The sequence below is a fragment of the Paraburkholderia sp. SEWSISQ10-3 4 genome, from assembly GCF_030464785.1.
GTDB classification, from domain to species: Bacteria; Pseudomonadota; Gammaproteobacteria; order Burkholderiales; family Burkholderiaceae; genus Paraburkholderia; species Paraburkholderia aspalathi.
Genome location: NZ_JALPRI010000018.1, coordinates 115,344 through 158,791 on the forward strand (window position 1 = coordinate 115,344; position 43,448 = coordinate 158,791).

The 43,448-nt window shown below is 61.0% G+C and carries 35 protein-coding genes; 18 read left to right on the plus strand and 17 right to left on the minus strand.

Going from position 1 to position 43,448, the window contains the following annotated elements:
* The first annotated feature begins 195 nt into the window (after window positions 1-195).
* Complete coding sequence (locus M0D68_RS27090; protein ID WP_093634749.1) at window positions 196-927, plus strand: FadR/GntR family transcriptional regulator; 732 nt, start codon at window positions 196-198, stop codon at window positions 925-927.
* Window positions 928-1,335: 408 nt separating this feature from the next.
* Complete coding sequence (locus tag M0D68_RS27095) at window positions 1,336-2,496, plus strand: porin (protein WP_093634748.1); 1,161 nt, start codon at window positions 1,336-1,338, stop codon at window positions 2,494-2,496.
* Between the two features lie 132 nt (window positions 2,497-2,628).
* Here the strand turns inward: M0D68_RS27095 and M0D68_RS27100 are convergent, their stop codons facing one another.
* Window positions 2,629-3,522, minus strand: a complete 894-nt coding sequence (locus tag M0D68_RS27100) for a LysR family transcriptional regulator (RefSeq protein ID WP_266225933.1) — start codon at window positions 3,520-3,522, stop codon at window positions 2,629-2,631.
* A 106-nt stretch (window positions 3,523-3,628) separates the two neighbouring features.
* Here M0D68_RS27100 and M0D68_RS27105 point away from each other — a divergent pair, with 106 nt between their 5' ends.
* Together M0D68_RS27105 and M0D68_RS27110 are read left to right on the plus strand one after the other, a co-directional pair.
* Complete coding sequence (locus tag M0D68_RS27105; RefSeq protein WP_093634746.1) at window positions 3,629-4,504, plus strand: aldo/keto reductase family oxidoreductase; 876 nt, start codon at window positions 3,629-3,631, stop codon at window positions 4,502-4,504.
* A gap of 115 nt (window positions 4,505-4,619) precedes the next feature.
* A complete protein-coding gene (locus M0D68_RS27110; RefSeq protein ID WP_266225935.1) occupies window positions 4,620-5,774 on the plus strand; it encodes an acyltransferase in 1,155 nt (384 codons plus the stop codon).
* Window positions 5,775-5,904: 130 nt separating this feature from the next.
* Here the strand turns inward: M0D68_RS27110 and M0D68_RS27115 are convergent, their stop codons facing one another.
* The gene (locus M0D68_RS27115; protein WP_093634744.1) at window positions 5,905-6,819 is read right to left on the minus strand and encodes a LysR family transcriptional regulator; all 915 of its coding nucleotides are present in this window, start codon (window positions 6,817-6,819) and stop codon (window positions 5,905-5,907) included.
* 70 nt (window positions 6,820-6,889) lie between these two features.
* Between M0D68_RS27115 and M0D68_RS27120 the strand changes: the two genes are divergently transcribed.
* Both M0D68_RS27120 and M0D68_RS27125 read left to right on the plus strand, forming a co-directional pair.
* A complete protein-coding gene (locus tag M0D68_RS27120; protein ID WP_200620362.1) occupies window positions 6,890-7,666 on the plus strand; it encodes an NAD(P)H-dependent oxidoreductase in 777 nt (258 codons plus the stop codon).
* Window positions 7,667-7,886: 220 nt separating this feature from the next.
* Window positions 7,887-8,729 (plus strand): alpha/beta hydrolase family protein, encoded by an 843-nt coding sequence (locus tag M0D68_RS27125; protein WP_266225936.1) that lies wholly within the window; start codon window positions 7,887-7,889, stop codon window positions 8,727-8,729.
* A gap of 20 nt (window positions 8,730-8,749) precedes the next feature.
* On the opposite strand, the gene M0D68_RS27130 is transcribed toward M0D68_RS27125, so the two are convergent.
* The 5 genes from M0D68_RS27130 to M0D68_RS27150 form a co-directional block, all read right to left on the minus strand.
* On the minus strand, window positions 8,750-9,697 hold the full coding sequence (locus tag M0D68_RS27130; RefSeq protein WP_211700444.1) for an alpha/beta hydrolase: 948 nt from the start codon (window positions 9,695-9,697) through the stop codon (window positions 8,750-8,752).
* A gap of 2 nt (window positions 9,698-9,699) precedes the next feature.
* Window positions 9,700-10,212, minus strand: coding sequence for a thioesterase family protein (locus M0D68_RS27135; protein WP_211700445.1), 513 nt, complete (start codon window positions 10,210-10,212; stop codon window positions 9,700-9,702).
* 97 nt (window positions 10,213-10,309) lie between these two features.
* On the minus strand, window positions 10,310-11,275 hold the full coding sequence (locus M0D68_RS27140) for an L-carnitine dehydrogenase (RefSeq protein WP_211700446.1): 966 nt from the start codon (window positions 11,273-11,275) through the stop codon (window positions 10,310-10,312).
* A 68-nt stretch (window positions 11,276-11,343) separates the two neighbouring features.
* The gene (locus M0D68_RS27145) at window positions 11,344-12,273 is read right to left on the minus strand and encodes a 3-keto-5-aminohexanoate cleavage protein (protein ID WP_211700447.1); all 930 of its coding nucleotides are present in this window, start codon (window positions 12,271-12,273) and stop codon (window positions 11,344-11,346) included.
* Between the two features lie 57 nt (window positions 12,274-12,330).
* Window positions 12,331-13,284 carry a choline ABC transporter substrate-binding protein gene (locus tag M0D68_RS27150; RefSeq protein WP_211700448.1) on the minus strand — a complete coding sequence of 318 codons (954 nt, stop codon included), beginning with the start codon at window positions 13,282-13,284 and terminating at the stop codon, window positions 12,331-12,333.
* Between the two features lie 361 nt (window positions 13,285-13,645).
* Here M0D68_RS27150 and M0D68_RS27155 point away from each other — a divergent pair, with 361 nt between their 5' ends.
* The gene (locus M0D68_RS27155; RefSeq protein WP_266225937.1) at window positions 13,646-14,662 is read left to right on the plus strand and encodes a GlxA family transcriptional regulator; all 1,017 of its coding nucleotides are present in this window, start codon (window positions 13,646-13,648) and stop codon (window positions 14,660-14,662) included.
* A gap of 217 nt (window positions 14,663-14,879) precedes the next feature.
* Window positions 14,880-15,206 carry a DUF4148 domain-containing protein gene (locus M0D68_RS27160; protein WP_211700450.1) on the plus strand — a complete coding sequence of 109 codons (327 nt, stop codon included), beginning with the start codon at window positions 14,880-14,882 and terminating at the stop codon, window positions 15,204-15,206.
* A gap of 146 nt (window positions 15,207-15,352) precedes the next feature.
* Here the strand turns inward: M0D68_RS27160 and M0D68_RS27165 are convergent, their stop codons facing one another.
* The gene (locus tag M0D68_RS27165) at window positions 15,353-16,261 is read right to left on the minus strand and encodes a LysR family transcriptional regulator (RefSeq protein WP_266225938.1); all 909 of its coding nucleotides are present in this window, start codon (window positions 16,259-16,261) and stop codon (window positions 15,353-15,355) included.
* 102 nt (window positions 16,262-16,363) lie between these two features.
* Here M0D68_RS27165 and mdlC point away from each other — a divergent pair, with 102 nt between their 5' ends.
* From mdlC to M0D68_RS27185, 4 genes are all read left to right on the plus strand, one after another.
* Window positions 16,364-17,983, plus strand: a complete 1,620-nt coding sequence (gene mdlC, locus M0D68_RS27170; protein ID WP_266225939.1) for a benzoylformate decarboxylase — start codon at window positions 16,364-16,366, stop codon at window positions 17,981-17,983.
* Between the two features lie 54 nt (window positions 17,984-18,037).
* A complete protein-coding gene (locus M0D68_RS27175; RefSeq protein WP_266225940.1) occupies window positions 18,038-19,489 on the plus strand; it encodes an aldehyde dehydrogenase in 1,452 nt (483 codons plus the stop codon).
* Between the two features lie 356 nt (window positions 19,490-19,845).
* Window positions 19,846-21,117: an MFS transporter gene (locus tag M0D68_RS27180; RefSeq protein WP_266225949.1), complete on the plus strand. Its 1,272-nt coding sequence runs from the start codon at window positions 19,846-19,848 to the stop codon at window positions 21,115-21,117.
* Window positions 21,118-21,327: 210 nt separating this feature from the next.
* Entirely contained in the window at window positions 21,328-22,464 is a 1,137-nt protein-coding gene (locus M0D68_RS27185; RefSeq protein ID WP_266225941.1) for a porin, read from the plus strand.
* A 47-nt stretch (window positions 22,465-22,511) separates the two neighbouring features.
* Here M0D68_RS27185 and gabD read toward each other — a convergent pair whose 3' ends face one another.
* Window positions 22,512-23,972, minus strand: a complete 1,461-nt coding sequence (gene gabD / locus M0D68_RS27190; protein ID WP_093634730.1) for an NADP-dependent succinate-semialdehyde dehydrogenase — start codon at window positions 23,970-23,972, stop codon at window positions 22,512-22,514.
* 867 nt (window positions 23,973-24,839) lie between these two features.
* Window positions 24,840-26,123 carry a 4-aminobutyrate--2-oxoglutarate transaminase gene (locus M0D68_RS27195; RefSeq protein ID WP_093634728.1) on the minus strand — a complete coding sequence of 428 codons (1,284 nt, stop codon included), beginning with the start codon at window positions 26,121-26,123 and terminating at the stop codon, window positions 24,840-24,842.
* Between the two features lie 138 nt (window positions 26,124-26,261).
* Here M0D68_RS27195 and M0D68_RS27200 point away from each other — a divergent pair, with 138 nt between their 5' ends.
* Entirely contained in the window at window positions 26,262-27,779 is a 1,518-nt protein-coding gene (locus tag M0D68_RS27200; RefSeq protein ID WP_093634727.1) for a PLP-dependent aminotransferase family protein, read from the plus strand.
* Between the two features lie 31 nt (window positions 27,780-27,810).
* Here the strand turns inward: M0D68_RS27200 and M0D68_RS27205 are convergent, their stop codons facing one another.
* The 6 genes from M0D68_RS27205 to phnC form a co-directional block, all read right to left on the minus strand.
* Entirely contained in the window at window positions 27,811-28,383 is a 573-nt protein-coding gene (locus M0D68_RS27205) for a PIN domain-containing protein (protein ID WP_093634726.1), read from the minus strand.
* A gap of 3 nt (window positions 28,384-28,386) precedes the next feature.
* Window positions 28,387-28,845 carry a helix-turn-helix domain-containing protein gene (locus M0D68_RS27210; protein WP_200622201.1) on the minus strand — a complete coding sequence of 153 codons (459 nt, stop codon included), beginning with the start codon at window positions 28,843-28,845 and terminating at the stop codon, window positions 28,387-28,389.
* Between the two features lie 88 nt (window positions 28,846-28,933).
* Entirely contained in the window at window positions 28,934-29,770 is an 837-nt protein-coding gene (locus M0D68_RS27215) for a DMT family transporter (RefSeq protein WP_266225942.1), read from the minus strand.
* A gap of 277 nt (window positions 29,771-30,047) precedes the next feature.
* On the minus strand, window positions 30,048-30,887 hold the full coding sequence (phnE, locus tag M0D68_RS27220) for a phosphonate ABC transporter, permease protein PhnE (RefSeq protein WP_200572676.1): 840 nt from the start codon (window positions 30,885-30,887) through the stop codon (window positions 30,048-30,050).
* Window positions 30,884-31,861, minus strand: a complete 978-nt coding sequence (gene phnD, locus M0D68_RS27225) for a phosphonate ABC transporter substrate-binding protein (RefSeq protein ID WP_266225943.1) — start codon at window positions 31,859-31,861, stop codon at window positions 30,884-30,886. The genes phnE and phnD overlap by 4 nt, the downstream gene beginning before the upstream one ends.
* 42 nt (window positions 31,862-31,903) lie before the next feature.
* Entirely contained in the window at window positions 31,904-32,800 is an 897-nt protein-coding gene (phnC, locus tag M0D68_RS27230; protein ID WP_200622198.1) for a phosphonate ABC transporter ATP-binding protein, read from the minus strand.
* 292 nt (window positions 32,801-33,092) lie between these two features.
* Between phnC and M0D68_RS27235 the strand changes: the two genes are divergently transcribed.
* The 4 genes from M0D68_RS27235 to M0D68_RS27250 all read left to right on the plus strand — a co-directional run bounded on the left by M0D68_RS27235 (window position 33,093) and on the right by M0D68_RS27250 (window position 40,947).
* Window positions 33,093-34,127 carry a M14 family zinc carboxypeptidase gene (locus M0D68_RS27235; protein WP_200654367.1) on the plus strand — a complete coding sequence of 345 codons (1,035 nt, stop codon included), beginning with the start codon at window positions 33,093-33,095 and terminating at the stop codon, window positions 34,125-34,127.
* A complete protein-coding gene (locus M0D68_RS27240) occupies window positions 34,124-34,900 on the plus strand; it encodes an alpha/beta fold hydrolase (RefSeq protein WP_266225944.1) in 777 nt (258 codons plus the stop codon). Before M0D68_RS27235 ends, M0D68_RS27240 begins: the two co-directional genes overlap by 4 nt.
* Before the next feature lie 145 nt (window positions 34,901-35,045).
* Window positions 35,046-39,887: an NAD-glutamate dehydrogenase gene (locus tag M0D68_RS27245; RefSeq protein ID WP_266225945.1), complete on the plus strand. Its 4,842-nt coding sequence runs from the start codon at window positions 35,046-35,048 to the stop codon at window positions 39,885-39,887.
* Between the two features lie 154 nt (window positions 39,888-40,041).
* Window positions 40,042-40,947: a cation diffusion facilitator family transporter gene (locus tag M0D68_RS27250; RefSeq protein WP_054043383.1), complete on the plus strand. Its 906-nt coding sequence runs from the start codon at window positions 40,042-40,044 to the stop codon at window positions 40,945-40,947.
* A 114-nt stretch (window positions 40,948-41,061) separates the two neighbouring features.
* Here M0D68_RS27250 and M0D68_RS27255 read toward each other — a convergent pair whose 3' ends face one another.
* The gene (locus tag M0D68_RS27255; RefSeq protein ID WP_054043381.1) at window positions 41,062-42,042 is read right to left on the minus strand and encodes an aldo/keto reductase; all 981 of its coding nucleotides are present in this window, start codon (window positions 42,040-42,042) and stop codon (window positions 41,062-41,064) included.
* A 237-nt stretch (window positions 42,043-42,279) separates the two neighbouring features.
* On the opposite strand from M0D68_RS27255, the gene M0D68_RS27260 reads away from it, so the two are divergent.
* Window positions 42,280-43,353, plus strand: coding sequence for a purine nucleoside permease (locus M0D68_RS27260; RefSeq protein WP_266225946.1), 1,074 nt, complete (start codon window positions 42,280-42,282; stop codon window positions 43,351-43,353).
* Window positions 43,354-43,448: the final 95 nt, after the last annotated feature.

The window sequence follows — 43,448 nt, forward strand, 5'->3', positions numbered from 1 at the left end:
TTATGATTGGTTGACCAATTTGAGGCGATAGTGGTTTACCAGTCTATTTCCGTGCTGAGCCTTGTCCCTGCGTGATGAGCGGGCGGTTGGCGTTGATTTCAACGAAGGGAAAGCTGCTGGCGGACGAAAGTGGTGTACCATTTTTTGCGCGAGGGCCACAGATGGCGCCTCGCTATGCCTATCCACGAGCACTTGATGACCGATTTCTCCACCCAGCCATTCGCCCACAGACAGGACGCAGAAGCCACGGACCGCTCGTACATCGGCCTCGCGAAACAGATCCACGCGTTGATCGCGGCGTCTGGAGAGTTCGAAGCGGGTTCGAGATTGCCCTCGGAGCGCACCCTGGCCGACAAATTCGGCGTGAGCCGCACGCAGGTTCGCGAGGCGATCATCGCGCTGGAGGTGCAAGGTGTGGTCGAAGTGCGCGGCGGGTCGGGCATCTATGTGTCGGCAGGCATCGGCGCCAAGCCGGTGACCTTCGAGCTGCCACGCGGCCCCGGCCCGATCGAAACGCTGCGTGCGCGTGCGTTAATCGAATCCGAAGTGGCGGCGCTCGCGGCAACCGAGCGCAAGGACAGCGACCTCGACCGTATCTTCTCCGCGCTCACCACAATGCGCGAGCAGATGCATGACAAGCAGGCTAACGACGCGGCTGATCGTCAGTTTCATATGCGCATTGCCGAAGCGACCGGCAATGCGGTCCTGTTGCATATGGTCACCGCGATGTGGGACTGTGCGCGAAGCGATCCGCTGTGGGCCAAGATCGAGGAGCACTTTCATACGCCGGCGATGCGGGCGGCGTCACAGGAAGATCATCAGCGTATCTTTGCTGCCATCATGGGCCGCGATCCAGTCGCGGCGCGAGAGGCAATGCAGTCGCATCTGTCCCGCGTGGTGGGGGAGTTTACTCAAGCATGGCGATAAGGATGCGCGCCTTTTACGCTTGACATGGCGCGTTGTCTGAACGTGCCATTTACGTGTTCTTTTTCCACCACGACACTTTTATTTTTGACGCGGAATTTATTTTCACCGTCATATGATTGCACTGTTCATTTTCGGCAGCGGCTCGCAAGATACGCCTGCGTAATTCAATTGAAAACCATGTTGTAGTCAGCACGCGCTACCCACACGTTATTAAATGCGCCACACGCAATAATCAATAAACAATATCGGATGTTTTCGCAATTCTCATGGCATCGGCCATGCGAATGCGTTGCCTATCCGTTGCCCATGCGTTCGTAGATCCTGTTGGCGGCCAACGCGCTCGCCAGTGGGAATCGAACGCACACAATTAATTACGTTCAACATCGCTCAATCACGGAGCCAACAGTTATGAAAAAGTCTTTACTCGTGGTCGCGCTTTCCGGCGCCTTTGCTATTTCGGCGCATGCGCAAAGCAGCGTGACGCTCTATGGCCTCATTGATGCAGGATTGGTCTACACGAACAATCAGGGTGGGCATAGCAACTGGCAGGAAGTGAGCAGCTCGACGCAAAACACGGTCTTCGGTCTCAAGGGTTCGGAGGATCTCGGTGGCGGCTTGCATGCGGTCTTCAAGCTGGAGCAGGGATTCCTTTTGAATAACGGAGCCCAGGCTTTCTCCGGCGATGGCTTCGGCTCCCAGGCGTGGGTCGGTCTGCAAAGCGATCCATACGGCACGGTGACGTTCGGCCGCCAGTTTGACGTGATGAACGACCTGGTCGGTCCGCTCACGGCGGAGTTCAACACGTGGGGCGGCAACATGGCTGCGCATCCGTTCGAAAACGACAATCTTGCCGCCAATTCGGTCGTCTTCAACAACACGGTCAAGTACACGAGCCCGACGGTCCGCGGCGTCACATTCGAAACGATGTATGCCTTCAGCAATAAGGCCGGCAGCTTCGCGAACAACCGCTCATACGGCTTCGGTGTGTCCTATGCGCAGGGGCCCGTCAATCTTGCTGCCGGCTACCTGCAATTGAATAACGCGGGCAGCGCGGGCGGCGCCGCTACCACGGGCGACACCAGTGCGAACTTCCTTGCACAGCGCCAGCGTATCTGGTCGCTTGGCGGCAACTACACGTTCGGACCGGCTACCGTAGGCCTCGTCTGGAGCCATACGCAGATGGACAACGCGTCGGGCGTCTTCTCGTTCGGAACCGGCACTTACCTCGGTGCGAACGACGCTTCCGCCGGAACCCTGAGCGGCTCGCTGCGCCTCGACAACTACGAAGCGAACGTCAAGTACGCGCTCACGCCTGCGTTGACTTTATCGGGCGCGTATACCTACACGCATGGCGCGTATAACGGCTCGTCGCCGGGATGGAATACGGGGATGCTTCAGGCCGACTATTCGATCAGCAAGCGCACCGACTTCTATCTTGAAGGCGTCTATCAGAACGTGCACGGCGCACCGGCCGATTCCGTGCTCTCGCATGCCATGATCAACACGCTCTCGCCTTCGTCGACGAATACGCAGGTAGCTGTTACGGTGGGGATGCGTCACGCATTCTGATCGGCCTCGCGTCACGCGATCCGTTACGACGGATGCCTGCACTTTGGCAGGTATCCGTCGACACTGACGGTTTCATGCGTGCGATGGTCTGCACGGGTTCTTAACGGCTGAACCGCAGTTAAAAGGCTCACGCTAATCACCGGCCTTCAGGAAATCGACAAATGCGCGCAACGGTGCCGGCAAATGACGCCGGCCCGGATAGTACAGAAACGGCCCAGAAAAGCGCTGCCACCACGGCTCCAGAATCGGCTCCAATGCCCCGCTATCGAGATGCGGGCGCAGCATGTCCTCGAACAGGTGAATCACCCCCACGCCGGCGACAGCGGCACTGACTGCGAGGTCGATTGCAGCGCCGGGTCTGACGAGAAGCGGTCCCGACGGATTCAGTTGCACCACCTCGCCGTCACGCTCGAAATACCAGGTCGGCGTAGCGCCGCCGGCAAACTGGCCACGCAAGCACGCATGAGCCAGCAGGTCGCGCGGATGCTCGGGTCTGCCCTGCGTGTCGAGATAGCCGGGCGTCGCGGCGGTAGCGAAGCGCTGCACACGCGGACCGATCGGCATCGCGATCATGTCCTGCTCGAGCCGCTCGTCGTAGCGAATGCCCGCATCGCAACCGATCGACAGCACATCGACGAAGCCATCCTCCACCACCACCTCCACGCGTATGTCGGGATAGGCCTTCAGGAACTGGGGAATGACGGTCGGCAACACGATGCGTGCGGCGCTCGACGGCACGTTGAGTTTGAGCGTGCCGCTCGGCTTGTCCCTGAACCGGTTCAGGACATCCAGCGCGGCTTCCATCTCGCTGAACAATGGCGTCAGCTTTTCGATCAGACGTAATCCGGCTTCGGTCGGGGCTACGCTGCGTGTGGTTCGGTTGAGCAGACGCATACCCAGCTTCGACTCGAGACGGCGCACGGCAATGCTTAGGCTGGAGGCGGAGACGCCGCTGGTGCGCGCGGCGTCACGAAAGCCGCCGGCGCGCGCGACCGAGACGAAGGCGGCAAGATCGTTGAATTCCATGGCCATTGTTCAAAATGTTTAACAACCTGTGCAATTTAGGCATGGTTATCGAACAATGCAATCCTCGTCATACTGCCGCTCAACCTCTCACCTCAAGGAGCGCCCTATGTCGAACTTCACCTCCGCGGACACATTCCCGCTGGCTGGCCACCCCGTGCAACGCATGGGCTATGGCGCTATGCAGCTGGCCGGCGCCGGCGTATTCGGACCGCCGAAAGATCGCGACGCGGCGATCGCCGTGCTGCGCGAAGCGGTGGCATCGGGCGTCAATCACATCGATACGAGCGACTTCTACGGCCCTCACATCACCAACCAGCTGATTCGCGGAGCACTGCATCCGTATCCGGATGACCTCGTGATCGTCACCAAGGTTGGCGCGGTTCGTGGCAGCGATGGTTCGTGGTTGCCGGCGCTCGAGCCGGAAGATATCGAGCGTGGCATTCACGACAACCTTCGCAATCTTGGTCTCAATGCACTCGACGTCGTCAATATGCGAATCATGGGCGACGTGCATGCCCCCTCCGAAGGCTCGATTGAAAAGCAGGTCGTGGCGCTTGCCGAACTTCAACAGCGAGGGCTGGTTCGCCATATCGGCCTGAGCAATGCAACCGCGACTCAGGTTGCCGAGGCACAGGGCATCGCGGAGATCGTCTGCGTACAGAATCACTACAACCTGGTTCACCGTGAAGACGATGCGCTGGTCGACGAACTGGCAGCGAAAGGCATCGCCTACGTACCGTTCTTCCCGCTTGGCGGATTCACGCCGATCCAGTCGTCAGCGCTTTCCACGATCGCGCAAAAGATCCGCGCGACGCCGATGCAGGTGGCGCTCGCCTGGCTCCTGCATCGCGCGCCCAACATCTTGCTGATTCCGGGTACTTCGTCGGTAGGGCATCTGCGGGAAAACATGCAGGCAGCGCACTTGAAATTGACTGACGAGGTGCGCGCTGAGCTGGACGCAATTGGCGAATCGCTCAGGTAATTCGCGCCAAACTACCCAAACGTTCCGCCATCACAGCAGGAATTGCCGCATGGCGTGCAGGTTTTGCCGGATTGCGATGGTAGATTGAGCCCCGCGTAATCAGGAGGCGATACTGATGGCGGTGAGCTTGAACCAGTCCGGCGGTGCGTTTCCCGCGTTGACCAGTATCCGGTTCATGGCCGCATTTGCGGTTGTCATCTCGCACTACTCAGAAAATCAACTCCTGCCGTTGCCCGCCTCCGTCTTTAACTTCCTGGACGGGGGCCGTTCTGCTGTGTCGCTGTTCTTCGTCCTTTCCGGTTTTATCCTCACCTTCACCTATCGCGACAAACTCGTCCACGGAAGCGTTCGTACTTTTTACGAGGCACGTATCGCACGGATCTATCCGGTGATCCTGCTCGGCCTTCTGATGTGCGTTCCAGTGGTGATCTACCTTGTGCATGCTGGCGATGCTTCGCTGATGCTGAAGTGGTATGCCCTCAAGGGTGCAATCTACCCGGCGTTGACCATTAGCCTGATTTGCCAGCTGCTTCTACTCAATGCATGGTTTCCTTTTTCGGCCATCAATCAACCCTGGAACGGACCGTCAGACAGCGTCTCTTGCGAGGCATTCTTTTATCTGCTGTTCCCGTTTCTGGTGCGCAGGATGGCCGGGTTGAAGCCTGCACGGCTCGCATTTTTTTGCATTGCGTTGTGGCTCACCACTGGAGTGTGGATCGCGCTGCTGGATGCCTATATGCCGGTCTCACGCAGCGGCGCGATGATTTACGCCATGCCGGTGACGCGGCTCGCGGAGTTCGTCATGGGCATCTGTTCGGCTCTTTTCTATCAACGCCTGCAGGCAGGCGCCGGATCGCAGCATGTCAGGGGCAAGGCGCTTGTGGTCCTGGCTTTGACGGGTCTCGTGGGACTGAGCGTATGGAGGCCCGTGTCACCTTCGTTCTTCATCGACGCTCCGTTTTTTGCTGCACTGATACTGGGCCTCGCGCTACTGGAGCGGCCTGTTGTGGGCATATTGAGCTGGCGGCCTCTGGTGCGGTTAGGCGAGGCGAGCTATTCGCTTTATCTCACGCACATGCCCATCGCACTCTGGTCGTTGATGATCGGATTCGGACGATCGAATGGATGGATTGTGATTGTCTTTAGTGTGCTGGTAAGCCTGCTCTGCTTCAAATTCTACGAAGAGCCCATGCGCAAGCGCATCAAGGCACGCTTTGCGGATATGACGACGCGGGTTCCCAATGGCGAACCGGGACAGTCTGTGATTTGATTTGAATAGCTTCGTTGCGAAGGCCACGCCATCGTGGATACGGGATTGAAGGGCGGTCGATTCAAGCCTCGCGATTTTCAGCCGCTCATTGCGTTGGCGCCGACCTGTGCTTCGGCACATACACAGGCGTTCAAGTCGCCACCGCGTCCACAATGCATTCCCGCAACCATTGGTGCGCCGGGTCGCGATGGGAGCGCTCGTGCCAGAGCATCGCCATTTCATATCCCGGCACTTCAACCGGCGCCTCGACGACCCTGAGCGCGCCATTGCCGCGCACCAATCGCGCCGGCACCATCGCCACGAGGTCCGTGCTCGCCAGGACTGACATCACGAACAGGAAGTGCGGAACCGAAAGCACAACCCTGCGCGTGAGACCCACCTCAGCCAGTGCTTCGTCCGTGACGCCGCTAAACCCGCCGCCATCCGGCGACACGATCACGTGCTCCAGTTTGCAGAACTGGGCAAGCGTTGGCCGGCGTTTCAGGCGCGGGTGATCCGCGCGGCCTGCCAGCACATACCGCTCCTTGAAAAGCAATCGCCCGCGCAATTCGGGCGGCGCGCCTTCGCTGGTATGAAACGCCAGATCGATGTCTCCCTGTTCCGCCTGCTTCGCGATGCGTGGCGGAGCAGCTTCCACGATCGCGAGCCGCGTGCCGGGCGCGGCCGCGCGCAAGCTGGAAAGGACGGGCAGCAGGATCGTCGATTCGGCATAGTCGGTCGCGGCAACGCGCCATGTATGACTCGCTTCGGCTGGATTAAACGGGCTGGCTGGCGATACCGCGTGCTCAAGTGCGTCGAGCGCCTGGCGCAAAGGTTCGCGCAATTCTTCGGCTCTCGCGGTGGGGCGCATGCCTCGGGGACCCGGCAGCAACAACGGGTCGCCAAAGATATCCCGCAGCTTGGCAAGATGCACGCTCACCGAGGGCTGAGAGAAGTTCAGGCGTTCGGCTGCGCGGGTCACATTGTGCTCCGACAACAGGACATCGAGTGTTACCAGCAGGTTGAGATCCAGCCGTCTGAGATTATTCATAGCAATACCTGACATATTGGTTATTCATTTCCAATATACCGGCAAGAGACCTATCGTGGTGCTTTCTTGCAATGGAGGTCAGGTCATGAATGTTCTTCTCGTCTATGCACATCCGGAACCCAGGTCATTGAACGGATCCCTTAAGGACTTTTCGGTCAAGCGTCTCGAGGATGCCGGACACGTCGTCCAGGTATCCGATCTGTATGCGATGAACTGGAAAGCATCGCTCGATGCAAACGACAGCCTCGACAGGCAACCGGGCGCACGTTTCGATCCCTCTCTCGATTCGAAGCGTGCTTTCAAAGACGGACGGCAAAGCCAGGACATCGCGCTCGAACAGGAGAAGCTGAAGTGGGCGGATGCAGTGATTTTGCAGTTTCCGCTGTGGTGGTTCTCGATGCCTGCGATCCTGAAAGGCTGGGTGGAACGTGTCTATGCATATGGCTTCGCGTATGGCGTCGGGGAACACTCCGACGCGCGCTGGGGCGACCGCTATGGTGAAGGCAACATGGCGGGCAAGCGGGCGATGCTGGTCGTGACAACAGGTGGCTGGGAGTCGCATTACAGCCCGCGTGGTATCAACGGTCCGATCGACGACGTGTTGTTCCCTATCCAGCACGGCATTCTGTATTACCCTGGTTTCGACGTTTTGCCACCGTTCGTGATCCATCGGACAAGCCGGATCGATGAAGCACGCTTTTCCGAAGTGCAGAACGCGCTCGGGCACCGTCTCGATGATCTCTGGAAGACTGCTCCGATACCGTTTCGCCCGCAGAACGCTGGCGCATATGACATCCCGGCGCTCACACTGCGGTCTGATGTTGCTACGGATGAGGTCGGCTTTTCAGCGCACATTGAATAGATGCGTTGCGTTCCCCACATTCGTGAGCAGGGCGTAATTGTTAAATAGACGTTCGGTTTGGGCCGTTCCAGCTCGCCCGGAATGGCGCCAAGCTGACGGGACCGTATGCTTCGTTGAAATTTGGTTGTAAGTCGCCGTTGTTAGAGTCATTGACAGAATTTTGCCGCTAGATGCCAGACAGTGTTCTTTGGACACATAGAAAGGGGGAGAGCGACAAACCATGAAAATGAATCGTGCGTTCTGGCTCATTCTGACGCTGCTTTTCACGAACCCGGTCTGGGCGTTCCAGTCCAGGATCGTCACCATTCCCAGCGCGGCCATGCATAAGTCGCTCGAGGCGACGGTGGTGCTGCCTGACCAATACACGCACGGCAAGGCGGCCGATCGCTTTCCCGTCGTCTATTTGCTGCACGGTTCAGGTGGCGACTACACCGACTGGACCACGAATTCGCACATCGGCAAACTGGCCGACCGCTACCACGTGATCCTCGTCATGCCCGACGGCGGTCATGAGAGCTGGTATATCGATAGTCCTGTCGATCCGCGCAGCCGTTACGAAACTTATGTAGGCACAGAAGTCGTCGGATATATCGACACGCATTTCCGCACGATTGCGACGCGTGAGGCGCGCGCGATTACGGGCTTGAGCATGGGCGGTTTCGGGGCGCTGCATATCGCACTAGACCGGCCGGACGAATTCGGCGCCGCGGGAAGTATTAGCGGAGCGGTCGATCCGCGCGGGTGCGAGGATGAGCCCGGGATCGATCAGGTGTTTGGGGATCCGACTCGCCACGCCGACTTCTGGAACAACGAGGCGATTGTCGAGAACGCGCGTAATTTCGGAAATGCGCATATTGCGCTGACGATCGATTGCGGGGTGAACGATTCGCTTGTTCAGTCAAACCGGATGCTGCATGCGCGGCTTGTCGAGTTGGGCGTGCCGCATGATTACGCGGAGCGGCCTGGTGGCCATACGTGGAAGTATTGGTCGAATGCGGTGCAATACCAGGTGCTGTTCTTTGCCAGTTCATTCAAGCGGAATGGCGCAGCGGCACAGACGTGAAGCGTGCATGGCTTGAGCCATCACTGCATGCCTGAATGCTCGGCTAGAAACTGGCAGACAATGCGATGCATTGCCTGTACGCCGGGACTCGATTCGAGCGCACGCCAGCACCCGTGTACGAGTCCAGTTCCAATCCATAACCGGGCCTGTCCGCCAGCTGCATTAACGCGTTCGACAAACACGGTCGCGTCGTCCCGCAACGGATCGTGTTCAGCCCCTAAGGCAAGTGTCGGCGGGAGCCGGTCGAAGCGTGCCGCATCGAGCGGTATCGTCCACGCAGGATAGGGCGGCCGTTCGCCCCAATACAGATCGCGAAACGCATGGACGTTGGCAAGCGTGAGCATCGGCGCGTGCGCTTCGCTTTCGCGCGCTGGCATTTGCGGGTCGGTGCCGAGCATTGGATAGACGAGCGCAAGTCCGCGCACGCCTTGAATACCGTCATCGCGCAAGCGCATCGCGACGCTGGCAGCGAGTGTGGCGCCGGCGCTGTCACCCGCCAACTGCAGTGCACCACGTGAGAGCGAATCGAACGGCAATTGGCCGGCCAGTGCGGCAAGCGTAATCTCCAGGCAATCGTCATGAGCTGCTGGAGCGCGGTGTTCGGGAGCCAGCCGGTAGTCGACCGCAATCACATCGAGTCCGGTATCCGCGGCAATTCGTGCGGTTACGATCTGGTGACTATCCAACGAGCCGAGCACAAAGCCGCCACCGTGAAAGTACAACACGGTGCCGACGGGTGTCCCGCTCGCCTTTCTACGATTCCGATAAAGCCGCAGTTTGATTGGATGGCCGGCGCTTGCGCGAAACACAGCGTCTTCGGTTGTCACATCGGCTGGCAAAGGCGGCGTGAGCGCCGCAGCATAGCGCTCGTAAATCGTGCGCTGTTCGCTCGGCGGCAATGAAGTCGAATGCCCCGCATAGATGGCAGCGGTCCGTTCGATGAACGCGGCGATCTCCGGTTCAAGCATGCTCACTCCTCGCGGCTAATACGCGGCGCCTTGACCGGCAAGCCGATCACGCGGCCCGCAAACCTGGCCGCCGGCAACACAGTATGCGCTTCTGCCAACGCCCGCACGCGCGCCTCGACATCCGGGTCGAAGGCGATAGCGCGCGGTCCACCCGTATCCACATGCAGCAGCATCTGTTCGCCCGCGGCCACCGGTTCAACGCCATCGTCAGCGAACATTTCGAGGTACAGATGCAGCCGCTTTGCATCATGCCCAAGCACGCGCATATCGACGCGAACCTGCACACCCTCCTTGATTTCATGCAGGTAATTGATATGCGCTTCGAGCGTATAGATCGAGCGGCCGCGTTCCTTGCGCACCGAATCGGGCAGCCCGATCACATCAATCAACGCATCAGTCGCGAAGCTGAAAATCAGCATGTAGAACGCGTCGCGCAAATGGCCGTTGTAGTCGACCCACTCGGCGCGCACGACGTCGCGATAGCAGGGCAAAGAAGCGTGGTGCGGCGTTGGCATATGCAATCGTTTCCTTTATCCCTATGAAGTGCTGGCCGCAGCGATTTTATGCCGACGATGCACCCCGGCAGAGCGGGGCGTCTTTCGACACACAGTATCACTCTGCGGCAAGTATGCCGTGCCGTGCTTTGGCTTCTCCAATCGCCGCCAGCACGCTCGTAATGCAATCGTCCCGATAGCGTTCGAGTTGCTTGATCGAGCGCGCCCCGACCTGTTCAGACGTTCCGTCCACCACCCGGTTGATCAATTCGTCAGTAAGCTGCGGCGCTACCAGTTTAGTCCACGGCAGTTCCAATGCGGGGCCAAACTGCTGCATGAAGTGGCGCATGCCAGCGTCGCCGCCCGCCAGGGTATAGGTCAGAAACGTGCCCATGAACGACCAGCGGATGCCCGCGCCGAAGCGGATCGCATCGTCGATTTCGCCCGTGGTCGCCACGCCTTCGTTGACCAGATGCAGCGCCTCGCGCCACAGCGCTTCGAGCAAACGATCGGCGATAAAGCCCGGTACTTCCTTGCGTACGAGAAGCGGGCGCATCGACAGCGAACGATAAATCTGCATCGCGGCGTCGATGGTGGCCGGTGCGGTACTTTCGCCACCGAGCACTTCGACGAGCGGCAGCAGATACACCGGGTTGAACGGATGCCCGACGATGCAACGCTGCGGATTCACCGCTCGTGCGTAGAAATCGCTTGGCAGCAGGCCGGACGTGGATGAGGCGATGATTGCATCAGGCTTCGCCGCACGGCTGATCTGCTCGTGCAAGGCGAGCTTCAATTCTTCGCGTTCGGGCGCGCTTTCCTGAATGAAGTCCGCCTGTTCGACGCAGGCTTCAATCGTATCGACGAAACGCAACCTGTCGGGCGTTGCGCCCTCGGCGAGGCCGACGCGCTCCAGGGCCGGCCACGCGTTCGCGATGTTCTCACGCAACTGTTTCTCCGCGCCGGGAGCAGGGTCCCACGCGACGACATCAAGGCCGTGCGCGAGCGCGCGCGCTACCCAGCCGCTGCCGATCACGCCCGCGCCGATTGCCGCAAATGTTTTGATATCGACGATCACTGCCATTGCTGATGTTTCCTTTGCCTATGAGTTCTCAGGTTTCGATGCGCGCTTTATCAAGCGACGCGACACCTTCACGCGTACTGTCCCGCGGCACGCCGCTCCAACTGCCGCTCGCCACGCGCGGGCAGGCCGAGCTTGCGGCGGCCTTCCGCAGGTGTCAGCGCGCGACCGCCGAGCCGTTCGATGATCTCAACCGCGCGTTGCACCAGCGTGCCGTTCGTTGCAGGCACACCTTTGTCGAGCCAGATGTTGTCTTCGAGGCCGACACGCACGTGGCCGCCGAGGAGCATCGCCTGCGCGACCATGGGCATCTGCATGCGGCCGATGCCGAAACCGGCCCATTGCGCGCCAGACGGAAGACTGTCCGCCATCGCTTTCATCGTCGTGGTATCGGCGGGCGCGCCCCATGGAATGCCGAGGCAGATCTGAAACAGCGGCGGCGCGTCGAGCAAGCCTTCCTTGAGCAATTGCTTCGCGAACCAAAGATGTCCGGTATCGAAGATCTCCAGCTCCGGCTTTACGCCGAGCTCCTGAATACGTTGCGCGCCGGCCCGCAATTGCGCGGGCGTCGACACGTAGATGTAGTCGCCGTCGCCGAAATTGAGCGTGCCGCAATCGAGCGTGCAGATTTCCGGCAGCAATTCCTCGACGTGCGCGAGCCGCGTCAAACCGCCGACGAGGTCGGTTCCCGCGCCGAAACGCATCGGGTCTTCGCCGGGACCGATCTCGAGATCGCCGCCCATGCCCGCCGTCAGATTGATGATTACGTCGGTGCCCGACGAACGGATCCGGTCGACAACCTCGCGATACAACTGCGGATCGCGGCTGCCGCGGCCGGTTTTCGGATCGCGCACATGGCAGTGTGCGACAGTGGCGCCGGCCTTCGCGGCTTCGATAGCGGCTTCGGCGATCTGCTTCGGCGTAACGGGGATGGCCGGATGCTTGCCGACCGTATCGCCCGCGCCGGTGACCGCGCAGGTCACGATGACTTCATGATTCATGCGTGCTAGTTCCTGTGGATTGAAATGCGCGACTGGATGGATGCAAGCCGGACCGGGTTAAAGCCCAAGATAGGCTTTCACCGCAGGCAAGCCGTCTTTCCCGTCATACGTCTTCACGCCTGCGAGCCACGCATCCAGTACTTGCGGGTTCTTCTTCAGATACGCTTTGGCGGCATCGGCAGGTTTCTCCTTGTTCATCACCGACTGCATCACCACGTTCTCCAGTTGCGTCGAAAAGCGCAGATTGCTCACGAGCTTGCCGGCGTTCGGGCAACGTGTCAGAAAGTCGGGGGACGTCAGCGTATAAACGCGTGCTTCGCCATCGTTCGGACCGAATACGCCGTCGCTGCCGGTGAGGTATTTCATGTCGATCTGGATATTCATCGGATGCGGCTCCCAGCCGAGGAACACCACCCATTTCTTCGCGCGAATGGCGCGATCCACCGAAACCAGCATGCCCGCTTCACTCGATTCGATCAGCTTGAAATCGCCGAGGCCGAACTGATTGCTGGCGATCATTTTCTGAATCGCCGCGTTCGCGCTGCTGCCGGGTTCGATGCCATAGATCTTGCCGTCGAGCTGATCGCGATGTTTGGCGATGTCGGCGAACGTCTTCAGGCCGGCGTCGTACTCGTAGCTCGGTACGGCGAAGGTCGCTTTAGCGCCAGTCAGGTTGGGCGGTTGCAGCACCTGAATCGATTTCGAATCGATGAACGGCGTAATCGCTTTCTCCTGCACGGGCCACCAGTAGCCGAGCGACACATCGAGCTGTTTGCTCTTCAGGCCCGCGAACGAAATCGGCACCGAGGCGACGGTCGTCACAGGCTGATAGCCGAGTCCCTCGAATACGGTCGATGCGAGCGCCGTGGTCGACGTGATGTCGGTCCAGCCGATGTCGGCAAAATGCACCGCGCGGCAGGTGGAGGGATCCTGTGCAAGTACCGGCGACGCAGCGACGACGGCCGCCAGACAGACAAGATGGGCAAGCAAGGCTTTGACGCGTAACTTCATGACGTTCCCCCTTCGGACACGTTGAACTGCGTGTTACGAAATGGCCGCGGCGAGAAAAACCGAGCGGCCCCCGGACCTGCGCGATACGGCTCGAGCCATGCTTGAGCAGGGCTTGAACTGCACGAGTGACGTAACGTTAATGCCCCATATTCTCGCCAAAGCGACCGCCAGCGACCCGTTCTTGCTTCCACGCGACAACGAGGGAAAACCAGCACCATTCGTCATTGCGGCGCAGCATCGATTCACCGCGTTGAATTTTGGTGCGCCTTGCCGGCTTGGGCGCTGCTTGCTACGCTCGCCCGGAACCCCGCGTTCGCTTGCGGTTTGTGTCCCTCTGTTTCCCTGATCGAGTTTGCGCACGATGCCCGAAGATATGTCGTTCCTGCTGCTGCCTGGCTTTTCGGCGATCGGCTTCATGTCGGCGGTCGAGCCTTTGCGCGTGGCGAACCGCTTTCGCGGCGATCTCTACCGCTGGCGCATTCTGAGTCTCGACGGCGCGCCGGTCGCGGCCAGCAACGGTATATCGATCAATGCAGAAGCGGCAATCGCCGATGTCCATGAGGCGCAGACGGTATTCGTCGTGGCGGGCTTCGAGCCGCTCGCCTGCTATACGCGCGTACTTGGCGATTGTCTGAAGCGGCTCGAGCGCGTCGGCGCGACGCTCGGTGGCATCGACACGGGCAGCTTCGTCCTTGCGGAGGCCGGGCTCCTGAGCGGCTCGGACAGCGTGACGGTGCACTGGGAAGCGCTGTCGGCGTTCAGCGAGCGCTATCCCTCACTGAACGCAAGCCAGGAACTGTTCGAAATCGGTGCGCGGCGCATCACCTGTGCGGGCGGCACGGCGTCGATCGATATGATGCTCGACCTGATCGGCCGCAAACACGGCGCAGCATTGGCCTCGGCGGTGTCGGAACAGTTCGTCGTGAGCCGGATCCGGCAGCGTTCGGATCATCAGCGGATGGAAATTGCGGCGCGTTACGGCGTGCACAACCGCAAGCTGATTCAGGTGATCGGCGCAATGGAACAGCATATGGAGGAGCCGCTGACACCCGACCAACTCGCCGAGGAAATCAGCGTGACGCGGCGGCAACTGGAGCGGCTGTTTTGCGCGTCGCTGAAGGACACGCCGACGCATTTCTATCAGCAACTGCGTCTCACCCGTGCGCGCGAGTTGCTGCAGCAGACCGACATGTCGATCACCTCGATTTGCGTCGCATGCGGATTCGAGTCGCCCTCGCATTTTTCGCGGACATATCGTGCGCGGTTCGGCGTGAGTCCGAGAAGCGACCGGCAGGTGACGGGCGGCAGAAATGGCAGCTCGGTGTTGTCAGCAAGCCCGGCAACCCTGGCATCGGCTCCCGTATTGTTGGAAAGCTGAGTTCGTTGCGCGCGAGACCTCAAACATTGGGAGCCCGATTTGCCGGCTTGACGATCCATATTTCAACAAGTGTTCACGGCAATTGTGCCGTTTCTAGCAACAGTGAATTCGTTTATTAGGGGTTTACCCTATATCAACTGCCTCCTAGACTGTCGTCACTGGCTGCAAACAAACAGGTTTGCAGCGCCGCAAAAAACAATCTCTGGAGGTAGTCATCATGAAATCGCTGATCGAAGCTGTTGTTATCGCCGCTCTCATTACTGCGCCGCTCGCTGCTTTTGCTCAATCCAATCAGCCGGTAACCCGCGCTCAAGTGCGTGCGGAGCTGGTGCAACTGGAAAAGGCAGGGTACAACCCGGCTTTGTCGAATGCGGATGATTACCCGGCAAACATTCAGGCTGCTGAAGCCCGCGTCGCTGCACAAAACGGCGTCGCCCAAACCAGCGGTTATGGTTCGGCAACGAACGGCTCGTCGCAAGCAGGCAGCCGCACCGAAACGACGTCGAGCTCGTATTCGGCTCCGGTTGTCTACGTCGGTCATTAATAGGCGCTGGCGCGAGCAGTAGTCTCGCGCCTGCCTGATTGACTGCGATACACAGCGGCCCCGCTTTCACATTCAAGTGAAAGCGGGGCCGCTGTGCTATTGAGCGTTAAACGACGCCGTCGGCGCTCGTGGCCTCATGTGAGCCGTTACCCCTGAGTTGCAGTCAACTGCCTGAGTTGCTCCAACAGCTTCACTGCCGGACTCGGCAAAATCCCCTGACGGCGTCGAAACGCCGTCAACGTACGGCGCGCGACGAGACCCGGAATCGGCAGCGTATCGAACACGCCAGCCGCGCTTTCGGTGTCGTACATCGGCGTCGCCATCCAGCTTAGAAATCCCGCACGCGTCACCAGGCTTTTCAGCACCGTGATCGAGCGCGTCTCGACGGCAATCTGCGGCATGCCGAGCCCATGCTCGGCAAACACGTGCTGCATATGCTCGAATGGACCCGTCCCGCGCGGCGGCACGCACCACTGCTGATCGAGCGTGTCGGCAAGCGATAAATCCGTTTTGTTTCGCAGCGGATGATCGAGCGCCGCGACCACATAGCTCGTGTCTTCCCATCTGCAATCGGCAATCGCCGTAATCTCATCCGTGTCGGGCACCGCCATGCTGAGCGCGAGATCGATCTCGTGTTTCATCAGACTGTCGGCAAGCCGGTCCCATACCCCCTCCATGATCTCGACACGCAGATTCGGCCAGCGTGCGAGCACGCCGCTTACCGCGAGCGGCAGCACGAGCGCCGCGATGCTCGCCACCGCGCCGACGCGAATCGTCCCTTTCGCGAGGCCGCGCATCGCGTCGATTTCCTCGCGGGCGTGATCGGCTTCGCGCTGCAGCAGCGTGGCGTGAGGCAGCAGCGCGCTGCCGATCGCAGTAAGCTGCATACCCTTCGAGTGCCGTTCGAACAGCGGTGCGCCGACCTGATCCTCGAGCCGCTTGATGGTGCGGCTCAGCGCGGGCTGCGTGACGTGCAGCACTTCCGCGGCACGGCCCAGACTGCCGCTCGCGACGATGGTTGCAAACGCGTGCAATTGCTGAAGATTGAAAGTCATGCGCAAAAGTAATGCCTTTTCTCAAAAAAGGCAATTTTCAATCAACCTTGAGCTTCCGATAATGAGCCTTCAAGAAACGGCGCTCATCACTAGGAGACATGGATGACCAGCAACGCGCCCCGTTCAGACGCATCGGGATCTTCTCAACACGCATCGTTCACCGTGCGCCACGCCGTCATCGATCTCATGCGGCGCCTCGGCATGACTTCGGTGTTCGCCAATCCAGGGTCGACGGAATTGCCGCTGTTCCGCGATTTCCCGCAAGATTTCCGTTATGTGCTGGGTTTGCAGGAAGCCGTCGTGGTCGGCATGGCCGACGGTTACGCGCAGGCCATCCGCAACGCTTCGTTCGTCAATCTGCATTCCGCGGCGGGCGTGGGCAATGCGATGGGCAACATCTTCACCGCGTTCCGCAATCGCACGCCGATCGTGATTACCGCCGGGCAGCAGGCCCGCTCGATTCTGCCGTTCGACCCGTTCCTCGCGTCGACGCAAGCCACCGAATTGCCGAAGCCGTACGTCAAATGGAGCATCGAACCGGCACGCGCCGAAGACGTGCCGCTGGCGATCGCACGCGCCTATCACGTGGCGATGCAGGAGCCGCGCGGGCCGGTGCTGGTGTCGATTCCCGTCGACGATTGGGACCGCGCCGCGGAGCCGGTGCCGGCACGCGTAGTGAGTACCGAGACGCGGCCGGAGCCGTTCGTGCTGGCGCAGATCGGCGCGGCGCTCGATGCCTGTGAACGGCCGGCTTTCGTGGTGGGCGGCGCTGTCGACCGCGCCGGCGGCTGGGACGAAGTCGTGCGTCTTGCCGAACGCCACAACGCCCGCGTGTTCGTCGCGCCGATGACAGGCCGCTGCGCGTTCCCCGAAGACCACCGCCTGTTCGCCGGTTTCTTGCCAGCCATGCGCGAGAAGATCGTCGAGTTGCTCGGCGGCCATGATCTGATCTTCGTGATCGGCGCACCAGCCTTCACGTATCACGTCGAAGGTCACGGCCCACATCTGCCGGCCGGCGCAACGCTGTGTCAGTTGATCGACGATCCGGCCATTGCGGCTTGGGCGCCAACCGGCACGGCAGTGGTCGGCAATATTCGCCTCGGCGTGGCCGATCTGCTGACACGGCCCGCGCCGAAGACGCGCCCGTTGCCCACACTACGCACCGTATCGCCGCGCGCAGAGCCGTCTTCGTTGATGTCGGTGGCGTTCGCATTGCAGACCCTCGCCGAAGTGCGCCATGCGGACGACATCGTGGTCGAGGAGGCGCCGAGTTCGCGCCCGGTGATGCAGAACTATCTGCCGTTCACACGCAGCGGCACCTTCTACACAATGGATAGCGGCGGCCTGGGTTATGGCATGCCGGCTGCTGTCGGCGTGGCGTTGGCGAAGCCCGGCACGCGCGTGATCGGCCTGATCGGCGACGGCTCCAGCATGTATTCGATTCAGGCCATCTATAGCGCCGTGCAGATGAAATTGCCGATCACATTCGTGATCCTGAACAATTCCCGCTATGCCGCGTTGCAGGACTTTGCCCCGGAATTTGGATTTGGTCCGAGCGATCCGGTGCAAGGCACCGATCTGCCGGGACTCGACTTCGTGGCGCTTGCTGCAGGCATGGGTTGCCAGGGCATACGCGTGACCGACGCCGAACGCCTGCATGACGTGCTGCGCGACGCGTTGGCGTCACCCGGACCGATGCTGGTCGAAGTCGTCGTGGCTTGACATTAAGCGAGCGCCGCGCCCGCATTCATAAAACTTTCCGCAGGAGACAGGACGATGCAGAGTATTTCGATGCTGATCAACGGCGCAGCCGTGCAAGCGAGCAATGGCGCCACCTTCGAGCGCCGCAATCCGCTCGACGGCGAAGTCGCGACGCGTGCTCCCGCGGCGACGGTTGCCGACGCAGTAGCCGCCGCGGATGCCGCGGCAGCGGCGTTTCCGGCATGGTCCGCGCTGGGGCCGAGCGAGCGCCGCGCGCTGCTGATGAAGGCCGCGCATGCGCTGGAAGCGCGCAGCGAGGCGTTCGCCGCGGTGATGGCAGCGGAGACTGGCGCGTCGGCAATGTGGGCCGGGTTCAATGTGCATCTCGCCGCCGGCGGATTGATGGAAGCGGCGGCGCTCACTACGCAGATCGGCGGCGAGTTGATCCCGTCCGACGTGCCAGGCAGCCTCGCGATGGGCGTGCGCCAGCCGGCCGGCGTCGTGCTGGGCATCGCGCCGTGGAACGCACCGGTGATCCTCGCCGTGCGTGCGATCGCGTTGCCGCTCGCATGTGGCAATACAGTCGTGCTGAAGGGTTCGGAAGTCTGCCCCGGCACGCACGGACTGATTATCGAAGTGCTGCAGGAAGCGGGCTTGCCGAAGGGCGTGGTGAACTTCGTCACCAATGCACCGGCCGATGCAGGCGCGGTCGTCGAAGCGCTGATCGCGCATCCGAAGGTCCGGCGCGTCAATTTCACCGGCTCCACACATGTGGGCAAGATTATCGCGGCGACGTGTGCGCGCTATCTGAAGCCGTCGGTGCTGGAACTCGGCGGGAAGGCGCCGTTGATCGTACTCGACGACGCGGATCTCGATGCAGCCGTCAACGCCGCTGCATTCGGCGCGTTCGCCAACTCGGGGCAAATCTGCATGTCGACGGAACGGATCATCGTCGACGAGCGGATCGCTGATCAGTTCGTTGCAAAGCTCGCGCAGAAAGCGCGCGGCCTGCCGCTCGGCGATCCACGCAAAGGGCCCGTGGTGTTGGGATCGGTCGTCGACATGAGCACGGTGCAACGCTGCAATGCGCTGATCGACGATGCCCTGGCCAAAGGCGCCACGCTCGTCTGCGGCGGCAAGGCGGAGAGCACGTTGATGCCCGCCACGCTGCTCGACCACGTCACGCCCGCCATGCGCATTTATGGCGATGAATCGTTCGGGCCTGTGAAGGGCATCGTGCGAGTCAACGGCGAAGACGAAGCCGTGGCCTGTGCGAACGACAACGAGTATGGGCTTTCTTCGGCGGTGTTCAGCCGCGATATCGCGCGCGCGATGAACGTCGCGCGGCGCATCGAATCGGGCATCTGCCATGTCAACGGGCCGACCGTTCACGACGAAGCGCAAATGCCGTTCGGCGGCGTGAAGGGTAGCGGCTTTGGACGCTTCGGTGGGCAGGCGGGGATCGCAGAGTTTACGGATCTGCGCTGGATTACGGTGCAGACCACGCCGCGTCATTACCCGTTCTGAAGGGTGGAGTGCCGTTGAAGTCGCTGCGTATCGCTGCGCGCAATTTCTTCGCAGCGGTACTCAGTGTCGTGAAAGCCATGCATACATGTCATGGCTTTTGCGCGAAACGGCAATGTCGGAAGTCATTCACTCGCTCACATACTGACTAAAAAAACGTGACCTCAAAAGCGCGGCGCTCAGATCGCGCGCCCAAACCAGGAGACAGCTTCATGACCAGTTATGTACCGCCGGCCGGCTCGGCCAGTGCGGCAACCGGCGAGGCCCATGCGCCACTTGCCGGCCATCAGGCGGGAGTCGAGGAGGGGCGCCATGCTGTCGATATCGGCCGCACGCTCGACGAAGGCCCTTACACCACGATGCAGAAGATCGTGGTGTTTCTCGCGGCCTTGTCGATCGTTCTGGACGGCTTCGATAGTCAGTTGATCGGCTTTGCGATTCCGGTGCTCATCAAGGAGTGGGGCGTCACGCGCGCCGCCTTTGCGCCGGTGGTCGCGGCCGGTCTGATCGGCATGGGCATTGGCAGCGCGTGCGCCGGGCTGCTGGCCGATCGCTTCGGCCGCCGCTGGGCGGTGATCGGTAGTGTGTTGGTATTCGGCGCCGCCACTTGCGGCATCAGCTTTGCGCCCGACATCGTGACGATTGCCGTGCTGCGCTTTATCGCCGGTCTCGGCATTGGTGGCGCGTTGCCGAGCTCGACGACTATGACCGCGGAGTTCACGCCGGCTCGCCGCCGCACCTTGGCGGTCACCGCGACGATTGTCTGCGTGCCGCTCGGCGGCATGGTGGCGGGATTGTTCGCGCATGAAATTCTGCCGACGTACGGATGGCGCGGCTTGTTCATGATCGGCGGTGTGCTGCCTCTCGCGCTCAGCGTGTTGCTGTTCTTCACATTGCCCGAATCGCCGCGCTTTCTCGCCCGGCAGCCGCAGCGCTGGCCGGAACTCAAACGCCTGCTTGGCCGGATGTCGCGTCCGGTGGCCAGCGGTTGCGTGTTTACCGACTCGCGCGAACAGGCTGTTGAAAAACACACGGGCTTTACCGCGTTGTTCCGCGAGGGCCTGGCGCTTGATACGGTGGCGATCTGGTGCGCGTTCTGCCTATGCCTGCTGGCCGTCTATAGCGCCTTCAGTTGGCTGCCCACGATGCTGAGCACGCAGGGTCTGTCGGTGTCCGTAGCGGGGGCGGGACTCACCGCGTACAACCTCGGCGGTGTGGTCGGCGCGTTGCTGTGCGCGGTAGTGATCGCCCGTACCGGTTCGCGCTGGCCATTGATTCTTTGCAGCGCGGGGGGCGCGGCGAGCGCGTTGCTGTTGCTTGGTGTGAACATCTCCGACCACACCGGCTTGCTGATTTTCGGTCTTGGCGTGCACGGTATGTTTGTCAACGCGGTGCAGTCGACGATGTTTGCGTTGTGCGCTTATGTTTATCCAACCCGTGTGCGCGCAACCGGTACCGCATCGGCGCTCGCGTTCGGCCGGCTCGGCGCGATTGCCAGCGCGTTTGCGGGTGCGGTGGTGATTACGGCTGGCGGCGCGTCGTCATACCTGTGGATGCTCGGAATCGCGATGGTGATCGTGATGGTCGCGCTGATGGTGGTCAAACGCCATATTCCGAAGCCGGGCGGTTGAGGGACGCAATGTCCTGAATCGCGGCGATCCGGTGTGGCACGCGGATCGCCGCTATCTGAAGCAGTCAATCTTTGGCGTATCGGACGGCTTGCATAGCGGTCGGTATTGTCACGTCTGTCATTAGTATCGCTACATAAAAACGCTGCGTGCGGGTCGCATACGGATTGGTGTGCGCTTACACAAAGCACTGGTCCAGGAGACTCGGAGATAATGAAATACAAACTCGCTTTGGGCAGTATGTTGCTCGGTATCAGCGCTTCGTCGTTCGCACAGAGCAGCGTGACGTTGTACGGGATTATCGATACCGGCATCGAATTCGTGACGCATGCGAACGCTGCGGGCGATAGCGTCGTACGGATGCCGGGCATCACGGGCGAATTTCCATCGCGCTGGGGGATTCGCGGCAAGGAGGGATTGGGTGGCGGGCTGTCCGCGGTCTTCGTACTGGAAAGCGGCTTTAACACCAAAGCCGGCACGCTCAATCAGGGTGGCCGTATGTTTGGGCGACAAGCCTTTGTAGGTCTCGAGAGTCCCTACGGCACGTTGACTTTCGGCCGCCAGTACACGATGACGTATTGGGCGATACTTGATTCCGATCTGCTCGGCCCTGACATTTATGGCGGTACGGGATCGTTCGATCAGTACATGCCGAGCGCGCGCAGCGACAACACGATTGCGTATAAGGGCACGTTCTCGGGCTTCACGTTCGGTGCGACCTATTCGTTCGGCCGCGATTCAGCGGGTACTGGCAATTCGCCGGGGCAGGGCACCTGTGTGGGGTCGATTCCAGGCAGTTCGCAGAGTTGCCGCGAATGGTCGACGATGCTGCGTTATGACATGAACGGCTACGGCGTGGCGGGCGCCTACGACGAACAACGCGGCGGCCCGGGCGCGGCCGCGAATCTGTACGACGGCACGGCACCTTTTGCGCTGACACAATCCGGTGACAAGGACGTGCGGATGCAATTGAATGGCTACGGACACATCGGCCCAGTAAAACTCGGGGCGGGTTGGCTTGGCCGTCACGTCGAGACGGTGTCCCCGGCATTGCCGGATGTGCGCTCGAATCTGTACTACGTCACGGCAGCGTATAACGTGACGCCTGCCTTCATCCTGGACGGTGGCGTGTACCGCGTCATCAATCGCGCCGACGACACCCGCGGCACCATCGCCGCGCTACGCACCACGTATCTGTTGTCGAAGCGTTCGGCGGTTTACCTGCAGGGTGCGTATCTGTTCAATAGCCCGCACGCCGCTTATACGGTGAGCCAGGGCGGCGGAGGCACGACGCCGGCGCCGGGTATCGGTCAACTCGGCGTGATGGCCGGCATTCGCCATTCGTTCTGAGCGATTAAAAAGGCCACGTCAGATAATCCGACGTGGCCTTCGTTGCTTTAGATACCGCCGACACACATGTACTTGATGACGACGTAGTCGTCGATACCATAGTGCGAGCCTTCGCGGCCGAGACCGGATTGCTTTACGCCACCGAACGGCGCGACTTCGTTCGAAATCAGACCGGTGTTGATACCCACCATGCCGTATTCGAGCGCTTCAGCGACACGCCAGACGCGGCCGATATCGCGACTATAGAAGTACGACGCGAGGCCGAATTCCGTATCGTTGGCGAGGCGGATCACTTCTTCATCCGATGAGAAGCGGAACAGCGGCGCGAGCGGGCCGAAGGTTTCGTCGCGAGCGACTTTCATGGCCGGCGTGACATCCGCGAGCACGGTCGGCTCGAAGAAACCATGACCGAGCGCATGGCGCTTGCCGCCGGTGACGATGCGTGCGCCTTTGGCGAGGGCGTCTTCGATATGCGATTCGACCTTGAGCACGGCGGCTTCGTTGATCAGCGGACCTTGCGTGACGCCGTCTTCGGTGCCGCGGCCGACCTTGAGTTGTTCGACGGCGACGCGCAGTTTTTCGGCGAATGCGTCGTAGACTTTATCGTGCACGTAGAAGCGATTCGTGCAGACGCAGGTCTGGCCGCTATTGCGATATTTCGACGCGATGGCGCCTGCGACGGCCGCATCCAGATCCGCGTCTTCGAAGACGATGAACGGTGCATTGCCACCGAGTTCGAGCGACACTTTCTTGACCGTCGGCGCGCACTGCGCCATCAGCAGACGGCCGACCGGCGTCGAACCGGTGAACGACAATTTGCGCACGATCGGATTACCGGTCATTTCGGCGCCGATGGCTTTCGGCTCACCGGTAACGACGTTGAACACACCGCGCGGCACACCGGCGCGTTCGGCCAGCACGGCGAGGGCGAGTGCGGAGAGCGGCGTGGCTTCGGCCGGTTTGACGATGATCGGGCAGCCGGCGGCGAGCGCCGGGCCGACTTTGCGCGTGATCATCGCTGCCGGGAAATTCCACGGCGTGATGGCTGCACAGACACCGATCGGCTCTTTCGTTACGACGATGCGTTTATCGTTTGCCGGTGTGGGGATGGTGTCGCCGTTGACGCGTTTGCCTTCTTCCGCGAACCATTCCAGGAACGAGGCGGCGTAGAGGATTTCGCCTTTGGCTTCGGCGAGGGGTTTGCCTTGTTCGGTGGTGAGGATCGTTGCCAGATCGTCGGCGTTTTCGAGCATGAGGTCATGCCATTTACGCAGGATCGTGGCGCGTTGTTTGGCGGTGGTGGCTCGCCATGCTGGCCAGGCGGCGTTGGCCGTGTCGATTGCACGGCGGGTTTCGGTTGTGCCCATGCGGGGCACTGTGGCGATTGTTTCGCCTGTGGCGGGGTTTTTTACTTCGAACGTCGTGGCGTCGTCGGCGGATTGCCATTCGCCTGAGATGTAGGCTTTTGTTTTTAGGAGAGAGGGGTCTTTTAGGACTAGCGTCGGCATTTTGGGTTTGTTCCTGGGTTTTAGATGTGGGGTTTTTGCCTGCGCGGCGCTTTTGGCCGTGTTCCTGGGGCTTTGGCCTTTCCTTGTTCTGGCTTTCGTGCCTTTCCTTGTTTTGTTAGTGGTCTATTAGCGTTCCCCCTGTGCGGGGGGGCACCTACTTTTCTTTGCCGCCGCAAAGAAAAGTAGGCAAAAGAAAGCGGCTAGAAGCCTCTGCTAAGTGGGCACCGTGGTTTGCCTGGGGTAGTGGTGCGACTGGAATCTGTGTTCGTGCCGCTGCTTAGGCTTGTGACAAGGGCGTCATACTTCCGGCGGCGCTACGCGCGCCGAAGAGCCGCTCATAAAACCACCCGCTACGTTTTCGCGCTCACTCGATGTTCGCCGCGGTGGCCCTGCGTGTATCACCGCTACTGCTTCGGTGTCTCGCCGAGGCGAAGCCGATGGCCCCCACAAACCTCAACCGAAGCTGGCGGTTTCCCATGCAGACCCGTCCGCGACGCACGCAGTGCGGAGTGGGAGCTGATGACACCTTTGTCACTAACGCGGAATGTGCGAGAACACGGATTCCAGATGTACCACTACCCTTGGCAAACTACGGTTCCCACTTAGCATTAGCGGTTTGAGCCGCTTTCTTTTGCCTACTTTTCTTTGCGGCGGCAAAGAAAAGTAGGTGCCGCCCCGCACAGGGGCAACGCTAATAGACCACTAACAATTCAAGGAAAGGCACGAAAGCCAGAACAAGGAAAGGCACGAAAGCCAGAACAAGGCAACGCCCTAAGAACGCTAACAACAAGCGTCACAAAGGCAAAAAAAGCAAAGCCCACGCGGCACGCGTCCACACACCCCGCGCGCCGCGCAGGCAAAAAACCATCAAACAGCTACAGCAACACTCTCCTTAAGCACCGCTTCAAGAATCCCCATAGCCTCATCAAAAACGGAGTCTTGAATAGTAAGCGGGAACAGGAACCGAACAACGTTCGAATAAACACCACAAACCAGCAGCAACAACCCGCGCTCCAGCGCTCGAGCCTGCACCCGCTTGGTGAACTCCGCATCCGGCTCCGTGCCACCTGCCTTGCAGAACTCAACAGCAACCATCCCGCCCGGCCCACGCACATCGGCGATCTGCGGAACTTCGCTCTGCAGCGCGATCAGCTTCGCCTTGACACGATCGCCCAGAACCGTAGCCCGCTCGCAGAGCTTCTCTTCATCGATGATATCGAGCACAGCATGCGCGGAAGCAACCGCCAGCGGGTTACCCGCATACGTGCCACCCAGACCGCCAGGCGCCGCCGCATCCATCAAATCAGCACGCCCAACCACGCCCGACAACGGCATGCCGCCCGCCAGGCTCTTGGCCATCGTCATCAGATCAGGCACCACGTCATAGTGATGCATCGCAAACAACTTGCCGGTACGGGCAAAACCCGTTTGCACTTCGTCGGCAATCAGCAAGATGCCATGCTCGTTGCACAGCTTGCGCAGCGCGCGCACGAACTCGGCCGGCGCCGGGTAGAAACCGCCTTCGCCCTGAACCGGTTCAAAAATAATCGCCGCGACGCGTTTCGGATCGATGTCGGCCTTGAACAGAAATTCGATCGCCTTCAGCGAATCGGCCGTCGTCACGCCGTGCAGCGGATTCGGGAACGGGGCGTGGAACACGTCCGCCGGGAACGGACCAAAGCCGATCTTGTACGGCGCAACCTTGCCGGTCAGCGCCATGCCCATCATCGTGCGGCCATGGAACCCGCCGGTGAACGCGATCACGCCCGGACGGCCGGTCGCGGCACGCGCGATCTTGATCGCGTTTTCGACGGCTTCGGCGCCCGTCGTGAAGAAAGCAGTCTTCTTCGGATAGTCGCCCGGGGCGCGCGCGTTGATCTTCTCAGCCAGTTCGACGTACGACGCGTACGGCACGATCTGATACGCGGTGTGCGTGAAATGATCGAGCTGGTCGCGGATCGCGGCCAGAATCTTCGGGTGACGGTGGCCGGTGTTGCACACCGCAATGCCCGCTGCGAAATCGATGAAACGGCGGCCTTCGACGTCCCACAGCTCGGCGTTCTCCGCGCGCTCGGCGTAGAAATCGCACATCACGCCGACGCCACGGGGCGTGGCGGCGTCTTTGCGGCTCTTCAGGTCAGCATTCTTCATGGTTATCTCCTTCGCTCCTCGGTTTTTGCGGGGGTGCCGCCAACGGACGCCGCACGCTCAGCGCAGCACATGCAGCGACTATAATGAGATTTGGCTCTTAACTTCAGAGCCATTTCAATAAAAATGTAGGAGCCAATCATGCGCGCGAGCGTTTTGTCCGACTGGCTGGCGCAGCGCCTTGACCGTGGCAACGGCCAGCCGATCTATCGTCAGCTGCATCGGCTGTTGCAGCAAGCGATTCTGTCGCGTGAATTGCCGGCGGGCAGTAGGGTGCCGTCGTCGCGTCTATTAGCGCAGGAATTGGGCATCGGCCGCAATACCGTCACGCAGGTGTACGAGCAGTTGGTGCTCGAAGGCTATGTGAATTCGGCAACCGGCCGCGGCACGTTCGTCGCCGAAAGCGCGCCGGACGAGATCGTCGGCGTGCCCGATGCCGAGGCGTTGGCCGCGCCGCTCGAGTCGTTGCCTTTGCCGCTGCCTTTGCAGGGCAGCCGCGCGTTGTCGACGCGTGGCACGAGGCTCATTTCGGGGGCAGGTGTCTCGAAGCGGCAATGGGGCGCGTTCATGCCCGGCGTGCCGGATGTCACGAAGTTTCCCGCGCGCGTGTGGAGCCGCCTGCACAACAAGTATTGGCGCCGGCCGCGCCCGGACCTGCTGACCTACGCGCCGGGCGGCGGGCTGGCTTCTTTGCGGCACGCGTTGGCGGACTACTTGCGGACGTCGCGCTCGGTGCGTTGTACGCCCGAGCAGATCATTGTCACGACCGGGATCCACCAGTCGGTCGATCTGGCGGTGCGCCTGCTATCCGATCCGGGCGACGTGATCTGGACCGAAGACCCTTGCTATTGGGGCGTGCGCAGCGTGCTGCACGTGTCCGGCCTGCAATCGCGACCGATCGCCGTCGACGAAGAAGGCATCAATCCCTCCGCCGACGATCTCGCGCAGCCGCCGAAGCTGATGCTCGTCACGCCGTCGCATCAATATCCGCTGGGCATGGTGATGAGCCTCGCGCGGCGCCGCATGCTGCTCGAGTACGCGCGGCAGAATCAGTGCTGGATCATTGAAGACGACTACGACAGCGAATACCGCTACGGCAGCCGGCCGCTCGCATCGTTGCAAGGTCTGGATAGATCCGGGCAGGTGATTTACGTGGGCAGCTTCGGCAAGACGCTCTTTCCGGGCTTGCGCATCGGCTACCTGGTCGTCCCCGAAGCGCTGGCCGAGAGCTTTGCGACCGCGAGCGCGGAGTTGTATCGGGAAGGGCAGTTGTTGCAGCAGGCGATGCTCGCGGAGTTCATCGCGGAAGGGCATTTCACGTCGCATATCCGCAAGATGCGCACGCTCTACGGGCAGCGTCGTCAGACCCTGCTGGACGTTGCAGCGCAGCGTTATGGCGATGCGCTGCCGGCCGTGGGCGGCGATGCCGGTTTACACCTGGTGATGCAATTTCCAGAGGGCAGTAACGACCGCGCGGTGGCTATGGCGGCACTGGAGCGCAATATCGTCGTACGGCCGTTGTCGGGGTATTACGCGCAGCCGTCGCTGGCACCTTCGGGTTTGTTGATTGGCTACGCATGTGTGCCGGACGAGGAGATCGCGCCGGCGTTCAATACGCTGGCTGAGGCGATTGACACGACGCTTGTGCAGTTTGCGTGAGCGTGGACTTGAGGGCGGGCGGGGGCGCTTTTCAGATAGCGATGCTGTAGGGGCGGACCATTGAAACGGTTTGAGTGAGGCCTAGGCCGGCAAGCGTGTCGAGGTATTCTTCGACGGACTTGGGCGGATTTTTCAACGACTTTCTGTGTTCAGCCATCGCTTCGAGAACCTTGGCCTGGTTCAGGTCGAAGAGATCAGCAATGAAGTCATCAGGATGCTGAGCGGCCACGTTGAATGTGCTCAAGGCCTCGACTGGAAAATCCTTCAGGTTGAACGTGACGATGAGTTCCGCGCCGCAATGCACGGCGGCGGCGACCACATGTGCATCACCAGGATCCGGCAAATCGATGGCCGGCATCAGATGCTCATAGTTGTCGACCAAGGCATCCCGCACATGCGCGTCCATCAGGTCGCGGACGCGATGGATCTTGACGGGGTCGAGGTCAGGACGGTTTGCAATCAGATTGCGGGTCCACTCGTCATGAATGGCCGGCGTCCAGCGCGCACGATAGAGGTCGGTTAGCGCGAGACGCATCAACAGATTTCGTAATGGTTGGGAGTACAGAACGCAAGCGTCGTAGATCGCGGTGAAATGTGACGACATCGATTATTCCAAACCCATTTCCTGTGACAACGCTGCGAGTTCGTCCAGGGCCTTGCGCCGCTCCGAATCGATTCGATCCTTATACGCCATCACGTCTTCATAACGCACTCGCCGATGCGTATTGACCTTCCGGAAAGGGATTTCTTTCTTCTCCAGCAACTGGACGAAGTATGGCCGCGACACGTTAAGCAGATCGGCCGCTTCCTGCGTAGTCAACTCGGCGTGAATAGGGATGATCGACACGGCGTTGCCCTGGCCGATTTCCGCGAGGACGTCGACGATCAGGCGGACGACCGATGTCGGCAACTCCACGCTGCGCGTTTCGCCCTTGCTGTCCTTGAAGTCGAACTGTTGCGTTTCGGCGCGGCTCGAAAGCACGACAGACAGATTCCGGCCGGAGACACGGGCGAGCTCAGCCTCTTGCGCTGACGGTAGCGGCGTAGGGTGGATCGAGGTGTTCATGGCGCGGTTCCTTTCGAATTCGGTATTGTAAATCGAAATATTCGAAATCGCAATAAACGAAACGGGCGTGAGCAGGTGCGGCAGTCCCTCAAATCCGAATCAACACAGCCCCCAGCGTAACCAGCGTGCAGGCCACGATCCGCCGCGTGGTCAGCTTTTCCTGCATGAAGAGCCAGCCGATCAGCACCGCGAAGATCGAACTGAGCTCACGCAGCGCCGAGACCATCGCAATCGGCAGATAGCGGTAGGCCTCGATAATCAGGCAATAGGCGGTCAGTGCGAGCACACCGGACGCTATACCCTTGAACACCACCGTGCGGCCGATGAACAAGCCCTTCGCGCCGCCGCGCCAATGCCACGCAAGCAGAAACTGCGGGATATTCCAGATCAGATAGACCCACATGATGTAGCTCAGGCCGTTGCCCGCCACACGCGCGCCGATTCCGTCGACAACCGAATACGTGGCGATGAAGAAGCCCGTCAGTAACGCGAACGGCACGCTTTCGCCGGAAAACCGCATGCCGCGGCGGAACGCGAGTGAGACGATGCCGAGCGACACCAGCGCCACGCCGATGACCGCCAACGGCTTGAGCGATTCGTGCGCGAATACCAGCGCGCCGACGAATACGAGCATCGGCGAAAGACCGCGCGCGATCGGATAGATTTGCCCGAAATCGCCGCTCTTATAAGCGCGGATCAGTGCCAGCAGGTAGCCGAATTCGAGTACGACCGACGCGAAGATATAAGGCCACGCCTCAGGTGCAGGCAAAGGAAGCACGATCACGCCGACCGCGCTGACAGCGACATACGGAATCGCCATCATGCCAAGCAGCCATACGCGGTCTTCGGATAGATGCAGAAACGCGTTCCAGGTAGCGTGAAGCAGCGCGGAGAGCAGCACCAGCAAGACGACAAAGGTGTCCATCAGAAACCAGGGAAGGGAGAAAGAAGGCCAGCGCGCCGGCTGCAAGCACGTGATTATTCCAGCAGAACGCCGGAATGGAGAGGTGGACGACTAAAGTGAAGGGGTTTTGTGTGGCAAAGGCGGGTAATTTATGACGCCAGGAGCCCGCCGCTTAACTCTGGCGCAACGCTTGTACTCTGGCGCACTTACACATCGGCACACCGTATCGAAGCGGCCTGAACGAGGGTTGGCGAAGCGCGTGTTGCCAACCCCCTGGCATTCAGGAATCGTGAAGCGGTCACGTCACGCGTTCGCGCAGCCACGCGGACGCCAGATCGATCACCGTCACGACGACGATCACCATGATCATCACCGCGGCCGTCTGCGCATAATTGAACGAGCGGATCGCCTCGTACAGCACCACGCCGATCCCGCCCGCGCCGACCATGCCGACCACCATCGCCGAGCGCACGTTCGATTCAAAGCGATATAGCGCGTACGAGATCCACAACGGCAGCACTTGCGGCAGCACGCCGTAAATGATTTCGTCGAGACTGGTCGCGCCGGTAGCGCGCACGCCTTCGGCCGGACGCGGATCGATTGCCTCGACCGCTTCGGCGAAGAGCTTGGCGAGCACGCCGGTGGTATGCACCCACAACGCCAGCACACCGGCGAACGGACCGAGTCCCACCGCGACGATGAACAGCATCGCGAAGACCATCTCATTGATCGCGCGGCACGCGTCCATCATGCGGCGCATCGGCTGTACGACCCACATCGGCGCCATGTTGTGCGCGGACATCAGCCCACACGGCACAGCGCACACTAGCGAGAGGGCCGTGCCCCACACCGCCACCGACAGCGTCACATACATCTCGTGCAGATAGCTGCGCCATTCGGTGAAGTCCGGCGGGAAGAAGTCCTTGGCGAACTGGCCCATGTTGCCGGAGTCGGAGAGCAGGTCGAGCGGCCGCATATCGGCACCGTGCCAGGCGCCACCCAACACGGCGAGCACGGCGATCCAACCGATAAGCGACAGCCAACTGCGCTTGCCCGCAGCGGGAGTAGCGCGCGCCGCCTGCGCGGCGAGCGCTTCGCTCGCACGCGTGGGCGACGTGATCAGATCAACAGTGTTCATTGCTTGGCTACGGCGGTGTTGAGTGCGCTCAGCTTGGCGTCGAGTGCGGCCAGTTGGGTCTTGCGGTCGTCGTCGGAAAGATGCGCGTCGCTCTCGATCTTCTGCTTCTGCTGGAACAGCGCGACCTGGCGAATCGGCAGCAACTGCTCATCCGACGATGCCGCGAAGCCGGCGTAGCCCGTGATGGCAGCCATCACCTGTTTTTCATGCGGATCGGTCTTGCCGTAGTTCACGAAGAAGTTGCGGATCTTGTCCTTGGTGGCTTGCGGCAGATCCTTGCGCCATACGAGCGGATCCGAAGGAATCAGCGGCGACGTCCACAACACGCGCACTTGCGCAAACTTGTCCGGATGCTGCTTCTTCAGCGTGTCGAGCATCTCGGTGTTGTTGGTCGCGATGTCGATCTTGTTGTTCACCACAGCCAGCAGATTCGCTTCGTGGCTCGACGGCAGCACGGCCTTGAACGAGGTGTTGACCGGCGTCTTGTGCTGGGCGAACAGGTAATAGCCGGGGATCAGCGTGCCCGAGGTGGAGTTCGGATCGCCGAAACCGAGTGTGACGTCCTTCGTGTTCTTGAACACGTCGTCGAGCGTCTTGAAGCGGCTGTTCACGTTGGTGATCAGCACCGACTTGTAACCGGCGTCGCCGTTCAGATACAGGACTTTCGCGAACACTTCGCCTTGCGAGCGATCCACCGCTTCGATCGCCGACGCATTGCCGAAATAACCGACCTGTACCTTGTTAAAGCGCATGCCTTCGATGATGCCGGCGTAGTCGGTCGCGAAGAACGCTTTGACGTTCAGGCCGGTTTGCTTGTTCATGTCGTCGATCAGCGGCTCCCAGCGCTGTTTCAGCACGGAGGAGGAGTCGGTCGAGATGATGCCGAGATTGATGTCCTCGGCTTGTGCGGTGGCGACGCAGGCAAATGCGGCCGCGCCGACGGTCAGCGTAATCAATGAACGCAGGAATTTCATCGCTTTGAGGTCCGGTTGAGTGAACAGAATGAGTGGGCGCGCTCAGTTCGAGTGCGCCGGATTGAGAGCGAATGCGTAACGCGTCGAGGTGGATTCGGTGTCTTGCGCCGGTGCGTTGCTATCCGCCTGATTGGCCGCACTATCTGCGGTGGCCTCTTCGAGCAGTTCACGGGCGTCGTCGCCGTAGAGTTTCTTGAGCAGGGCAGGGCTCAGCGCGGCGGAGGGGCCGTCGTAGACCACCTTGCCACGACGCAGTGCAACGGTGCGCGGGCAGTACTGCATCGCAATGTCGACCTGATGCAGCGACACCAGTACGGTCAGTTGATGGTCGACGTTGAGGGTGCGCAGCATTTCCATCACGCGGCGCGACGATTCGGGATCGAGTGAGGCGATTGGTTCGTCGGCGAGCACGATGCGCGCGCGTTGCACCAGCGCCCGCGCCAATGCCGCGCGTTGCTGCTGGCCGCCGGAGAGGTTGGCGGCGCGCTCGCGCGCATGGTCGCCGATGCCGACTTCATTGAGCGCGGCCATCGACAACGCCCGCTCCGCAGCCGGAAAGCGCCCGCTCAAACGGCGCCACAAAGGCAGCCGCGCAAGCGCGCCGATCAGCACGTTGCTCTCCACGGAAAGCCGGTTCACCAGATTGAATTGCTGGAACACGAAGCCGATATCGCGGCGAATGCTGCGCACTTCGCGCACAATGCGACCGTTCTGCTGGATCGGCCGGCCGAGAATTGCGATCTGAGACGGTTGCGCGTCCGAGGCCGTGAAGCCCGCGATATGCCGCAGCAGTGTCGACTTGCCCGAGCCCGAGGCGCCAATCAACGCCACCATTTCACCCGGCTCGACACGCAGATCGATTTCGTCCAGCGCCTTGCGACCGTTGCCGAACGTCTTGCTCAACCGTTCGATACGAATTGCTTCCCGAATTGCTTCCATGAGTACCCCTTCATGCATCCGGCCATTGCCGGCATGTGTGGGGCTCATTCTAGGAAGCGTCTGTGACGGTTGAGTGAAGGCATCGCAACGTCTAGACGACTATATCTATATGTGTCTTTTTTGAGTCGCCAGGAAGACAGGAAGAAGTCATTCATTCGAATGGAAAATGACACCCGCATGACATGATTTGCATTGGGCGGGGCGGGCTGCGCATGATCACCTGCAGCCAGGCTATATTGCGTCATTCGATGAGCCGTCCCCAATAACCTTGCAGTTCCTTTTCGACGTCGTCATGCAGCCTTTGAGCTTTCTGCCCGACAGTTTTGCGGAGTACGAAGATCTCAAGACGATCCTCGACCAGGGCAGCGCCAGCTTCGAGATCCGCACCGTCTGCGAGACGACGGTGCGGGGCCGGCACTTCGCCGTGCACACCGCGAGTATCGGTTCAACCGATCCACTCGCGCCGGCAATCGGGTTTTTTGGCGGCATTCACGGACTCGAACGGATCGGCTCGCAACTTGTGCTCGACTACATGCGCGCGCTGCTCGCCCGGCTCGAATGGGACGAATTGCTGGTGCGGCAGTTGCAATCGATTCGTCTGATCTTTATGCCGATCGTCAATCCGGGCGGCATGTGGGCCGCCACGCGGGCCAATCCCAATGGGGTCGATCTGATGCGCAATGCGCCGCAGAACGCTGACGAACGCGTGCCGCTGCTGGCCGGCGGTCAACGCGTGGGCGCGTGGCTGCCGTGGTATCGCGGCCGGCAAGGTGAGCCGATGGAGCCCGAGGCCGCGGCGCTCCTGCGGGTGGTCGAAACCGACATGGCCGCGCGGCCCCTGAGCATCGCGCTCGACTGTCACTCGGGGTACGGCTGGCGCGACAGCATCTGGTTTCCCTATGCGCGCACGCGCAAGCTGATGCCGCATCTGCCGGAAATGTACGTGCTGAAAACCATGTTCGAGCGCGCGCATCCGCATCATGGCTACGCGTTCGAGCCGCAGAGCCACCAGTATCTGTTGCATGGCGATCTGTGGGACTTCGCGTACGACCGTACGCCGCCGCCCAACGTTTTCCTGCCGATGACGCTCGAACTCGGTTCATGGCTGTGGATCAAGAAGAATCCGCGTCAACTGTTTTCGCGCCAGGGCATGTTCAATCCGGTCAAAGCGCATCGCACCGCGCGCGTGCTGCGGCGTCATGCGAATTTGCTCGATTTTCTCGCGCGCGCAGCGTTCTCGTCGCAACGCTGGCTGCCGCAAGGCAATCGTCGCGAGGAACTGCTGCAAAGCGCGATCGATCACTGGACCATGCCGGAAGCGCTATGAGCACGTGGATTCTTTTGCGTGGACTGACGCGCGAAACACGCCACTGGGGTCGTTTGCCCGGCTTGTTGCGCGAGGCGACCGGCACGGATCGCCTGTTGCTGCTCGATCTGCCCGGCAATGGCGAGTTCACTAACTTGCGCGCACCGGCCACCGTCGAAGATATGGTGGGCTTCGTGCGGATTGCTGCATTGCAAACGGGTGCTGCAGGTCCCTATCGCGTGCTGGCGATGTCGCTCGGCGGCATGGTGGCGACCGACTGGGCACAACGGCATCCCGGCGAGATCGAGCGGCTCGTGTTGATCAATACCAGCATGAGGCCGTTCAGCCGCATGCACGAGCGCTTGCGTCCATCAGCATGGCCTGGCCTGCTGGGCGTCGCAGCACACTGGCACCATGCAACGCGCGCGGAAAGCGGTATTCATCGGCTGACGTGCAACAACGTCGAAACGCTGGGCGCCGATCTCGATGCATGGAGCGAAATTCGCCGCAGCGCGCCGGTGAGCCGCGGCAATGCGTTGCGGCAGCTTTGGGCCGCCGCGCGCTTTAGTGCGACTGCGGCGAAACCGCATTGCCCGTTGCTGATTCTCTCTTCACGCGCCGATAAGCTGGTCAATCCGGTGTGTTCGGCCAAACTCGCGGCAGCGTGGGGCGCAGCGCACCGCGAGCATCAATGGGCCGGTCACGACCTGCCGCACGATGATCCGGCCTGGACCAGCGAACAGGTTCAGGCATGGCTGAGGCAGGAGGCTGGCGAATTGAAGGCCGCGCTTTAAACGGAGGCGGCACGTTCTCCGGCAGCGGGTATAACCTAAGTGAGCTCGCGCATCGATTTCCAGGTGGCAGGCGCATAATCCTCGTTCAGACGATGCATGCGAATCAAGCGATACTCGCTATTGCCGCCCGCCGGGGGAGTTGATCATGCAAGCAAAGAATGAAGAAGCCGTCACGCACCTGCTGAACGATGTCTTTGAATTTGCGCGTGGACGATTGCCGGAGCCAACCTTCAAAGTCGTCGAGCCTTTCCTGCGGCACTACTACGATTTCGTCGACGCCGACGATCTTCAAAGCCGCTCCATCGCTGATCTTTACGGCGCCGCGCTTGCTCACTGGCAAACCGCGCAGCGCTTCGTGCCAGGCAGCGAACGGCTGCGCGTCTACAACCCGATACTCGAACAGCACGGCTGGCATTCCGATCACACGGTGATCGAGATCGTCAACGACGACATGCCGTTCCTGGTCGATTCGGTATCGATGGCGGTCAATCGCCTCGGGCTCGCACTGCATTCCGTTGTGCATCCGGTGTTTCGCATCTGGCGCGGACCGGACGGCAGCATTGTGCGCGTGGGTCAGGGCGCTGAAGATGCCGCCGATACGCGCTCGCAGCTTGCTTCGTTCATTCACTTCGAGGTCGACCGTTGCGGCGACGCAGCGAAACTCGACGCATTGCGTGACGAGATCGCAAGAGTGCTGCGCGACGTGCGCGCCGCAGTGGAGGATTGGCCGAAGATCGTCGAACTCGCGCGCGTCACCGTCAAAGGCATGAAGGCCGGCGAGGCAGGGCCGGAAGGTATGGAAGCCCGCGCGTTCCTCGAATGGATGGTGGCCGATCATTTCACGTTTCTTGGCCAGCGCGACTATGAATTGGTGCAGCACGATATCGGCTTTGGCCTGCGTGCGGTACCCGGCTCGGGCCTCGGCATTCTGCGCGACGAGTTGCGTCCCGCGGGCGCAGCGGAAATCACGCCATTGCCGCCGGCGGCCGCCGATATCATCTCCGGCTCGTCGCCCATTTTCCTGACCAAGGCCAACTCGCGCGCGACGGTGCATCGGCCGGGCTATCTGGATTACGTCGGCATCAAGCTGACCGGTGCGGACGGCAAGGTGACCGGTGAGCGGCGCTTTATCGGTCTGTATACGTCCACCGCGTACCTGGTGTCGGCGGCGGAGATTCCGATCGTACGGCGCAAATGCGCGAACATCGTACGGCGGGCCGGTTTCCTGCCCAAGGGCCACCTGGCCAAATCACTGGTGACGGTGCTCGAAACCTATCCACGTGACGAACTGTTTCAGGCCGACGAAGACCAGCTCTACGATATCGCACTGGGCGTGCTGCGTTTGCAGGAGCATCAGCGCACGCGTATGTTCGTGCGGCGCGACCGCTTTGATCGCTTCGTGTCGTGTCTCGTGTTCGTGCCGCGTGACAAGTACAACACCGATCTGCGGCAGCGCATCGCCAATCTGCTGACCGATGCGTTCAACGGGGAAAGTGTCGAATTCACGCCCTTGTTGTCGGAGTCGACACTCGCGCGTATTCACTTCGTCGTGCATGCGAAGCCCGGGGGCATGCCTCATGTCGATACGCGTGAGCTCGAAGCGCGCCTCGTTCACGTTACGCGCCGCTGGCAGGACGATCTCGCCGACGCGTTGCTCGATGCATTCGGCGAAGAGCAGGGCAACCGTCTCCTGCAACACTATGCGGATTCGTTTCCTCCCGGCTATCGCGACGATTATCCGGCCCGTACCGCGGTGCGCGATATCGAGCTGATCGAACGCGTGCAGGGCAGCGAGCGGCTCGCCATGAACCTGTACCGCCCGATCGAATCAGGGCCGCGCGCGTTCCGTTTCAAGGTTTATCGTGCGGGCTTGCCTATTGCCTTGTCGCGCAGCTTGCCGATGCTCGAACATCTCGGCGTGCGTGTCGATGAAGAGCGGCCTTATCTGATCGAAGCACTCGACGCCACGCCTGCCTGGATTCACGATTTCGGCCTTGAACTCGCGGACGATGCGGAGTTCGATATCGAACGGGTGAAGGATCTTTTCGAAGATGCGTTCGAACAGGTGTGGACCGGCGGAATCGAAAGCGATGATTTCAACCGCCTGGTGTTGCGCGCGCAACTGAGTGCGCGCGAGGTGACGATTCTGCGTGCCTACGCCAAGTACCTGCGGCAAGTGGGTTCGACGTTCAGCGACGCTTATATCGAACGCGCGGTGACCGGCAATCCGGCGATTGCCCGCATGCTGGTCGAGTTGTTCATTGCACGTTTCGATCCGGTGCTTGGCGACACACGTGAGGCCCGTGTCGATAGCTTGCTGAAGACGATCGACAGCGCGCTCGATCAGGTGCCGAATCTCGACGAGGACCGGATACTCCGGCAATTCCTCGGCGTCATCAAGGCCACGCAGCGCACGAACTACTATCGCTTCGATGCTGACGGCCATCCGAAACCGTATCTGTCGTTCAAATTCAATCCCGCCCAGGTGCCCGGTTTGCCCGAACCGAAACCGATGTTCGAAATCTGGGTGTACTCGCCGCGTGTGGAAGGCGTGCATTTGCGCGGCGGCCGTGTTGCGCGCGGCGGCCTGCGCTGGTCGGATCGGCGTGAGGACTTCCGCACGGAAGTGCTCGGCCTGATGAAGGCGCAGATGGTCAAGAACGTGGTGATCGTGCCGGTTGGCTCCAAAGGCGGTTTCGTCGTGAAGAATCCGCCGCCTCAGACTGAACGCGACGCGTGGATGCGTGAAGGCATTGCCTGCTATCAGACGTTCTTGCGCGGCCTGCTCGACTTGACCGACAACCTCACGGGTACGACGGTGGTGCCGCCGCCCGATGTGGTGCGCCATGACCCCGACGACCCCTATCTGGTCGTCGCCGCCGACAAGGGCACGGCCACCTTCTCCGACTACGCGAACGCGATCTCCCAGGAATACGGTTTCTGGCTCGACGACGCCTTTGCATCGGGCGGCTCGGTCGGTTATGACCACAAGAAAATGGCGATCACGGCGCGCGGCGCATGGGAGTCGGTCAAACGGCACTTCCGCGAAATGGGCGTCGATACGCAAGCGACCGACTTCACGGTCGTGGGCGTCGGCGATATGTCGGGCGATGTATTCGGCAACGGCATGCTGCTCTCGCCGCATATCAGGCTGGTCGCCGCGTTCGATCATCGGCATATCTTTCTCGATCCGAATCCCGATCCGGCGGCAAGCCTTGCCGAGCGCGGGCGACTTTTCGGGCTTGACCGGTCGAGTTGGGCCGACTATGACCCGTCGCTGATCTCGGCAGGCGGCGGCGTGTTTCCGCGCACCGCCAAGACGATTCCGTTGTCTCCAGCCGTTCAGTCGGTGCTTGGCATCAGCGCGCCGGCGCTCGCGCCCGCTGAATTGATGCGTGCGATTCTGCAGGCGCCGGTCGATCTGCTTTACAACGGCGGTATCGGCACCTATGTGAAGGCGAGTCGCGAAACGCATCTGCAGGTGGGCGACCGCGCCAACGACGCGATCCGTGTCAACGGCGCCGATCTGCACTGCAAGGTCGTCGCGGAAGGCGGCAATCTCGGTCTTACGCAACTCGGGCGTATCGAGTTCGCCCAACGCGGCGGTCGTATCAATACCGATGCGATCGACAACTCCGCCGGGGTCGACTGTTCGGACCACGAGGTCAACATCAAGATCCTGCTGGGGCTGGTTGTCTCGGACGGCGAAATGACCGAGAAACAGCGCAACGCACTGCTTGCGGAAATGACCGATGAAGTCGGCTTGCTCGTCTTGCAGGACAACTATTACCAGACCCAGGCGCTCTCGATTGCGGGCCGCTACGGTGTCGAGTTGCTCGATGCCGAAGCGCGCCTGATGCGTTATCTCGAACGCGCGGGCCGTCTGAACCGCGTGATCGAGTTCTTGCCGACCGATGAAGAAGTCGCCGAGCGCCAGGCCGCGAAACAAGGGCTCACCACGCCCGAACGCGCGGTGCTGCTTGCGTATAGCAAGATGTGGCTCTACGACGCGCTGCTCGAATCGTCGATGCCGGAAGACCCGCTCGTCAGCGACATGCTGATCGAATACTTTCCGAAGCCATTGCGGCAGCGCTTTAGCGAACCGATGCAACGTCACCCGTTGCGGCGCGAAATCCTTGCGACGCATCTGACCAATGCGTTGGTGAATCGCGTGGGCTGCGAGTTCGTGCATCGGTTGATGGAAGAGACCGATGCGCAGCCTGGCGACATCGTGCGCGCTTGCATCATGGCGCGCGACGTGTTCGATCTCGACGACGTGTGGCGCAGTATCGATGCGCTGGATAACCGTGTCGCCGACGATGTGCAGGCACGCATGTTCGTCGAAGTGGCGCGGCTCGTCGAACGCTCGGCGCTGTGGTTCCTGCGGCAATTGCAATCAGGGGCGGTTAGCGCCGGCGATGTTGCCGGCCTGCTTGCGCGCTGCCGCGACGCGGCGCAACGCCTTGCGCCGCAATGGCCCGCGCTGCTGCCGAGTGCCGATCTCGACGCGCTGTCCGAGCGGCAACGCGTGCTCGTGGACGCGGGCGTCGATAGCGAACTGGCAGTGCGGATCGCCAGCGGAGAGATATCGGCAGCTTTGCTCGACATCGCCGAGGTGGCGTCGACTTGCGGGCGCAGTCTCGAACTCGTGGCGGGCGTCTACTTCGCGCTCGGCACGCTGCTGAACTACAGCTGGATCAGCGAGCGCGCGGCCGCGCTGCCGGCTCCCACGCACTGGGACATGCTGGCGCGCGCCACGGCTCTGGCGGAACTCGCACGCCTGAAACGCGCGCTGACCACGAGCGCACTGGCCGGCGCCGACGAGGCATCCACGCCGGACGCATTGGTTCAGGCATGGCGCGAGAAGCGCACCGCGCAACTCGAGCGTTATGCGCGTCTGCTTGCCGATCTGCGGGCCACGGGCGGCGCAAGCCTGTCGATGCTTCTGGTGATCGTGCGGGAGATGGCCGCGCTCGAAAGGGCATAGCACGACGGGGCGCGAGAGCAAGCAGATGTGCTGCATACGTCCAACCCCGGCGCGGAACAGCGCCGGGGTTGGACGCATGCTACCTGGCATGTCCATAATACGAACTATTGCCAACCGAAAGCGCTCTGCAAACTCACGGACCCTCTCCACGACGATGAAAGAAGAATCGCCGAAAGCCATTTTCTATGCGCTTGCCGCCAACCTCGGCATCGCTATCTGCAAGTTCGCTGCTGCCGCGTTCACCGGCTCCGGCTCGATGTTCGCCGAAGCCATTCATTCGACCGCCGACTGCGGTAACCAGTTGCTGCTGCTATTCGGCTTGCGCGAAGCGCGCAAGCCGGCGAGCCCCTTGCATCCCATGGGTGGTGGCCGCGAGATCAATTTCTATTCGCTGCTGGTGGCATTGCTGCTGTTTTTTGTCGGCGGCGCGTTTTCGGTTTACGAAGGCGTGCATCGTCTATTCGCGCGCGAGCCTTTGCAGTACGCCTATGTGGCGCTCGTCGTACTGGGCGTTTCGGTGGTGCTCGAAACGCTTTCCTTGTGGGGCGCGGTGAAGGAGATCCGCAAGTCGCATCCCGACAAACACCTGTGGCGCTGGTTTCGCGAAACGCGCGAGTCCGAGCTGCTGGTGGTGGCCGGCGAGGACATTGCCGCGTTGGCGGGTCTTGCGATCGCCTTTGTCGCCGTGTTGCTGACGATGGTGACCGGCAATCCCGTCTACGACGCACTGGGCTCCATCGGCGTCGGCGTGTTGCTGATGGTGATTGCGTGGCTGGTGGCGCGCGAAGTGAAGTCGATGATTGTCGGCGAATCGGCGAGCCCGGAAGTGCGCCGCGCGATCGAGACGCATCTGCGCGGCCGCTCCGAGATTCGCAGCATCATCAACATGATTACGCTGCAGTGGGGCCGTCACGTGGTGGTGGCGGTGCAGGCGGAAATGATCGACTACGCGAGCGGGCGCGCGATGGTCGACGCGATCAACGTGATCGAAGCGGACTTGCAGGAGGCATTTCCGCAAGTACGCTGGGTGTTTTTCGAACCGGACGTGCCGCGGGTTTGATGCGTTGTTTTGCTGGCGGGGATATGTCCGGTTCGTCGAGGGCCAGCGGATCGCGCTAGTGTCTCCGTTTAGGAAGACCCATACTTTCGCGTCCGCTGGCCGGTGCATTGCCGCTTATTTGAAACCGGTCACCGCATGGGGCACGTACAGCTCTTCCAATTGGCGGATCTCGTCCGCGCTCAGATTCAACGTCAGTGCTGCGACCGCATCGTCGAGATGATGCAGCTTGGTCGCGCCGACGATAGGCGCGGTGATCGGCTTCTTCTGCAACACCCAGGCTAGTGCGACTTGCGCGCGCGGCACACCGCGTTCCTTCGCAATCTGGCTGACGCGCTCCACGATCCGGCGGTCCGCGTCTTCGGTATGTGCGTACAGAGTGCGGCCGAATTCGTCGGTCTCGGAGCGTGCGCTTTCAGTGTTCCAGTCGCGCGTCAGGCGTCCGCGTGCCAGGGGGCTCCATGGAATCACGCCGATGCCTTCGCTTTCGCACAGCGGCAGCATCTCCCGCTCTTCTTCTCGATAGAGCAGATTCACGTAGTTCTGCATCGTCACGAAGCGCGTCCAGCCATGGCGTTCAGCCACATGCAATGCCTTGGCGAACTGCCACGCATACATCGACGACGCACCGATATAGCGCGCCTTGCCGGCCTTCACCACGTCGTGCAGCGCCTCCATGGTTTCTTCGATCGGTGTGTCGTAGTCCCAGCGGTGGATCTGATACAGATCGACGTAGTCCGTACCGAGACGCCTCAGGCTGTTGTCGATTTCCGCCATGATCGCCTTGCGCGACAGCCCCGCACCGTTCGGGCCCGGATGCATGCGGCTATTCACCTTGGTGGCCAGCACGATCTCGTCGCGTTTCGCAAAGTCCTTCAATGCGCGGCCGACGATTTCCTCGCTGGTGCCGTCCGAGTAAACGTTGGCGGTATCGAAGAAATTGATGCCGTGGTCGAGCGCCTGCTTGATAAAGGGGCGTGCCGCTTCATCGTCGAGTGACCAGGGGTGGGTGCCGCGAGCGGGCACGCCGTAACTCATGCAGCCGAGACAAAGACGCGATACATCGAGACCGGTGCGGCCCAGTTTCACATAGTCCATCGAGAGGCTCCTGTGTTGAAGTGCACAAACGCGGTGCGTGCTGACGACCCCCATTATAGGAACGGACGCGTTGACGTGCTGGAGGGCAGACCGAACGCGCGGGTCGGCGGAGTTCGGTTGCGGTGGGCGAATTGCTGCAATACGTAGTGGAAAATAATTTCTTCGCATCTATACTTCTTTCGGCTTGAAAGCGGCCTTTCTCCCAATCTGCATCACAAGCAAAAAGGAAGAATTACGATGCTGACTCGCACATTTGGCGCAATCTCTGCCATTGCACTCGCGGCCTGCGCCGCCTTTACATCCGGTCCTGCCAGCGCGGACGACAACGACGGTTTCTCGCAAGGCGACGGCGGCTCGCACGGGCGGCCGGTCAAGGTCATGATCATTTCGATGTTCGGGCCGGAAGGGCAGGTATGGCTCGATCGGCTGGGTCCATGGCGCGAGATTACGGTCGATGGCTTATCGCCCGACTACCCGACGGTTCATTGCAATAAGCAGGACGTGTGTGTCATGACGACGGGCATGGGGCATAGCAACGCTGCCGCGTCGATTATGGCATTGACGTTTTCATCGCGTTTCGATTTGCGGCATACGTACTTTATGGTGGCGGGGATTGCCGGGATTGATCCGCAGCAGGGCACGGTCGGATCCGCCGCGTGGGCGAAGTACCTGGTCGACTTCGGGATTCAGTGGGAGATCGATGGACGGGAGATTCCGCCTGGCTGGAATACCGGATACCTGGGGATCAACACCACGAGTCCGACGGCTAAGCCACCGCTCGACTATCGGACGGAGGTGTTCCAGTTGAATACCCAGCTAGCCGATACGGCGTTTGCCTTGTCGCGTAGCGTTGTGCTGTCTGATAACGCTCAGGCGCAGGCTGCGCGGGCCAAGTATTCGTATGCGCCGGCGAATCGGCCGCCTACGGTCATTCAATGCGACACGCTCGCGGGTGATACCTGGTGGTCGGGGACGCTGCTTGGGCAGCGGGCGCGGGATTGGACCAAGATTCTGACGGATGGCAATGGCGTGTATTGCACGACGCAGCAGGAGGATAACGCGACGTATGAGGCGCTTAAGCGCGCGGCCTCGGTGCATAAGGTTGACCTGAGCCGCGTTGCGGTGCTGCGGGCTGGGTCTGATTTTGATCGGCCATATGATGGGCAGACCAGTGCGGATAATCTGCTTAACTATGCTGCGCAAGGGGGCTTTACGATTGCTATTGAGAACCTGTATAGGTCGGGGAATCCGCTTGTGCAGGATATTGCTACTCATTGGGGGGAGTGGCGGCAAGGGGTGCCTAAGAGGTAGGTTTTTTTGCCTTTGGCGGCGCTTATTGTCCGTGTTCCTGGGGCTTTGGCCTTTCCTTGAATTGTTAGTGGTCTATTAGCGTTCCCCCTGTGCGG

Coding starts and splice junctions, on each gene's coding strand:
- M0D68_RS27130 (WP_211700444.1), bottom strand. CDS start 9,697: ATGCTTGAACCGGAGATCGCCGCGTTCATCGAACGGACCGCTGCCATC.
- M0D68_RS27255 (WP_054043381.1), bottom strand. CDS start 42,042: ATGGACTATGTGAAACTGGGCCGCACCGGTCTCGATGTATCGCGTCTT.
- M0D68_RS27195 (WP_093634728.1), bottom strand. CDS start 26,123: ATGAAGAATGCTGACCTGAAGAGCCGCAAAGACGCCGCCACGCCCCGT.
- phnE (WP_200572676.1), bottom strand. CDS start 30,887: ATGAACACTGTTGATCTGATCACGTCGCCCACGCGTGCGAGCGAAGCG.
- M0D68_RS27100 (WP_266225933.1), bottom strand. CDS start 3,522: ATGGAATTCAACGATCTTGCCGCCTTCGTCTCGGTCGCGCGCGCCGGC.
- M0D68_RS27095 (WP_093634748.1), top strand. CDS start 1,336: ATGAAAAAGTCTTTACTCGTGGTCGCGCTTTCCGGCGCCTTTGCTATT.
- M0D68_RS27105 (WP_093634746.1), top strand. CDS start 3,629: ATGTCGAACTTCACCTCCGCGGACACATTCCCGCTGGCTGGCCACCCC.
- M0D68_RS27155 (WP_266225937.1), top strand. CDS start 13,646: ATGCCCGAAGATATGTCGTTCCTGCTGCTGCCTGGCTTTTCGGCGATC.
- M0D68_RS27175 (WP_266225940.1), top strand. CDS start 18,038: ATGCAGAGTATTTCGATGCTGATCAACGGCGCAGCCGTGCAAGCGAGC.
- M0D68_RS27210 (WP_200622201.1), bottom strand. CDS start 28,845: ATGAACACCTCGATCCACCCTACGCCGCTACCGTCAGCGCAAGAGGCT.
- gabD (WP_093634730.1), bottom strand. CDS start 23,972: ATGCCGACGCTAGTCCTAAAAGACCCCTCTCTCCTAAAAACAAAAGCC.
- M0D68_RS27135 (WP_211700445.1), bottom strand. CDS start 10,212: ATGCCAACGCCGCACCACGCTTCTTTGCCCTGCTATCGCGACGTCGTG.
- M0D68_RS27140 (WP_211700446.1), bottom strand. CDS start 11,275: ATGGCAGTGATCGTCGATATCAAAACATTTGCGGCAATCGGCGCGGGC.
- M0D68_RS27120 (WP_200620362.1), top strand. CDS start 6,890: ATGAATGTTCTTCTCGTCTATGCACATCCGGAACCCAGGTCATTGAAC.
- M0D68_RS27090 (WP_093634749.1), top strand. CDS start 196: ATGACCGATTTCTCCACCCAGCCATTCGCCCACAGACAGGACGCAGAA.
- M0D68_RS27205 (WP_093634726.1), bottom strand. CDS start 28,383: ATGTCGTCACATTTCACCGCGATCTACGACGCTTGCGTTCTGTACTCC.
- M0D68_RS27250 (WP_054043383.1), top strand. CDS start 40,042: ATGAAAGAAGAATCGCCGAAAGCCATTTTCTATGCGCTTGCCGCCAAC.
- M0D68_RS27215 (WP_266225942.1), bottom strand. CDS start 29,770: ATGGACACCTTTGTCGTCTTGCTGGTGCTGCTCTCCGCGCTGCTTCAC.
- M0D68_RS27235 (WP_200654367.1), top strand. CDS start 33,093: ATGCAGCCTTTGAGCTTTCTGCCCGACAGTTTTGCGGAGTACGAAGAT.
- M0D68_RS27245 (WP_266225945.1), top strand. CDS start 35,046: ATGCAAGCAAAGAATGAAGAAGCCGTCACGCACCTGCTGAACGATGTC.
- M0D68_RS27185 (WP_266225941.1), top strand. CDS start 21,328: ATGAAATACAAACTCGCTTTGGGCAGTATGTTGCTCGGTATCAGCGCT.
- M0D68_RS27200 (WP_093634727.1), top strand. CDS start 26,262: ATGCGCGCGAGCGTTTTGTCCGACTGGCTGGCGCAGCGCCTTGACCGT.
- M0D68_RS27240 (WP_266225944.1), top strand. CDS start 34,124: ATGAGCACGTGGATTCTTTTGCGTGGACTGACGCGCGAAACACGCCAC.
- M0D68_RS27115 (WP_093634744.1), bottom strand. CDS start 6,819: ATGTCAGGTATTGCTATGAATAATCTCAGACGGCTGGATCTCAACCTG.
- M0D68_RS27145 (WP_211700447.1), bottom strand. CDS start 12,273: ATGAATCATGAAGTCATCGTGACCTGCGCGGTCACCGGCGCGGGCGAT.
- M0D68_RS27125 (WP_266225936.1), top strand. CDS start 7,887: ATGAAAATGAATCGTGCGTTCTGGCTCATTCTGACGCTGCTTTTCACG.
- M0D68_RS27160 (WP_211700450.1), top strand. CDS start 14,880: ATGAAATCGCTGATCGAAGCTGTTGTTATCGCCGCTCTCATTACTGCG.
- mdlC (WP_266225939.1), top strand. CDS start 16,364: ATGACCAGCAACGCGCCCCGTTCAGACGCATCGGGATCTTCTCAACAC.
- M0D68_RS27110 (WP_266225935.1), top strand. CDS start 4,620: ATGGCGGTGAGCTTGAACCAGTCCGGCGGTGCGTTTCCCGCGTTGACC.
- M0D68_RS27165 (WP_266225938.1), bottom strand. CDS start 16,261: ATGACTTTCAATCTTCAGCAATTGCACGCGTTTGCAACCATCGTCGCG.
- M0D68_RS27180 (WP_266225949.1), top strand. CDS start 19,846: ATGCAGAAGATCGTGGTGTTTCTCGCGGCCTTGTCGATCGTTCTGGAC.
- M0D68_RS27260 (WP_266225946.1), top strand. CDS start 42,280: ATGCTGACTCGCACATTTGGCGCAATCTCTGCCATTGCACTCGCGGCC.
- phnC (WP_200622198.1), bottom strand. CDS start 32,800: ATGGAAGCAATTCGGGAAGCAATTCGTATCGAACGGTTGAGCAAGACG.
- M0D68_RS27150 (WP_211700448.1), bottom strand. CDS start 13,284: ATGAAGTTACGCGTCAAAGCCTTGCTTGCCCATCTTGTCTGTCTGGCG.
- phnD (WP_266225943.1), bottom strand. CDS start 31,861: ATGAAATTCCTGCGTTCATTGATTACGCTGACCGTCGGCGCGGCCGCA.